Below are 57,671 nucleotides of genomic sequence, written 5' to 3' on the forward strand. Positions count from 1 at the left end.
CTTCGTCATCGCCACCGTCGAGCATCCGCTGCCGGGTGTGCCGCGCGCGCTGGCGATCATCGGGAGCGACCCGCGCGGCACAGCTTACGGCGTGTACGAGTTGTCGCAGGCCATCGGTGTCTCGCCCTGGTACTGGTGGGCGGACGTGGCGCCCGCGCACAAGGATGCGTTGTACGTCGCTGCCGGAACCCGGCGCTTCGGACCGCCCTCGGTCAAGTACCGCGGCATTTTCATCAACGACGAGGACTGGGGCTTGCAGCAATGGGCCGCGCGCACGCTCGAACCTGGGCACGGCGGCATCGGACCGAAAACCTACGAAAAAATGTTCGAGCTGCTGCTTCGCCTGAAGGCCAATACCTTGTGGCCCGCGATGCATCCGGGGACGCCGCCATTCAACAGCTTCCCCGAGAACGCGCGTCTGGCGAACGAGTACGCCATCGTGATGGGTTCCTCGCACGCGGAGCCCATGCTGCGCAATAACGTCGGCGAGTGGAAGGACGACCCGCACGCCTACAACTACCAGACCAATCGCGACGGTGTGCTCAAGTACTGGGAGGACCGCGTCGCCGCCAATGGCCGCTACGAGAACATCTACACGATCGGCATGCGCGGCATCCACGACTCAGCAATGCAGGGGCCGAAGTCGGACAGCGAACGCGCACGGCTTCTGGAGAATATCTTCGACGACCAGCGCGCGCTGCTCGCAAAGTACGTGAATCGGCATCCGGAGCAGGTGCCGCAAGTGTTCGTGCCCTACAAAGAGGTGCTGGGCCAGTATCGCAACGGCCTGAAGGTCCCGGACGACGTGACGGTCATGTGGACCGACGATAATTTCGGCTACCTCCGGAACTTCACCACGCCGGCGGAACGCGCGCGCGCGGGCGGGTTTGGCGTCTACTACCATCTGTCCTACCTTGGCGCGCCGCTGTCGTACATCTGGCTCAGCACCACGCCGCCGGCGCTGGTGTGGGAAGAGATGACCCGCGCCTACGACACCGGCGCCCAGCGCATCTGGATCGCCAACGTTGGCGACCTCAAGCCGGCGGAGATCGACACCGAGTTCTTCCTGCGGCTGGCATGGGACGTCAAGCAGTGGAATGCACAGGACCTGCCGCGTTTCCTGGTCGAATGGGCCGCGCGCGAATTCGGGCCGGAACACGCGCACGAGATCGCGGCCATCATGGATGACTACCACCGACTCAATTTCGACCGTCGTCCGGAGCACCTGCAGTGGTGGCTGCCGAAGCAGCCGCCGCGGCGCAGCACGCTTGGCGACGAGGAGGCAAGCAAGCGCCTGCAGGCGTTCCGGCAGCTGCGCGAACGGGTCGAGGCGCTTCAAGCGAAGATCGCGGAGCGCAGCCAGGACGCGTGGTTCGAGCTGGTGGCCTATCCGGTCACGGCCAGCGCGTTGGCCAACGAGCGCTTCTTCGAGGGTGAGCGCGGCAACCAGGCCGCCGCGCTGGCGGCCGACGCCAGGCTGGACAAGCTGACTGCCTGGTACAACGATGGCCTGGCTGGCGGCAAGTGGCGTCACATCATGTCGCAGGAACCAGCGGACCGCCAGTGGCCGTCGCTGCGCCTGTCGAAGTGGACGATGCCATCTTATCCGCCACGCGCGGAGACGCCGCCGGCCCCGCGGCTCGTCATCGAGGCTGCGCAGTTCGACTGCCAGCGCGCCGGTGCCGCCGCCTCGTGGGAGGTGATCCCGGGGCTGGGCCACGGCGAGCAGGGCGCGGTGGCGCTCGCGCCTGCGAGCAGCATGCCGGTTTCGGCCGCACATATTGCGGTCGACGCGGCGCGACTGGACTACCACGTGAAGCTGCCTTTCGTCGGCGACCTGCCGCTGGAGGTGCATCTTATCCCGACCCATGGCGATGGCGCGACGCTGCGCCTCGCGGTCGCCATCGACGACGGTGCGCCGCAAGTATTGACGCTGCCGGTCAACGACGGCCGTCCGGACTGGGCACAGGGGGTGCTGGATAACGAGCGCGTCGTTAAAATGTCGCTCTCCATCCACACAGTGGGCGAGCACACGATCAGCGTCTACGGCACCGATCCCGGTGTCGTCATCGACCGGATTGTCCTCGATGGCGCGGCCGTCCGCGTGGCTTCGCGCGGGTCACGGTGAGTGCTCAGTCGCTTGATTGTTTAGGTGATTGTCGTTTCTTTACACGTTCCCGCGTTAAGGTTGCGTCGTTTGGTATAGATAATTCACTTATAAAACGTATGTATATTGCCGCTCCTGGAACCAGCCCGAAGCTTAAATTCCTATCCGCCCTGATCGTGGGTTGTTTCGCAGCGCAGCCGCTGTTCGCCCAGACCACCGACAGCGCCAAGCCTGCAACAGTCCATCCGGTACGTCCGCCACAGGATGCAAAGTCCGACCAGAAGGCCGCGACCACTCCCGCGAAAACAGGCGATGCAGCCAAATCGACGACCACTTCGACCGCGCAGGAGCCGCAGGCCGGCAGCGAGGACATGGCGACCATCGAGGTGGTCGCATCGCGCCCGACCAACAAGGTCGATCGCGACGTGTACGACCTGAAGAACGACATCAGCATCAGCAACGCGTCGGCAGCGGACGTTTTGAACAACGTGCCATCGGTGACGGTGGACCAGGACGGCAACATCCAGTTGCGTGGTAACTCGAACGTGCAGGTCATGGTCAACGGGAAGCGTGACGCGCAGTTCCAGGGCCAGAACCGCGGCGACGCGCTCAACGCATTCCCGGCCGAAGCCATCGAATCGATCGAGGTGATCAACGTGCCGGGAGCGGAGTTCGGCAACGAGGGCGGCAGCGGCCCGATCATCAACCTGGTCCTCAAGCGCAACCGCAAGCCAGGCACGCGCGCCAACCTCTCGGCCAACAAGGGCAGCAACGCGCGCGAGAACGGCTTTCTCAACGGTGAACACGCGGAGGGCCCGTACTCGATCAGCGGGAATATCGGCGTGCGCAAGGATCTGAATACCGGCAGCCGCAATTCGCAGCGCGAATATCTCGATCCGCAGACCGGCGACGTGATCGGCGGCTCGAATTCCTCCACGCAGAACCGCGCGCCGCGCCATTCGGTGACCATGGCTTCGACCTTCACCTACAACGTAGGCGAACGTGACCAGGCCGGCGCCACTGCGAGCTATTCGAAGTTCAATGCGCAGAACGACAGCACCGGCAACACCTATCGCTACGGCCTGAACCAGGTCGCGACCGCCGATTACACCAGCCACTCGCATAGCGATTCGCCGTCCGAGAACTTCGGCCTTGGCGCCTCCTATTCGCACAAGAGCGGGGAGCCGGGCGAGGAGTTCAAGTTCGACCTGCGATACACCGGGCAGAGCAACCCGAGCGACCAGAGCGTGTTCTATGACTATCGGCTTGCCCCGGCTCGCATCGTCAACGACAACCAGCGTGACAACGGCCGCCGCACCCGCATCCTTGACATCAGCACCGATTACCAGCGCGTCGTGTTCGACACCTGGCAGCTGAAGGCAGGCGGGAAGGTCGCGCAGACCAAGGGCAGCAATTCGACGTTCTACAGCGCGCTCAATCCACTGACCGGGAATTACGAGCCGGTTCCTGGACGCACCAGCGACTTCGAATCGAACGACCGCAACGCAGCGCTCTACACCACGCTCAGCACCAAGTTCGGCGCGCTGTCGCTGCTGGGTGGCCTGCGTGCCGAGTACACGACGCTCGACGTGCGCCAGCCGCTGCTGAACGAAGAAGACAAGTACAGCTACATGAACTGGCTGCCGAGCTTCTACGCCACGTATGACCTGAGCGACACCGGCATGCTTCAGTTGCGCACCAGCCGCCGTATCTCGCGGCCGAACGAGCGCAACCTGAATCCCAACCTGGTGTACCTCAACGACTACAACGCCACCCAAGGCAACCCGAACCTGGAGCCGGTCAATAACGACCTGTACGAGCTGGCTTACCGCGACCGCTTCTTCGACGTGGATTCCAGCTTCACCCTGTTCGAGCGCCGCGAATCGCCGGTGGTGTCGTGGCGCAGCTACCCGCTCGCCAGCGATCCGGACGTGATCGTGACCTCGCCGGTCAATTTCGGCACCCACGATTCGCGTGGTGTGGAGCTGGCGTTCAATGTGAAGCAGCTGTTCCTGGAGGGCCTGTCGGCCAACTTCAGCACGACCATCAGCAATGACAAGCAACTGCGGCTGTTTAACTTCAACTTCGACCAGCAGGTCGAACAGACCATCCACCGCGAGAGCGCGAAGGTGCGCCTGGCCTACCAGATCGGCGTGGATTCGCTGCAGCTGATGGTCAACCACAATGGTCCGACGCTGGCCGGGCAGGGCGTCAACAAGGCGTTCACCATGACGCAGTTCTCATGGCAGCATCGCCTGTCGCCGCAGATGACGCTTAACTTCAACGTTCAGAACGTGTTCAACGTGGGCGGCATGCAGAGCTTCACCGAAAACGAGGTGCTGCGCGTATTCAGCGAGCGTAGCAAGCAGCCGCGCACCTTCAACATCGGCCTGCGCTACCAGTGGGGCGGCGTGACGGGCGACCAGCGTATCCGCAATGGCGGACGCCGGGGCGACATGTTCGACGGCCCGCGCGGCGATCGTGGTGGGCGCAAGGGTGGCTTCGGCGGCGGTCCGGGTGGCCCGGGCGGTGGTGGATTTGGCGGCGGCCCCGGTGGCGGTGGAGGCGGGCCGGGCTTCGATTAAAAAGCGTTAGCTCAAAACCCGTCGTCCCCGCGCACTTCGCGGGGACGGCGTTGTTTTATTTTGCGGTCGGTTTGAGGATGGCCTCGGCCTTGGCCTTTTCCTGAGCGGTGAGTGTGGGACCGACCGATTTCAGCGCGTCCTTGGCGGTAGCGATGCCCGAAGCGCTCGCAAGGCTCAGCCAGACGTAGGCGCCAACGCGGTCGCGCGGGCCGCCTTCGCCGTTGGCTTCCATCGCGCCGAGGCTCATCATCGCATCCGGCTGGCCCTGGCGCGCGGCGGCATCGAACAGCTTGCGTGCGGTGGCCTGGTCTTTCGGCACGCCTTCACCGGTGTAGAAGTAGGTGGCCAGCGCGAACTGGGCGTCGCGGTTGCCCCTCAGCGCAGCGTCCTTGTAGTACACGGTGGCCTTCTTCTCGTCGGTGGGCACGCCTTCGCCCAGGTCGTACATGCGGCCCGCGGCGAACATCGCGCCGGGGTGGCCAGCCTTGGCGGCGGCTGCGAAATAGGCGCCGGCCATCTTCAGGTCGCGTGGCACGCCGTCGTCGCCGTTGTAGTACAGCTTGCCCGCGTTGTACAGGGCCGGCACATAGCCTTTTTCGCCCGCGTCCTTGTAGTAGCCGAGCGCCTTGGACGGATTGCGTGCGCCAAGGTAGCCGTTCTGCCAGCCCTGGCCGAGCATGTTCAGCGCCGGCACGAAGCCGAAGTCCGCGGCGCGCTCGTAATAGTGCGCGGCCTCCTTCGGATCCTTGGCGGTGCCGACGCCGTGCTCGTAGATTCGCGCCAGCATGAACGCGGCCTCGATCTTGTCGTTCATCGCGAACGGCTGCCTCGGGTTGTACGGCATGCGCTCGCGCGTCGGGTCGAAGCGGCCGTCGGCGACTTCCTTGAGCCACTTGATTGCACGCTGAGGATCCTTGGCGGTGCCCATCCCGTACAGATTCATTTTGGCCAGCATCAGCCCGGCCTCGTCGTAGCCGATCTTGCTCCACGCCGTGTTAAACAGGGTGAAGGCGCGCGCATAGTCCTTGTTGTCGAAAGCCTCGAATGCGAGGGCCAGCGATTTGTCCTTGCGGAGGATTGCGTTTTGTCCGGCGGCGAAGCGGCGATCCGCCATGCCGCAGTACACGCGGGCGTTACCGTCCACCGCGTCGACCTGGGGCAAGCTGTCGAGCGAAGTCGGATTGGGCATGTTCGACACGTCGCCGTAGGGCGCCACGTCTGAAAAGCGATCGATGTCGTTGGAATAGGTGTCGTCCATGCCGAAGTCGCGCAGGTAGGCCTGCGCCACGTCTTCCTCGGCGGCGCTGGGCGTGCCCATGAAACCGCACGACGATGCATAGTGGTGCGACAGGACCTTGCTCTTCGCCGCGTCGACCATGCCGGCGCTGCCGGTCGGGTCGCGCTGGCCCCTGACCACCACCGTGCCGCTTGGCGGCGCCGGATTCGTCTGGGCTGTGGCGGTCTGCAGCAGCACCAGCAGGGCGGGGCCGGCCAGCAGCCGCAGGGTAAATCCAGGCTTCTTGCGCATCGAGTATCTCCTGTACCGAATGTGATTAGGGGTCTCCAGTCCAGTGTAACGGATGGGTGGCTGATCGGCTGACATAATCCTCGCTCAAGATGGTGATTCTTTCGCTGCCGGCTGCCCGTCGGTACAGGCTTCTCGCCTAGAATCGGGCGCGTCTAGCGAGAGGTAAAAAAATGAAAAAGTGCCTGATTGGGCTGATGCTGGCGATGGGCTGCGCGTGGTCGGCGGCCGAACCGCATATCGCGGCCAAGCCGCTGTTCCGCGACCCCGTGTACGACGGCGCGGCCGACCCGGTCGTGGTCTACAACCAGGAGCGCGGGCGCTGGTGGATGTTCTACACGAACCGGCGCGCCAACAAGACTGACCTTCCCGGCGTGACCTGGGTGCACGGCACCCGCATCGGCATCGCCGAATCGGCCGACGGCGGCGCGAACTGGAAGTACGTCGGCACCGCCGACATCGAGCTGCCGGCTGACGATGGCGGCGACGATGCGACTCATTGGGCGCCGGACGTGGTGCGCGCCGACGATGGCACGTATCACATGTTCCTGACGGTGGTGCCGGGCGTGTTCACCGACTGGAAGCATCCACGCCGCATAGTGCACCTGACCAGCACCGACTTGCGGACCTGGCGCAACGCCGCACCGATCAAGCTGGCGGGAGACAAATTGATCGACGCGTCGCTCGCGCGCCTGCCCGATGGCAGCTGGCGCATGTGGTACGACAACGAGCTCGATCACAAGTACATCTACTACGCCGACAGCCCCGACCTGAAGCACTGGACCGATCGCGGGCTGGCGGTGGCCCAGCGCGGCGAGGGTCCCAAGGTATTCAATTGGCGCGGCCAGTGGTGGCTGATCGAGGATCTGTGGCACGGGCTGGGCGTATTCCGCTCGCCCGATGCCTTGCATTGGACGCGCCAGCCGGATACTCTGCTGGAGCAGCCCGGCAAGGGACCAAACGACGGCGTCATGGGAGGCCATCCGGACGTGGTGGTGAGCGGCGACCGCGCCTTCCTTTTTTATTTCACCCATCCGGGGCGGACCGGCCCCGATGCGAAAAAGGACGGCCCGCAGCAACGCCGCAGCACGATCCAGGTGACCGAGCTCACCTTGGCCGACGGCTGGCTCCACGCTGACCGCGACAAACCCGTAGACATTCGCTTGTCTGCAGACGGCAAATGAAAGGCTCGCGCATGACTGGTCTTGCATCCCGCTTTTCCCGACTCATTTGCTGGCTCGCGTTTGCCTTGCTGGCACTCCCCGCGCCGGCTGCCCAGGTACAGGAAGGCCGGCAGGTGATGTCGCTGGACCGGGGCTGGCTGTTCCACCTCGGCGACGTACCAATGCCGAAGATCGTTGGGCACGAGGACACCTACCGCAACGCCAAGGCCGGCAATGTGTGGGGCGCGGCGGCGCTGCGCTTCAATGACAGCGCCTGGCGCAAGCTGGACCTGCCGCATGACTGGGCGGTGGAAGGGCCGTTCGACCCTTCGGCGAATGTCTCGCAGGGCTATCGTCCGCGTGGCATCGGCTGGTACCGCCGCTACCTGCGGATCGATGAGGCCAAGCGCGGCCGCCACTTCGAGCTGCAGTTCGACGGTATCGCCACCAACGCGACGATCTGGGTCAACGGCACAGTGGTGCACCACAACTGGTCCGGTTATAACGCCAGCCGGATCGACATCACGCCCTTCCTGCGCTATGGCGACGCGCTCAACACCATCGCGGTGCGGGTCGATGCCGAGGCGATGGAAGGCTGGTGGTATGAGGGCGCCGGCATCTACCGCCACACCTGGCTGGTGGAAACCAGCCCGGTGTACGTGCCGACCGATGGCGTGCATGCGACGCCGCGCGAGGGCAGGAACGGTGCGTGGTCGATCCCGGTCGAAGTCACGCTGGCCAATTCCGGCCACGATCCGGCCAAGGTAACGGTGGACGTGGCGGTGACCGACCCGTCGGGACGACAGCTTGCGCACGGCCGCGCGCAGGCGACGGTGGCGGTGCTGGGGCAGGGCAGCGTGAACATACCGCTGGCGGTGGCGCATCCGGCCCTGTGGTCGCCCGCGCACACCAGCTTGTACAAGGTGACGACTACCGTGCGCGAGAAGGGAGTGGTAGTCGACGAGCTTGCGCTGAACACGGGCTTCCGTACCCTTCGCTTCGACCCGCAGCAGGGCTTCTTCCTGAACGGCGAACATATGAAGCTGCAGGGCGTGTGCATCCACCAGGACCACGCCGGCGTCGGTGTCGCCGTGCCGGATTCGATCTGGGAATATCGCCTGCGCCGCCTGAAGGAGCTGGGTGTGAACGCGATCCGCTTTTCGCACAACGCTCCCGCGCCCGAAGTGCTGGACATGGCGGACCGCCAGGGCTTCCTGGTGATGGACGAGAACCGCAATTTCAATCCTTCGCCGGAGTACATGGCGCAACTGCAGTGGATGGTTCGGCGCGACCGCCAGCATCCGTCCGTGATCCTGTGGTCGGTGTTCAACGAGGAGCCCGTGCAGGGCAGCGAGGTCGGTTATGAAATGGTGCGCCGCATGTCGGCGGCGGTGAAGCAGCTGGACGATACCCGCCCGGTCACCGCGGCCATGAACAGCGGCTTCTTCACGAAGCTGAACGTATCCAATGCGGTGGACGTGCTGGGCGCGAACTACCAGGTCAAGGACTACGACCGCATCCATGCCGCGCATCCCGATCAGCCCTTCACCAGCTCGGAGGACACCTCGGCCTTCATGACCCGCGGCGAATACATCGGCGACAAGGAGCACAATGTCATCGCCAGCTACGACGACGATCATGCGCGCTGGGGCAACGGCCACCGCGAGGCATGGGAAGCGATCGACACGCGGCCATGGATGGCGGGCGGCTTCGTCTGGACCGGTTTCGACTATCGCGGCGAACCGACGCCGAACGTGTGGCCGACGGTAAGTTCCTACTTCGGCATCATGGACCTGAACGGCTTCCCCAAGACCGCCTACTATATGCACCAGGTGCAGTGGCTGCGCGACCGTCCGCTGGTCTACATCGCGCCACACTGGAACTGGCCGGGCAAGGAAGGCCAGGACATTCGGGTGAAGGTAATGGCCAACGTCGAGCGCGTGAAGCTGTTGCTGAACGGGCGCGAGCTCGGCGAGCAGCAGGTGGACCGCTACCGCATGAACGAGTTCAAGGTGCCGTACCAGCCGGGCCGCCTGGAGGCGATCGGCTACAAGGGCGGGAAGGACGTGGCGCGCGCGGTAGTCGAAACCACCGGCCCGGCGGTACGGCTGGAGCTGGTGCCGGACCGTCCGGCGCTGGCTGGCGATGGCCGTGACGCGATGCCGATCACCGTGCGCGCGCTGGACGCGCAGGGACGCGCGGTGCCGGTGGCCGATCCGCTGGTGACCTTTGCCATCAGCGGCGGCGGGAAATCGCTCGGCCACGGCAACGGCGACCCGAATTCGCACGAGGACGAGAAGGGCAATACGCGGCGCCTGTTCAACGGACTGGCGCAGTTGATCGTGCAATCGGACTGGAACAGCAGCGGCACGCTGGAAGTGCGCGCTACCGCGCCGGGCCTGCAAGCCGCGACGCTCAGCATCCCTTTGCGGGCCACGGCCCAGCCGCCTTTCGTGCCGGCGGTCGCCTCGCCGGTGGCCTACCTCGACGAATGGCGTATCGCGCCTGCCAGCGCGCAGCGTCCGGATCCGCAGGCCAAGCCGGCCGCCAACGACATGAACAGCTGGACCCTGGGCATGCCCGCCCTGCGCAAGGAGGCCGCCGCCGCGCGCTACCAGCTTTACCGCGCCGAATTCGAGGTCACGCCCGCGCAGGCCGGCGGCCGCGTGCACTTCGTCGGCCTGCGCGGCAAGGCGGAGTTCTGGCTGAACGGCGAACAGGTCAAGGCGCGTTCGTCCGCCGCCCCGGGCGAATACATCGTCGCGCTGGGACAGGCGCGCGGGCCGGCCACGCTGGTCGTGATCAGCGAAGCGCAGGCAGGCGAGCCAGCGGGCCTCGATGGAACCGTGAGCGTCGAGCCGGCGCAATGAGCGGTTTCGATCAGGCGGCTGATTATTTGCTCAAAACCGATCAGCTTCCGTGCGCGGGAGCTGTACTGGCCGCTCAATTCATTGTTCAATAGAGCGAAAAAACAGGAGACAAGCATGACAATTACGACGACATCGCGCCGCCGGCTGCTCGGCGCATCCATCGCCCTGGCGCTGTGCGCCTCCCCGGCTTTCGCGGCCGACCCGGTCAAGATCGGCTTCCTCGTCAAGCAGGCGGAGGAGCCGTGGTTCCAGGATGAGTGGCGCTTCGCCGACCAGGCCGCGCGCGAGAAGGGCTTCACGCTGGTGAAGATCGGCATTCCCAACGGCGAGAAGATGATCGGCGCGATCGATAACCTGGCCGCGCAAAAGGTGCAAGGTTTCGTGATCTGCGCGCCCGACGTCAAGCTCGGCCCGGCGGTGGCGCGCGCTGCCAAGCGCACCGGCATGAAGGTGATGTCGGTGGACGACCAGCTGGTCGACGGCAGCGGCAAGCCGATCGCGGGCATTCCGCACATGGGCATTTCGGCCTACGACATCGGCAAGCAGGCCGGCCAGGCCATGGTCGCCGAGATGAAGGCGCGCAAATGGAACATGGCCGAAGTCGGCGCGCTGCGCGTCTCCTTCGACCAGCTGCCGACCGCGCGTGAGCGCACCCAGGGCGCGGTCGATGCGCTGAAGGCGGCCGGTTTCCCGGTCCAGAACATCGTCGATGCGGCGCAAGCCAAGAGCGACACCGAGAACGCCTTCAACGCGGCCAATATCGCCTTCACCAAGCACCCCAATTTCAAACGCTGGGTCGCATTCGGCCTGAACGACGAAGCCGTGCTGGGCGCGGTGCGCGCAGCCGAAGGCCGCGGCATGCAGGCTGCCTCGATGATCGGCGTCGGCATCGGCGGCAGCAAGACCGCGCTCAACGAATTCGCCAAGCCGGGCCAGACTGGCTTTTTCGGCACGGTGCTGATCAGCCCCAAGCGCCATGGCTACGAGGCCTCGATGATGGTCTACAAGTGGATCACCCAGAACGTGGCGCCGCCGCCGCTGACCCTCACCACCGGCACCCTGATGACCCGCGCGAACCAGCAGCAGGTGCGCGCCCAGTTTGGCCTGTAATTGATGGACGCTTTTCTTCGTTTCGACGGCGTCAGCAAGCGCTTCCCCGGCGTGAAGGCGCTCGACGGCGTGAGCTTCGAGGCGCACGCCGGCAAGGTGCACGGCCTGCTCGGTGAGAATGGCGCGGGCAAGTCGACCCTGCTCAAGATCCTCGGCGGCCAGTACCGGCCAGATGGCGGCCGCCTGCTGGTCGGCGGTGAGGAATGCAAATTCCACTCCGCCGCCGACTCGATCAAGGCTGGCATCGCCGTCATCCACCAGGAACTGCAGTACGTGCCCGAGCTGACCGTGGCAGAGAACGTCCTGCTGGGCCGCCTGCCGCGCCGCTTGGGCTTCGTCGACCACAAGGCGGCGCGCCGCATCGTGGCCGAGCGCCTGAATCAGATTGGGGTCGACCTCGATCCGGCAGCGCGCCTGTCCACGCTGTCGATCGCGCAGCGCCAGATGGTCGAGATCTGCAAGGCCGTGATGCAGGATGCACGCGTGATCGCCTTCGACGAGCCGACCAGCAGCCTGTCGCAGCGCGAAAGCGAGATCCTGTTCCGCCTGATCGGCGAGCTGCGCGCCGACGGCCGCACCCTGATCTACATCTCGCACCGGCTGGAGGAACTGTACCGCCTGTGCGACGCCTGCACCATCTTCCGCGACGGGCGCAAGATCGCGACCCATCCGGTGATGGCCGAGGTTCCGCGTGCGCGGCTGATCAGCGACATGGTGGGCCGCGACGTCCACGACATCTACGAATACCGCGAGCGCGAACATGGGCCGGAGCGGCTGGTGGTGCGCAACCTGCACGGTGCCAGCCTGTCGCAGCCGAACAGCTTCCGGGTGCGCGCCGGCGAAGTGCTGGGCTTCTTCGGCCTGGTGGGCGCGGGACGCAGCGAGTTGATGCGCCTGCTGTACGGCGCCGACCGCCGGGCCGCCGGCGGCGAGGTGCTGCTCGACGGCCAGCCGCTGGCCGGAAGCGGCCCGCACGAGGCGATCCGCGCCGGCCTGTTCCTGGCGCCGGAAGACCGCAAGGAGCAGGGTATCGTGCCAGAGGCTTCGGTGGCCGAGAACATCAACATCAGCTGCCGCCGCCACGACCTGTTGGGCGGGATCTTCATCCGCGCCCGCCGCGAGGCCGAGCTGGCGGACCGCTTCATCCAGCGCCTGCGCATCAAGACGCGTGACCGCGACCAGGAGATCCGCCTGCTTTCGGGCGGCAACCAGCAGAAGGCGATCCTGGCGCGCTGGCTGGCCGAGCCCGAGCTCAAGGTACTGGTGCTGGACGAGCCGACGCGCGGCATCGACGTCGGCGCCAAGAACGAAATCTACCGCATCATCCACGAGGTGGCGGCCGCCGGCTGCGCCGTGATCGTGGTGTCGAGCGAGCTGCCCGAGGTGCTGGGCATCGCCGACCGCATCCTGGTGATGCGCGATGGCGCGATCAGCGGCGAGCTGGCGCGCGGCGATGCAAACGAAACAGCGGTGCTGCGCCTGGCGCTGCCCGCGGCAACCCAATGAAACAGGAGAGTGGAGTGACTACGATGAATCCCGCCGTACCCGAGCTGGCAGTGCGCCGCGCGCGCCGCGAATGGGTGGCAGAGTACAGCATGCCGATGGCTTACGCGGTGCTGTTCGCCGTGCTGTCCGTCACCGTCGACAACTTCTTTTCGAGCGCGAACATCATCGGCCTGATGCTGTCGGTTGCGCAGATCGGCATGGTCGCCTGCACCATGATGATGTGCCTGGCCTCGCGCGACTTCGATTTGTCGGTCGGATCGACCATCGCCTTCGCCGGCGTGCTGGGTGCGATCATCCTCGAACGCACCGACAGCGTGGGCCTGGCCTTCGCCGGCGCGATCGGCGCGGGCGCCCTGATCGGCGCCGGCAACGGTATGTTGATCGCCTACCTGCGCGTGAACGCGCTGATCGCGACGCTGGCCACCATGCTGATGGTGCGCGGCCTCGCCTTCATCGTCTCGCATGGCCAGGCGGTCGGCATTTCGAGCGACGCCTTCATCAGCATCGGCGACGCCCGTCCGTTCGGACTGCCGGTTCCGGTGATTGTGGTTGCGGTGTGTTTTGTGGTGTTCGGCGTGCTGCTCAACCATACGGTCTTCGGCCGCAACACCCTGGCCATTGGCGGCAATCCGGAAGCGGCGCGCCTGGCTGGCGTGCGCGTGGAGCGCCTGCGCGTGTGGATATTCCTGCTGCAGGGCGTAGTGACCGCGCTGGCGGGCCTGATCCTCGCTTCGCGCATCACCAGCGGCCAGCCAAATGCGGCGCAGGGCTTCGAGCTTGACGTGATCTCGGCCTGCGTGCTGGGCGGCGTCTCGCTCCAGGGCGGCAAGGCGCGCATTTTCGGCGTGCTGGTTGGCGTGCTGGTGATGGGCACTGTCGAGAATGTGATGAACCTGCTCGACGTCGATGCCTTCTACCAGTACCTCGTGCGCGGCGTGATCCTGCTGGCCGCGGTGCTGCTCGACCAGCTCAAGACGCGTGCAGCGCGGGGCTGATCACCTTGCTGATTCTTTGGTGCGGCCGCTCCAGGGCGGCCCACCGCCAGCGTAGAATATTTACCAGCACCCGGTGATTACGGGTCTCCTCCTCACCAGTCGCCAACGCGGTCGACTGGTTTTTTTTATCCGGAGCGATCATGGTATTCTCGATCCGACGTGTCGCGCTAATGGCGGCGCTGATGCTGCCGCTGCTGTCCTGCGCCGCCGACATCCAGTTCCACAACCCGCTGGTGCGCCAGCGCGCCGACCCGCAGGTGGCGCTGCAGGCCGACGGCTACTACTACATGACGGCCACGGTGCCGGAATACGACCGCATCGAACTGCGCCGCGCGCGCTCGCTCGACGAGCTGGGGCAGGCCATGCCGCAGGTGGTGTGGCGCAAGCACGCGAGCGGTCCGATGGGGGCACACATCTGGGCGCCGGAGATGCACCGGATCGACGGTAAGTGGTACATCTATTTCACCGCCGCGCCGGCCGAATCGGTGTGGGAAATCCGCCTGTTCGTGCTGGAGAACGCCTCTGAGGATCCATTCAAGGGCGAGTGGATCGAACGCGGCCAGCTGCGCACGGGTTGGGAATCGTTCGCGCTGGACGCGACCACCTTCGCGCTGGACGGCAAGCGCTACCTGGTCTGGACACAGCGCGCGGCGGGCGGCAAGGGCGGCACCAATATATACATGGCGCAAATGGATACGCCGGTCTCGATCACAGGGCGCGTGGCGCTGCTGTCGAAGCCCGAGTACCCGTGGGAGAAGGTGAAGTACGACGTCAACGAAGGGCCGGCGGTGCTGGTGCACGGCGGTCGCGTGTTCCTGACATATTCGGCGAGTGCGACCGACGCCAACTACTGCATGGGCATGCTCAGCGCGCCGGTGGGCGCCGACCTGCTCGACCCCGTGGTGTGGCGCAAGTCGCCCGAGCCGGTGTTCCGCAGCAGCGAGGCGAATGCCCAGTATGGGCCGGGCCACAACTCCTTCACCACCACGCCCGACGGGAAGACCGACATCCTGGTCTACCACGCACGCAACTACCGCGAGATCAAAGGCGACCCGCTGCACGACCCGAACCGCGACACGCGCGCCCAGGTGATCCACTGGCGCGCCGATGGAACGCCCGATTTCGGCGAGCCGGTGGCGGACGCGCCGAGGGAGTAAGCATCCATAGGGGTCAGGTCGTCCAAAGAATCAAAAGTGCGGCGCGGGAAGCAAAGTAGTTGGGCTGGAATTTTGATTCATTGGACGACCTGACCCCGGTGTTGTGCCAGCGCGGCAGTTCCGGTCATGTTGGTGATTGATTTTCGAGCGCTATCCACAGCTCATACCGTCGTCCTTACAATGGATTTGCATTGTAAATTTATGTAAAGGCCAGCCGACTGGCCTTCAACGGAGACGACAGATGAGCAAGGAAGTGACCCGCTTGACCGTTATCCACCGCACCGGCTGCGCCAGCGCAGTCGCCGCGGTCGTGTCGATGTTAGCCGCGCATGGCGCGCTGGCGCAGGAGACCGCGCCCGCCGCGCAGACGGCGCAACCCAACGGCCCGGATACACCGGCCGACGCCGCGCAGCAGCCAGTCGTCCCGGTGATTTTAGTGGCCGGCACCCGCAAGTCGGTGGCGTCGGCGATCGACCGCAAGCTCAGGGCCAGCACCGTGTCCGATTCGATCGTGGCCGAAGACATCGGCCAGTTCCCGGACAAGAACGTGGGCGAGGCGCTGTCGCGCGTGACCGGCGTGCAGCTGTCGCGCGATTTCGGCGAGGGTTCGCAAGTGTCGATTCGCGGCGTCGAACCGAACCTGAACCGGATCGAGATCAACGGCATGTCGGTCCTCAGCACCAACGGCACCGCGGGCCGCGGCGCGGAACTGCGCGAACTGGCTTCGGAGCTGATCGGCTCCATCGACGTCTACAAGGGCATCACCGCCGACATGACCGAAGGCGGCGTTGGCGGCACGGTCAGCATCCGCACCCGCAGGCCGCTCGAATTCAAGAAGCCGACCATCAGCACCACCTTGTCGGGGGAGCAGGCTTCCAGCCGCGGCGGCGTGCAACCGCGCGGGAACCTGTTCATGGCCGACCGCTACCTTGGCGGGAAGCTGGGCCTGATGGCCAATATCGTCTACGACAAGGTCTTCACCCGCAACGACTACGCCCGCAACACATCGTGGCGCTTCCTGCAGGACTGGGACAATTCGGCGGACAAGACCGTCACCAGTACCGATCCGATGGTCGCCGCGATCGGCAGCAAGGCGGCGTGTTCGACAACGACCGGTCTCACTTCGGCACAGAAGACGGCTTGCCTGAACCAGTGGAACGACTATTCGCCGGGCATCGCGCGCTATGGCATCTGGACCCGCGACCACAAGCGTTCTTCGGGTGAGCTGACCGCGCAGTATGAGTTCAGCAAGGACTTCAATGCGTGGGCCAGCTACCAGGCCAACAAGCAGGAGCAGCGACTGAACGACCGCAACTTCGGCACCGATTTTTCCAGCGCGAGCCGGCTGGCCGATACCGGCACGGCCCCGGTCTACGGCGCCAACGGCGTGCCCACCACGGCCGGCACCTGTGTCACGCCGGCCGGCACACCATCGAGCATGGTGGTGCAGAACCACTACGTGACCTCGTACACCGTCGGCCAGTGCCTCAATGCGGCGGGCCAGGGCGGGCAGGGCGCGTTCAGCACCTCGGCGCGCGACTTTGCGCTGGACATCGATTCGAAGTACGCATCGACAGGCTTCAGCTTCAAGCGCGGCCGGCTGGAAGTCGAGGGCCTGCTAAACACCTCGCGTTCGCTTTACAACATCAATACCAACAGCATCGTCTACACCCAGAACGCGCCGGGCCTGAAGGTGACGCTCGATTCGCAAGGGCTCCCGCACTTTGCCTTCCCGGCCGCGTACAGTCCGGACAACCCAGGCTCTTACGTGCAGGCGCAGCTGCAGTATCGGCCGAGCGAGACCAAGAATACCGAGGACCAGGCCAAGCTGGATTTCAAGTACCGCCTGACCACGCCGTTCTTTACCAAAGTGTGGTTCGGCGCACAGGCTCGCAAGGCATCGGCCAAGCAGTACAACGGCGGCGGCTACCTGGCCAGCACCGGCGGGCCGGGCGGCGATGTCAATGTGATGAGCGCGAACGTCAACCAGACCTGGATCTACGATCCGCTGTACACCGGCGGCGCACAGCGCCCGAACGACACGCAGAGCTTCATCAATTCGAGTTTCGCGACGAAGTATGTAAATGCTGCGCAGATGGCAGGCCTCGTCAGTGCCGCCAGCGGCCGTTCGCCGGGCACCTTCTTTAACGGGTACAACGGCGTCTCGAACATGCCAAGCAGCTGGTTGACGCCGGTGTACGCAGCGGCCGCTCCATCATTCGATACCTCGCACTTCAACCACGACTACCTGTACAACGCGCCGGGCAGCGACGGCAAGACGTATCCGCAGATTCCGGCCTTCGACGTCGGAGAGCGTATCGCGTCGACCTACCTGCGCCTGGACTATGCGACCCAGGTGTTCGGCCTCGACCTGGACGGCAATTTCGGCATGCGCTACACCCGCACCAGGGACAGCGCGGCCGGCCTGTTCAAGTACCAGGTGCGCACCGAAAAGTCGCCGGGCTCGTCGAGCTTCACCGATACCGTGGTCAGCAACTCGGTGGCGAAGGTGGACAACACCTACCACGACTATCTGCCGAGTTTCAACGGCGCCTTGTGGTTCACGGACCGCGCCCTGGTGCGGCTGGGTTGGGCCAAGGCCATGGCGCGTCCGAGCATCGACCTGCTGGCGCCGAATGCGACCTGCACCAGGAACAGCGGCAATCCGCAATTCGGCGGCGACGGCACCGACGCCTGCACGGCGGGCAATCCGGACCTGAAGCCCTATCGTTCGACCAACACGGACCTGAGCTTCGAATACTATCCGTCGCAGGACAGCCAGTTGTCGGCCGCCTTCTTCAAGAAGGACATTTCGAGCTATGTGATGGACAAGGTGCTGGTCAAGAAGGTCGACCTGTTCCACGACGGCCAGCTGTTCGACGTGACCCAGCCGATCAACGGCAAGGGCGCGACCACCAAAGGCGTCGAGTTGGCGGCGCGTTCGGCCTTCACGTGGCTGCCGGGGTGGCTGGCCGGCTTCGGTGGCGATGCGAACTACACCCGTATGTCGTTCAAGTATGCGCAAGGCACCGAGCGGCTGAACATCCTCGATGGCACCGTGCTGCCGTATCCAGGCATGTCGCGCAACTCGTACAACCTGTCGCTATGGTACGACCGTGGCCCGATCAATGCGCGCGTCGCATATAACTGGCGCGACCGCTTCTTCACGGGCGGGAATGACGTATCGGGTAATCCGGTATTCCAGGAGAAGACTGGCTTCCTGGATGCGAAACTCCAGTGGCGCTACAACGACCACGTCACCTTCTCGCTGGAGGGGAAGAACCTGACCAACCAGGCGCAGATTACGGATGCGGGTGATCTGTTCCGCGTGAACGAGCTTGCGTGGTCGGGAAGGCGCTACTTTGTGAGCGTGTCGATCAAGAACTGATTGCCAGTCTCACCCTGTTTGTGCCAGCCGCTGTAAAAGGTGGCTGGCACTTTTTTATTTGTGTGAACGTCGTTCCCGCGAAAGCAGTACCCTCAATTCTGGTGCCGGCCACTACGTTCGATTGCTTCGGAGTGCACGCAAAATGGGGTTCCCGCGTGCGCGGGAACGACGTTTTCTTTAGATTACGGGAGGGCGGCCAGCCAGCGCTGGCGATATTCGGAGAGGGCCTGTGGCGCAATTGCCGCAATGTCCTTGGCGCCGGCAGGCGGCACCGCATCGCGGTAGCGCAGCATCCAGCCGCCGCAGACGGTACCGGCGGCATCGTCCGAGTACGTGACTGGCTGTTGTGGACGCAACGCCGATAGCATTGGGCCGAACCACGGGTTGGCGGTGAAACTGCCTTCCACCGCCAGCGGACCGCTGGCCTGCAGCGCGTCCAGGCAGTAATCCGTCATCAGCACGCAGTACAGTGTGGCCAGCGCATAGCGTTCGCGCGCGTCCGTCGGCGCCGGACCTTCGATCCTGCCCGCGGTGCCGGCAAACGGCCCGCCGGCTTCGGCAAAGCAGGGCAGGGCCAGCGTGCCCTGCGCGATCAGGCGTTCGATGTCCTGCAGCGTGCAGGTCTCCGGCTGATCGCCTGCCAGCGCCGCGAACTCGCGCCCGCCCATGAAGCGCATGCAGGGGACGGGCTTGCCAAGGGCATTGCTGTTGGCAAGCATGTCCGCGTCTTCGCGCAGGCCGTCGAGCGGCGCGCCGAATGCGGCGGCGATCATCCAGGTGCCGGTGGACAGCACCGTGCGCGCGCCGTCGTCGCGCAGGTAGCGCATCAGCGAGGCGTTGGAATCGTGGATGCCCGACACCACCACGCAATCGGCCGGCAGCCCGCTCGCATCGGCGACCGAAGGCAGCAAGCGGCCCAGCACGGCCGACGGCGGCGCGACTTCCGGCATCAGGGGCTCCCAGCCCATGGTCGCGACCAGGCTCGAATAGCGCTGGGTGAGCGGATTCCACAGGTCGGTGTGGCAGCCGAGCGATGTCGCTTCGCCGGCGGCCTTGCCGCACAAGCGCCAGGCCCAGTACTGCGGATACATCAGGATGTGCCGCGTCTGGACGAACTGCTCGGGGAAGCGCTGCTCCAGCCACACCAGCTGGCGGCCCAGGTTCAGGCCCGCCGGCAGGGACGGCGAATAGGTCTCGGAGTAGGGCGGGCGCATCGCGTCGTAATCGACGCCGGGCAGCGCCGCTTCGTAATCGAGCACCGGCAGCACCAGGCCCGTATCGCCAACCAGCGCGGCCGTCGCGCCATGCGTGACCGGGACGATGGCGGATACCTGCGCCAGCCTGCCGAATTCGCGGCAGGCGGACAGCATCCAGTCCCAGATCCCTTCGACGTCGTGATGCGGATACGGTCCGCTGTCAACGATGGTGTTCGGCCGCCGGCGCTCGGCCAGAACGCGGCCTTCGGCATCGACCAGCACCAGCTTCGCGTTGGTCTTGCCGATGTCGAGAACGATCAGTGCGTCGGTCGCCATCGCTTACTTGCCCGACTTGCGGCGCAGCAGGCGCGGCACCGCGATGGTCACCAGCAGCAGCACGCCGACCAGGATGGTCACGTAGATGCCGGGGATGTTGGCCATCGCCATGCCGTAGGTGAGGGTGCCCATGGTGAGCACGGCCAGCAACACGCCGCCAATGGTGCCGGCGCCGCCGGCGATGCTCACGCCGCCCAGGATCACCATCGTGATCACTTCGAGCTCCCAGCCGGTGGCGATGTTGGGACGCGTGCTGCCGATGCGCCCGGTGAGCAGGAAGGCCGCCAGGCCCGCCATGGTCCCGGTCAGCATGAACAGCTCGAGGCGGTAGCGGTCCACCGCGATGCCGGAGAAGCGCGCGGCTTCCGGGTTGTTACCGATGGCGTAGATGCGGCGGCCCCAGACCGTGGTGTGCAGCACCACCGCGAACAGCGCGGCGAACACCAGCAGCACGACGAACTCGCGCGGCACGATGCCGAAGAAGTAGCCCTGGCCCCAGTCGGCCATCATCTGCGGGTAGCCGGTGAAGGCCTTGTCGCCAAGAACCACGCTGGCCAACCCGCGAAACAGCGACACGGTGCCGATGGTGACCACGATCGAGGGTAGTGCGAAGCGCGTGACCAGCAGGCCGTTGAGGAAGCCGCAGGCGGTGCCCGTGCCCAGCGCGGCCAGCGGCAGCGTCCAGTCCGGCATGCCGGCCGCCTTGGCAAGGCCCATCGCCACCGACGACAGGGCCAGCGTGCCGGCCACCGAGATGTCGATCTCGCGGCAGATGATCAGCAGCGCCATCGGCAGCGCGATCAGCGCTTTCTCGCTGAAGTTGGTGGTCCCGTCCAGCAGGTTGTACAGGTCGAGGAAGTTCGGCTGAACGATTGCATTGCCGGCAAAGACCAAGACTAGCAGTACGGCCAGCAGGGTCTCCCAGCGTGCCAGCAGGGATTTGAAACGGAAGCCCTCGCGGTCGAGGATGGTGTAGCGCGACGTCTTCGTGGTCGGCGGCATGGTGGTAGTCGTCGGGTTCACGCGGCGCTCCGATTGGCGTTGAGTTGGTTCTGGTGCAGCGGCAGGATCTGGCGGCTGCGGCGGATATTGCCGCGGGCATTGATCATCACGGCGACCAGGATCACGAGGCCGGTCAGGGCGCTCTGCCAGAACGGCGACACCTGCATCACCGGCAGCGCATTGCCGATCACGGTCAGGAACAGCGCGCCGAGCACGGCGCCGAGCGCCGAGCCGACACCGCCGGCGATGCTGACGCCGCCGATCACGCAAGCCGCGATCACGGTGAATTCGAAGCCGTAGGCGATTTCGGTATAGGCCACGGCGTAGCGCGCTACCCACAGGTAACCGGCCAGGCCCGCGACCAGCCCGGAAAGGCCGTAGGTCCACAGCAGGCGGCGCGCGGTCGGGATGCCGATGTAGGCGGCGCACTGCGGCGCGTTACCGATCGCGTACAGGTCGCGGCCGAAGCGGCTGTGGCGCGCGATGAAGCCGATCACCAGCAGGGTCGCGGCCGCGATCCACACCAGGTTCGGCAAACCCAGGAAACGGGTGAGCGGGAAGGCGATGAAGCCGGCCGGCATCTGGTGCGCGGAGACCCAGGTGCCATTCGACAGCACGAACACCAGGCCGCGGTAGACGCTCATGGTGCCAAGCGTGATGACGATCGGCGGCAGCGCCAGTTTGCCGATCAGCCAGCCGTTGACGAGGCCCAGCGCGAGGCCGGTGAGGGCCGCGGCCAGCACCACCAGGAACAGCGGCAGGCCGGGATTATGCGATGCCAGCATCGCAGCCACCATGCCGGACAGCGCCAGGTTGGATGCCACCGACAGGTCGACGCCGCGGGTGACGATGACCAGCATCTGGGTCAGCGCCAGCATCACCAGCAGGGTGCTGTCCGTGACCAGGTTGGCCAGCGAGGGCGCGGTGAGGAACACCGGTGCGCGCAGGCCGACCATCAGGATGAGCGCAATGATCATCAGGGCGAGCAGCGGCTCGCGTTGTTTGAGCAAATTCATGCTGCCTCCGCCAATTCAAGTCCCGAGGCGGCTGCCACCACGGTTTCGGGTGTCGCTTCGCCGCGTTCGAACACGCGCTGCACGACGCCATGGTGCATCACGACCACGCGGTCGGCCAGGCCCAGCACTTCGGGCAGTTCGGACGACACCAGGATCACCGACAGGCCATGCGTCACCAGCTCGCTGACGAAGCGGTGCACGGCGGCTTTCGAGCCGATGTCGATGCCCTTGGTCGGCTCGTCGAGGATGATCACTTTCGGATTGGTGGCGAGCCATTTGCCCAGAACGACCTTCTGCTGGTTGCCGCCGGAGAGTTCGGACACCAGCTGGCCGAGGTGGGCCGCCTTCAGTTCGAGCTGCTCGCTGAAATGGCGCGCGATGCGGGTTTCCTCGGCGGCGCTGCGGCCGCGCAGGAAGAAGCCGATGCGCGACAGCACCGGCAGCGTGATGTTCTGGCGGATCGGCAGCGTCAGGTGCGCGCCGTGGTGCTGGCGGTCCTCCGGCACGTAGGCGATGCCGGCCTTGATCGCTTCGGCCGGTTTGGTGACCGATAGCTGCTTGCCGTCGAGCGTGACCTTGCCGGTGACGCCGGCGGTCATGCCGAACAGTGCCTGCATCACCTCCGAGCGGCCGGCGCCGACCAGGCCGTAGAAGCCGAGGATCTCGCCGCGGCGCAAGGTGAAGCTGACCTTGTCGAATTCGGTCGGGTGGCACAGGTTCTCGACCTGCAGCAGCGGGGCGCCGATCTCGACATGGGCCTTGGGATAGGCGTCCTTGACGGCGCGGCCGACCATCAGCGAGACCAGTTCCGGTTCGCTGATGTCGGACAGCCTGCCATCGGCCACAAAGCGGCCGTCGCGCAGCACCGTATAGCTGTCGGCAACCTTGAAGATTTCGTCGAACTTGTGCGAGATGAAGATGACCGCGGTGCCGGCCGCGCGCAGCTGGTCGATGATGCGGTACAGCTCATGGATTTCGCGCTGCGACAGGGCGGCGGTGGGCTCGTCCATGATCACCACGCGCGCATCCTGCGACAGGGCGCGCGCGATCTCGACGAAGTGGCGCTGCGCCACCGACAGGTCCTTGACGCGGGCGCGCACCGGCAGCGACACCTCAAGCCGCGCGAACAGCGCCTCGGCCTCGGATTCGATCCTGGCCCAGTCGATGCGGCCGAACGGACCGGTGGTCGGCTGGCGACCGACGTAGATATTCTCCGCCACCGAGAGCTCGTCGAACATCACGGTTTCCTGGTGCACGGCGGTGATCCCGGCGGCCATGGCCTGCTGCGGGCTGCTGAACGAGACCGGCTTGCCGTCGAGCGCGATGGTGCCTGCATCCGGCTGATAGATGCCGGTCAGGGTCTTGACGAGGGTGGACTTGCCGGCGCCGTTTTCGCCGATCAGGGCCATGACCTCGCCGGCGCGAATCGTCAGGCCGACGCCATCGAGCGCGTGGATGCCATTGAAGCGCTTGCTGATTCCGGTTAGTTGCAGCACCGGGACGCCAGGCGCGGTTTGTCTGGCAGGGCTTGACACTTGAGTGGATTGCATACGGACTTCATTACGGGTAAGCCCGCGCCGCGCGGCGAAACGCGCGGATGCGGGGCAGGGTGCATCAGAACAGCTTGGCGAACTTGTCGACGTTTTCCGCGTTGTAGGTGAACGGCGGCCCGAGGGCGGCGTCGCGGCTGGCGTCGAGCGTCACGCTGCCCAGGCGGCCCACCGAGACCGTTTCGCCCGGCTTGCCGGTCGCCTTGCCGGTCACGAACTGGGCGGCCGCATAGGTGGCGGCGTAGCCCAGGTCGATCGGATTCCAGATCGCGAACTCCTTCACCGCGCCGCTCTTCACGTGGCCGGCCATTTCGGACGGCAGACCGAGGCCGGTGACGTAGACCTTGCCGACCAGGTGCTCGTCCACCACCGCCTTGCTGGCGGCGACGATGCCCACCGTGGTCGGGGCGATGATCGCTTTCAGGTCGGGATGGCTGCGCAGCAGGCCGATCGCCTCGCGGTAGCTCTTGTCCGACTGGTCGTCGCCGTACACGGTGCCGACCAGCTTGATCTTCGAGTACTCGGGCTTTTCCAGCACCTGCTTCATCACGCCGATCCAGATGTTCTGGTTGGTGGCCTGGGCCGACGCGGACAGGATCGCGATCTCGCCGGCGCCGCCGATTTCGTCGGCCGCCATCTGGATCTGCTTCTCGCCGATCAGCTGCGCATTGGACGGGTTCAGCTGCATCTGGCGGCCATCCGGCGCCACCGCGCTGTCGAACGAGACCACCTTGATCCCGCGCGCCATCGCCTTCTTGGTGATCGGGACCAGCGCATTCGGGTCGTTGGCCGAGATGACGATTGCATCGACCTTCTGGCTGATCAGCGAGTTGATGATCTCGATCTGGCCTTCGGCGCTGGGCGTGGTCGGGCCGGTGTAGATGATCTCGACGTTGCCGAGCTGTTTGGCGGCTTCCTCCGCGCCTTGGTGGGCGGCGTCGAAGAAGCCGTTGCCGAGGTTCTTGACGACCATCGCGATGCGGGTCTTCTCGGGCTTCTTCTCGCAGCCGGTCGTGGTGGCGGCCAGTACGCCGACGGCCATCGCCGCCAGCAGCAGTCTACGGATCTTCAATGTGCGATCTCCGCTTGCAGCATGGCCGCCGACTGGAGGTCGTAGGCCGGGTTATAAAAAGACGCGTTGGTGTCCGGCGGGATTTCGTCGGGCGGCACGGTGGTGACCTTGACGCCGTACTGTTCCAGCAGCTGCACGGCGGCGTCGGAGGCATTGGTATCGGTGATCACGCGCGAGACGCGATCCAGGCCGCACAGGATCAGGCCGGCCTTCTTGGCGAACTTGGAGCTGTCGGCCAGCACCACCAGTTCCTCGGCCTGGCTGATCAGCCGTTTCTCGGCCTGGATCAGCAGCGGGTCCGCCTCCATCAGGCCCAGCAGCGAGATCGCGTTCACGCTCATGAACATCTTGCTGGCGTAGTGGTGCTGGGTGATGTCGTTGTCGAACGGCGAAAGGATCACGTTCTGCTCACGGTAGACCGTGCCGCCGGGGACGATGATCTCGTTCTTGCTCAAAACGAGCAGGCGCTCCGCCATCAGGAAGGAATTGGTCAGGATCTTCAGGTGCTTCTCGGCCAGGAACTCGGCCATCATGAAGGTGGTGGTGCCACCGTTGATGATGATCGTTTCGCCGTCCACGCACATGCCGGCCGCGTGGCGCGCGATGGCCCGCTTGCGCGCCGCGAAGCACTGGATATTGTTCTGGAAGGTCTCGCTGGACAGCGGGAATTGCCGCTTTTTCGGCAGCAGGTTCTCGGCGCCGCCGCGGGTGCGCGTGAGCAGATTGCGCGCAGCGAGCCAGCTGATATCGCGCCGCACCGTCGCCGGGGACGCAGAGAGCCACTCCACGAGCTGTTGCACGCTGGCCGTCTGATGCTCGGCGAGCAGCTTCAGCAAACGCTTGCGGCGTTTGTGATTCACCATGATTGTCTCCTCTGTGACCTATGTTTTATTTGCCGGGTCACTAGCCACGCAGTCTAGGGAATGACCGCTGTGCCTGATAAACGATAGTCAGTAAGTAATCTTCGGTCAATCAAAATCCGCTCAATACGCTGATTGTTTTTGGGTGCGGTGCAACAAATGATCGATTTTCGATCAGTCGGATGATTATTCGGCTCTTGCTCATGAAGTTGAGCGTTTCTGCATTGACACCCCTATACCCCCCGGTTTCTACTGACCGCCAAGTTGATCGCGGCTGGGTTCGCGAGGCAAAGGATCAATGCAGGCGGGGGCTCCCGGCCTGGATAATTCACACGGAGACTGTATGAGCGAAATGATTGAAGCAAAGAAGGAAGCAATCGCGTCACGCTGGGATGACCAGCTGGCCGCCAAGATGAGCGAGCCAGAGCTGCTGCTGTACCGTTCGAACCTGCTGGGTTCGGACCTGCGTATCACCAACTTCGGCGGCGGCAACACGTCGGCCAAGATCATGATGGAAGACCCGCTGTCGGGCGGCCAGGTGGAAGTGCTGTGGGTGAAAGGCTCCGGCGGCGACCTCGGCAGCATCAAGCTGGACGGCTTCTCGACCCTGTACATGAGCAAGCTGCAAGCGCTCAAGCAGCGCTACCGCGGCCTGGCGCACGAGGACGAGATGGTCGGCTACCTGCCGCACTGCACCTTCAACCTGAATCCGCGCGCCGCCAGTATCGATACCCCGCTGCATGCCTACATCGACCGCAAGCACGTCGATCACATGCACCCGGACTCGGTGATCGCGATCGCCGCTTGCAAGAACAGCAAGGACCTGACCGAGAAGATCTTCGAAGGCGAACTGGGCTGGCTGCCGTGGCAGCGTCCGGGCTACGACCTGGGCCTGAAGCTGGAAGAACTGTCGCAGTCGCAGCCGCAGCTGAAGGGCATCATCCTCGAAGGCCACGGCCTGTTCACCTGGGGCGACACCGCCAAGTCCTGCTACGAAAACACGCTGGCGATGATCAAGCGCGCCGAAGCCTGGCTGGATGCGAACATCGCCCAGCCGGTGTTCGGTGGCCAGAAGTCGACGCCGCTGGCAGCGGAAGAACGCTGCGCACTGGCCGCACGCCTGATGCCTCTGCTGCGCGGCAAGATCAGCAAGGACGAGTACAAGCTCGGCCACTTCGACGACAGCGCCGCCGTGCTGGAGTTCGTCTGCAGCGCCGACCTGGCCCCGCTGGCCGCCCTCGGCACCTCTTGCCCGGACCACTTCCTGCGCACCAAGATCCGCCCGCTGGTGCTGGACTTCGATCCGGCCGCGCCGGACTTTGATCGCCTGGTGAGCGGTCTTGATCAGGCCCTGAGCGATTACCGCGCCGATTACGCCGCCTACTACGATCGCTGCAAGCACGACAACAGCCCGGCCATGCGCGACGCCAACCCGATCATCTACCTGATCCCGGGCGTGGGCATGCTGTCGTTCGCCAAGGACAAGGCCACCGCGCGCATCGCCGGCGAGTTCTACGTCAACGCGATCAACGTGATGCGCGGCGCGAACGGCGTCGACAGCTATGTCGGCCTGCCGGAACAGGAAGCCTTCGACATCGAATACTGGCTGCTCGAAGAAGCCAAGCTGCAGCGCATGCCCAAGCCGAAGAGCCTGGCCGGCCGCATCGCGCTGGTCACCGGCGGCGCCGGCGGCATCGGCCAGGCGGTCGCCCGCCAGCTGCTGCAGGAAGGCGCTTGCGTGATGCTGACCGATATCGACGCCGAAGCCCTGGAGCAGGCGCGCGGCGTGCTGGCCAAGGTGGCCGGCAAGGACAGCCTGGGCGTGGTGCGCGCCAACATCACCAAGGAGCAGGAAGTGGCGGACGTGCTGTCGGCCACCGCGCTGCGCTTCGGCGGCGTCGACCTGCTGGTGTCGAATGCGGGCATCGCCTCGGCCGCGCCGCTGGACGAGACCACCCTGGACATCTGGCAGCGCAACCAGGACATCCTGGTGACCGGCTACTTCCTGGTCAGCCGCGCCGGCTTCCAGATGATGAAGCAGCAGAAGCTGGGCGGCAGCATGGTCTTCGTCGCGAGCAAGAACGGCCTGGTCGCATCGGCCGGCGCCTCGGCCTACTGCACCGCAAAAGCCGCCGAGATCCACCTGGCCCGCTGCGTCGCGCTGGAAGGCGCCGAACATGGCATCCGCGTCAACGTGGTCAACCCGGACGCCGTGATCCGCGGTTCGCGCATCTGGGACGGCAAGTGGAAGGAAGAGCGCGCCGCATCGAACAAGATCGGCACCGACGACGTCGAGGAGTTCTACCGCAAGCGCAGCATGCTCAAGCGCAGCGTGCTGCCGGAGGATATCGCCGAAGCCGTGTACTTCCTGTGCAGCGACAAGTCGGCCAAGAGCACCGGCAACGTGCTCAACGTCGATGCGGGCAATGCGGCTGCGTTCACGCGCTAATATATAGAGAAGAATTGCGGCGGGCCCGGCGGGCCACGCCGCGCACTTGAAGGAGACTGACATGACGACCGTGATTGACGCCGCCCTGGTGGCCGAGCACAACGCCAAACTGGCGAGCGACCTCAAGGCCGATTACGAAGCGCTGGGCGGAATGCTGGCGCGCCGTGGCGTGGATATCGAGGAACTGACCTCGCTGGCCCAGACCTTCGCCGTGGCCGTGCCCAGCTGGGGCGTGGGCACTGGCGGCACGCGCTTCGCGCGCTTCCCGGGCCGCGGCGAGCCGCGCAATGTATTCGAGAAGCTGGACGACTGCGGCGTGATCAACCAGCTGACCAAGGCCACGCCGACCGTGTCGCTGCACTTCCCGTGGGACCGTCCGAGCGACGCGCGCGAACTGCGCGAGGCTGCTTCCGCGTTGGGCCTGGGCTTCGACGCCGTCAACTCGAACACCTTCCAGGACCAGGCCGGCCAGGAGCAGACCTATAAATTCGGCAGCCTGACCGCCAACAGCCGCGAAGTGCGTGCACAGGCGATTGCCCACAATATCGACTGCATCGAGCTGGGCAAGTCACTCGGCTCGCAATCGCTGACCGTGTGGGTCGGCGACGGCGCCAACTTCCCGGGCCAGAGCAACCTGCGTGGCGCGCTGGAACGCTACCTGGAGAGCATGCGCGAGATCTACGCCGCGCTGCCGGATGACTGGACCGTGATGATCGAGCACAAGCTGTTCGAGCCCGCGTTCTACGCCACCACCATCGCCGACTGGGGCACCAGCTTCGCCTGCGCCCAGGCCCTTGGCCCGAAGGCCAAGTGCCTGGTCGACCTCGGCCACCACGCACCGAACACCAACATCGAGATGATCGTGGCGCGCCTCGCGCAGTTCGGCAAGCTGGGCGGCTTCCACTTCAACGACAGCAAGTACGGCGACGACGACCTGGATTCGGGCTCGATCAATCCCTTCCAGCTGTTCCTGGTCTTTAACGAGCTGGCCGACGCAGCTCAGCGCGACGGCGCCGGTTTCAAGCCGAGCTACATGCTGGACCAGTCGCACAACGTCACCGACCCGGTCGAGAGCCTGATGAGCAGCGCGGTCGAAGTACAGCGCGCCTTCGTCCAGGCCGCGCTGGTGGACCGTGCCGCGCTGGCCGGCTTCCAGGAGTCCAACGACGTGCTGCAAGCGGCGCAGACGCTCAAGCAGGCTTACCGCACCGACGTCAGCGCAATCCTCGCGATGGCCCGCGTGCGTGCCGGCGGCGCCGCCGATCCGGTGCGCTGCTACCGTGCCAGCGGCTACCGCGACCGCGTCGCGGCGGCGCGTCCGCCCAAGGCCGGCGCCAGCGGCAGCGGCATCGTCTGAAGTTCACCCGCGCCGCGTCACGGCCACGTGGCCGGACGCGGCGCGAGGCTATCCGGGAGACCCGAATGACCAAGCGCTTCTCGCGCAGGCCGCTGGCTATTTGTGCCGCGGCCGCTTTGCTATCTGCCGGCGCCGCGCACGCCGCCCCCGATTCCATCGCCACCGTGGCCGCCAGGCTGGCGTCGCCGCCGCCCGAAGCGCGGCCGCTGATGCGCTGGTGGTGGTTCGGCCCGGCCGTCGCCAAACCCGAGCTGGAGCGCGAGATCCGCGCGATGAAGGCCGGCGGCTTCGGCGGCTTCGAGATCCAGCCGGTGTATCCGATGGAGCTGGACGATCCGGCGCGCGGCATCAAGAACGTGCCGTATATGTCGAAGGAATTCCTCGACGCGGTATCGTTCGCCAACCGCACCGGCCGCGCCAACGGACTACGCGTCGACATGACGCTGGCCAGCGGCTGGCCTTACGGCGGCCCGCATATCAGCGTGGACCAGGCGGCCTCGCGGCTGCGCATGGCCACCGTCGACATCCCGGCAAATTCAAGTTCCTTCGCGTTGCCCGTCGTGATGAGCGGCGAGAAACTGGTCGCGGTATTCACCGGCGAAGGCAAGGGCGCCGATTTCGACGCCAACCGCCTGGCGCTGGCGAAACCGGGCGCCGCGGTCAACGGCCGGGTCGAGATCTCGCCTGACCCTCGGGCGCGTGTGGCGGTTGCCTTTATCGCCAGCCGCACCGGCCAGCAGGTCAAGCGCGCGGCGCTGGATGCCGACGGCTTCGTGCTCGACCACCTGAGCGAAAAGGCGGTCGAGCATCACCTGAAGACGGTCGCCGAGCCGCTGCTCAAGGCCTTCGGCGACCAGCCGCCGTATTCGGTGTTCTCGGATAGCCTGGAAGTGTACGGCACCGACTGGACCGATGACTTCATCGAACAATTCCGCAAGCGCCGCGGCTACGACCTGACGCCATACCTGCCGCAGCTCTGGACCGGCAATGGCGACGCGGCCGCCGGCGTGCGCCACGACTGGGTCAAGACCCAGACCGAGCTGGCCGACGAACGCTACCTGTCGCGCATCGACGCCTGGGCCAAGGCCCACAAGACCCGCTTCCGCTCGCAGACTTACGGCGAGCCGGCGGTGTCCCTGTCGAGCAACCGCCTGGTCGACCTGCCGGAAGGCGAGGGCCCGCAGTTCCGCCAGTTCTCGTTCACGCGCCTGGCCACCTCGGCCGGCCACCTGTACGGCAAGGCGGTGATCTCTGCCGAAACCTGGACCTGGCTCCATTCGCCGGCCTTTAGCGCCACCCCGCTCGACATGAAGGCCGAGGCCGACCGCATGCTGCTCGAAGGTGTCAACCAGTTCGTCGGCCACGGCTGGCCGTACACACCGCCGGGCACCGTGGAGCCGGGCTACTCCTTCTACGCGGCGGCCGTGTTCAACGACCATAATCCGTGGTGGAGCGTGATGCCGGACGTGACCGGCTACCTGACCCGCATGAGCTACCTGATGCGCCAGGGCGAGCCCGCCAACCAGGTCGCGGTGCTGCTGCCGAACGACGACGTGTATGCGGCGACCGAACCAGGCAAGGTGACCCTGTCCGGCCACATGGCCAAGTACGTGACGCCCGAACTGACCACGCAGATCCTCGACGCCGGCCAGAACCTCGATTACGTGGACGCCGACGCGATCCTCGCCCTGGGGCTGCACCATCCGGTACTGGTGATGCCGCACGTGACGCGTCTTGCGCCGGCCGTGCTGGCGCGCCTGTCCGCATACGTGCGTGGCGGCGGCAAGATCATCGCCGTGGGCGGCAAGCCTTCACTGGCGCCGGGCCTGCTGGATGCGCAGCGCCAGTCGGAGCAGGTGCGCCAGGCCGCCGACGCGCTGTTCGCGTCCGGTCCGAACGTGGTGCTGGTGCGGGACGACGCCGCGGTCGGCGCGGCGCTGGCCGCCATGCTGGCGCCGGACATGAAGCTGTCGGCCGATGTTTCCGACGTCGGCTTCGTGCGCCGCAAGCTGGCGGATGCGGACATCTACTTCGTCGCCAACACCAGCAACCACGACGTCAGCGCCAACGCCAGCTTCGGTTCGAAGCGCCAGTACGCCGCCTGGCTGGAACCGGACAGCGGCAAGCTGGTGCGCGCTGAACGCCAGCCGCAGCTCAAGCTGGCGCCGTATGAGTCGCGCGTGCTGGTCTTCAGCGACAAGCCGCTGGCAGCCGCCGAGCCGCAGCGCCTGGACGCGCCGGCCGTGGTCGCGGACCTGGGCCAGGACTGGCGCGTCAGCTTCGGGAAGGGAGCTTCGGTCCAGATGCAAAAGCTGCGTTCGTGGACCGATGACGATGCCACCCGCTACTTCTCCGGCGTCGCCGTCTATTCCAAGGATGTGACGCTGGCCGCCGACCAGATTGCGGGCCGCCGCATCGTGATCGATTTCGGCCCTGGCACTGCGCTCGACAGCACGCCCAAAGTGCCGGCCGGGATGCGCGCCATGCTCGAAAGCCCGGTGCGCGAGGCCGCCCAGGTCTATGTGAACGGCAAGCTGGCCGGCTCCGTTTGGCATGCGCCGTACACGGCCGATGTCTCGTCGCTGCTGGTCCCGGGCGCCAACAAGATCGAGGTGCGCGTCGCCAACCTGGCCCTGAACGTGCTGGCCGGGCATGCGCTGCCGGACTACCGCCTGCTGTGGGGCCGCTACGGCAAGCGCTTCGAGCCGCAGGACACCCAGCTGATCGCGCCCAAGCCCGCGGGCATCCTCGGGCCGGTCAAGCTGGTCGGGGAAAAGATCCTTTGATGAACAAGAAGAGTTTCGAGGAACAGGACAAATCATGATGCGTGCACCGATCCGTATGACCTTGCTTGCCGTGGCCCTGGCCGCCGCGCTGCCGGCGCTGGCCCAGGACTACCCGCAGCCTACCGCGGCCATGCAGGCCATTATCGACAAGGACACCAGCCGCCACTTCGGCGATGCCCCGGTGGACGGCGGCCCCGTTGCAAGCGACCTGTCGCCCGCGATCGAGCCGGCCGCCATCGACAAGGCGCTGCGCAAGGTGGCCGACTGGCAGCTGGCCCGGACCCGGCCATATTTCTCGCTCATCTGGACCGAGAGCGTGACCTACGCCGGCTTCATGGCGGCGTCCGAAGCGACCGGGGACCCCAAGTACCGCGATGCGATGCGCGACATGGCGCGCCAGTTCGAGTTCAAGCTGCGCAACCGGCTGCCCAATGCGGATGACCTGTCGGTCGGCCAGACCTACCTCGAGCTGTACTTCCAGGACAAGCAGCAGTCCGACATCGGCCCGCTGCGCGGCGCGATGGACGAGCTGCTGCCGCTGGATACGCTCAAGCCGAACGATGCGCGCATCCCCTGGTGGTGGTGCGACGCGCTGTTCATGGCGCCGCCGGTCTGGGTCAAGATGTACAAGGCCACCGGCGAGCGAAAGTACCTCGACTACGTGCACCTGAACTGGAAGCGCACCTACGACGCCCTGTACGACAAGGAAGAGCACCTGTACGCGCGCGACGCCGGCTATATCGGCAAGCGCGAGCCCAACGGCCAGAAGATCTTCTGGTCGCGCGGCGAGGGCTGGGTGATGGGCGGCATCGCGCGCATCCTCGACTACGTGCCGCAGGACGATCCGCAGCGCGGCTTCTACATCCAGCAGCTGCGCGAGATGTCGGAGCGGATCGCCGGCCTGCAGGGGCCGGACGGCCTGTGGCACGCCGGGCTGCTCGATCCGAAGACCTATCCGCTGCCTGAAACCTCGGGTTCGGCGCTGTTCGTGTTTGCGATGGCCTACGGCGTCAACCACGGCATCCTGGATGCGGCGCGCTACAAGCCGGTGATCGCCAAGGCGTGGGCGGGACTGCTGCGCAATGTGTATGCGGACGGCCGCCTCGGGAACATCCAGCAGACCGGCGCCGAGCCGGCCTTCTACCGCCCGACCTCGAGCTTCGACTACGGTGTCGGCGGCTTCATGCTGGCGGCGGCGGAACTGAAGCGGATGGCGCAGGGGGCCAAGTGATGAACGGGCGCGCCTTCCGCATGAAGCTCAAGCCGGGCACGGTCGAGGAGTACCGTCGCCGGCACGACGAGATCTGGCCGGAACTGGCGCGCGCCTTGCGCGACGCCGGCGTCTACGATTACTCGATCTTCCTCGACGAGGAGACCCTGCACCTGTTCGCGGTGCTCAAGCTGTGGCCCGACCACAAGCTTGGCGCGCTGCCGGAGCAACCCGTGATGCAGCGCTGGTGGGACTACATGGCCGACCTGATGGAGGTCGAGCCGAGCAAGCGGCCGCGCGAGTGGCCGCTGCAGCAGATGTTCCACCTGCCCTGAGCGGCCCCCGTGCTTACTTGGCCGGATCGAGCAGGCCGCGGTCGCGCAGCCATTCCTCGGCGCGGCGCGGCCACTGCGAGGCGGTGCCAAGACCCTGGCGCATGCCCATGCCGTGGGCGCCGTGTTCGAACAGGTACATCTCGGCCGGCACATGGGCACGTGTGAGCGCCTGGTAGAACATGATGCTGTTCTCGACCGGGACGGTCTTGTCCTCCTGGGTGTGGATCAGCAGCGTCGGCGGGGTATCGGGCTTCACCTGCTTCTCGAGGGACATCAGCTGCACCAGCTCCGGGCTCGGGTTCGCGCCGATCAGCGCGTTGCGCGAGCCCTTGTGGGCATACGGCGGCTCCATCGTGATCACCGGGTACATCAGCACCAGGAAGTCCGGGCGCGCGCTGACCGCGTCGAGCGGCGCGCCGGTGCGGCCGAGTGGGTTGTCGAACAGGGTGCCGGCGCTGGCCGCCAGGTGGCCGCCGGCCGAGCTGCCCATCACGCCGATGCGCTCGGGGCGCACGTGCAGTTCCGCCGCATGGGCGCGCACATAGCGCACCGCGCGCAGCACGTCCTGCAGCGGGGCAGGGTGGCCGAATTCCTTCATCCGGTACTTGAGCACGAAGCTGGTCACGCCGAGGGTGCTGAGCCAGTTGGCGTATTGCTCGCCTTCGCGGTCCGTCGAAAGGCGCACATAACCGCCGCCAGGAGCGATAATCACGGCGGTGCCGTTGGGGTGGTCGACCGCGGGGCCGTACATCGTGATGGTCGGCTCGCTGACGTTTTCGGTGTGGCCCTTCTCGTTGATTTCGGGGCCGGTCTGCTTGGCGCCGGGAACACCTTCGGGCCACAGCGGGATGACGGTAGGTGCGGCATCGGCAGCGGCCACGGTGGCCGCCAGCAGCAGGGCAAGGGCATAACGCTTCATCGAATCTCCAATTTTCTTCACTGATCAAACAGGCACAACATGGTAAAGCTTTCTATGGCAGCCGGGGTATTTGCACTGGCCGCAATCGCGGGCTGCGCAAGCGCGGGGCCGCTGTTCAACGGGCGCGATTTCGACGGCTTCGAGCTGTCCACCGGCACGCCGGCGGCGCTGTCCGATGTCTTCGTCCAGCGTCCCGACGGTGTGATCGCGGTGACCGGCAAACCGTCCGGCTTCCTGGCTTCGCGCGCCACCTACACCAACTACCGGCTGCACGTGGAGTATCGCTGGAGCGGGAAGCCCGGCAACAGTGGCGTCCTGCTGCACATCGCCTCCGGCCCGAAGGATGGCGTGTGGCCGGTGAGCCAGCAGGTGCAGACCAAGCACGGTTTCAACGGCGACCTGCTGCCGATGGCCGGCGCGCGTTTTGCCGAACCGCTGACCACCGCGCCGGGCGCCTACCCGCCGATCAAGGGCCACACGGCGCCCGACAGCGAGAAGCCGGCCGGCGAGTGGAACAGCATCGATGTCGTGTGCCAGGATGGCGCGATCGACGTCAGCATCAACGGCGTGGCGCAGAACCGCGTGACGCGATCCGACCCGGCTTCCGGCCACGTCGGCTTCCAGCTGGAGGGCGCGCCCTACGAGCTGCGCAACGTGACCATCGAGCCGCTGGACTGACATCGGCGGCTACTGGCCGCGCTTGAGCCAGTCCTCCGGGACCGGCACGATGCAAATGTTCATGGTGCGGCCGTCCGCCGACAGCATCGCCGATTCGATCTCGATCGCGGTGCCGTCCGGCTTGAAGGTCGGGTGCGGATGGTCGCCGGCGGTGGTCTTGTGGCCGGTGGTAAGCATCTTCATTTCGTGCGTCTTGCGGTCGATGATGTAGACGCTGCGCGAGAAGTCGTCGCCCACCGCCCAGCGGCCGTCCGGCGAGCCATGCACGTGCCAGAAGCCGCTGCCGGATGGCGTCTGGCCGACGATCTGCATCTGGCGCGTGCGCAGGTTGACGATCGCCAGGCCGCTCGGCTTTTCGCGGGTGCCGGTTGCGCCCCAGCCGTCATCGTGGCCCGGATTGGCGCCTTCCCAGCCGGTGGTCGGTTCCTGCACCGATTGCGGTGCGCCCGGGATCTGGCGGTGGCCGAGGATCGCCATCGCCACTTCATCCCGCGAGATCACCGCTTCGTGCGTGACCCATTCGTACGGCGCTTCCGGGTAGAGCGGGCGCAGGCCGCTGCCGTCTGCGCGCACGGTCCAGGTGCGCTGCGGCGCCTTGCCGCCGGTCTCCCAGCAGAACACGATCTCGCCCGCGTTCCACAGGTTGGCCTGGATATGGCCGACCTGGAACGGGACCGACACCACGTGGCGGATCTCGCCGGTGCGCACGTTCACGCGCGCGATGCCGGCCGGGCCGGCGCCCATGTGGCGTGGACCGAAGGCCGGCTGGAGCTTGGTCCCGGCCGGCAGGTATTTGGCGGCGGCGTCGCGGCCGATGCCGAAGTACAGCCACTCCTCGTCCGCATCGAGCGCGGTATTGCCGTTGGCCTGGAGCTCCGCCGGCAGGGTGCCGGTCACGCGCTGGTAAGCATCCGCTTTCTTGAGCGTGCCCGCGGCGCTGTCGGCGAACAGCTTGGCCAGATCGACTTCGACCACCTGCTGTCCGCTGCCTGCCTGGCGCAGGAAGTACAGCTTCATTGAATGCCGCGCCGCGTTCAGCATGCCGCTGTAGCCGCCTTCGGTGACTTGCACGATGTCGCCGGTTTTCTCGTTGACGGCCATCGCCTCGCCCTGCACCATGTGCGAGCGGAAGATTACCCATTTTCCGTCGGCGGTCCACTGCGGGTGGGTCGGGTAGATCTTGGCGTCGCCGTGCGGCTGGCTGGTGAGGAAGGTCAGCATGGTGCCGGTGACGGGGTCCTTGACGACCTTGCGTTCGGACGGGAATCGCTGGCCGATGCCGGCGTGCGCGCAAGGCGCGGCAAGCACCGCCGCGAGCAGGCAGGCATACCAGGGAGGGCGTATGGACATGATGGTTTTGTCTCCGTTTGTCATGACAAATCGGGCCATTGTCGCGCTACGTGTAGGCATTATCGAATCAATCTGGTGATTCTTTCGGACGAGGGGAGACCGGTGTGATTTTGCTCGCATAGAATCTGCTCATCCTGACCACGATGATGATCACCATGCGCTTCCCAACCATCCACGCGCTTGCCGCCTTGCTGTTCGCCTCCGCGCTGTCGGCGCAGGCGCAGCAGCCGCTGCCTCCCGCTGTCAATACCGATCCCGCGCGCGCCCAGGTGGTGCTGCCGGAACCGGCCAACCCGGCGCTGCCTTCGCTGATCCTGATCGGCGATTCCACGGTCCGCAACGGCCGCGACGACGGCCAGAACAAAGGCCCTGCCGGCCAGTGGGGCTGGGGCCACCTGATCGCGCAGAGCTTCGATCCGAACAAGGTGAACGTGGTGAACCGCGCAGTGGGCGGACTGTCCAGCCGCACCTACCTCACCAGCGGCCACTGGGCGCGTACGCTGGCTTTCGTGAGGCCGGGCGACGTGGTGATCATGCAGTTCGGGCACAACGATGCGGCGCCGCTGAACGACGACAAGCGTGCGCGCGGCACCATCAAGGGTGTGGGCGAGGAGAGCCAGGAAATCGACAACATGCTCACCCACCAGCACGAGGTAGTGCACAGCTACGGCTGGTACCTGCGCAAATTCGTCGCCGACATTCGTGCCAAGGGCGCCACGCCGGTCATCTGCTCGCTGATCCCGCGCAAGGCCTGGGACGAGCAGGGCAAGATTCGCCGCAACAGGAACGACTACGCCGGCTGGGCCGGACAGGTGGCGCAGCAAGAGCATGTGGGCTTCATCGACCTGAACGAAATGACCGCCGCGCGCTACGACCAGATGGGCCACGACGCGGTGATGGGGATGTTCCCGCTGACGAATCCGGACGAACACGTGCACACCAACTGGGCCGGCGCCGAGCTGAATGCGCAGATGGTGGTGCAGGGCCTGAGGCAGCTGGGCGACAAGCGCGTTCTCGCCTGGCTCAAGCCAGCCGAGGACGACCGGCCGGTGCTGGATGCGAAAACGGTGCGCGAAGAGCGTCCGCTCGATCCTTCGCTGCCGACGCTGTTCCTGGTTGGCGACTCGACCGTGAAGAGCGGTGGCTTCAAGGGGGCGATCGGCTGGGGCGAGCGTATCGGGCCGAACTTCGACAGCCGCAAGATCAACGTCGTCAACGCCGCCATCGGCGGGCGCAGCAGCCGCACCTACCTCAACGAAGGCCGCTGGGACAAAGTGCTGTCGCAGATGAAGAAGGGCGATTTCGTCATCATCCAGTTCGGCCACAATGACGGCGGCAAGATTGGCGACCCGGCCATGAAAGGCCGCGCATCGGGTCCGGGCACCGGTCCCGAAACCGTCGAGGACACCCGGCCGGATGGCGCAAAGGAGCAGGTGCACACCTTCGGCTGGTACATGGCCCGCTACGTGGCCGATGCCCGCGCGAAGGGCGTGACCGTGATCGTCGCTTCGCCGGTGCCGCACCGCGACCGCTGGGAACAGGCGCGCGACTTCGGCAATTTTGCCGAGTGGGACAAGCAGGTGGCCGATGCCGGCGGCGCGCTGTTCATGGACCTGACGATGGTGGTCACCGACGGCTATCGCAAGATCGGCGCGGACAAGGTCAATACCTTCTTCGCCGACGCGCGCACCCATACCAACCAGGAGGGCGCGGATTTCACCGCCGCGCGCGTGGTCGCGGGATTGCATGCCTTGCCGGGTGATCCGCTCGGTCCGTACTTTGCTCAGGTGGCCAAATGAAATCGATGAAGCTTGCCGCGGCCTGCGGCGCCATTTTCCTCATGGCGGCCAGCGCCGTTGTCGCCGCCCCCGCCGATGTAACGGTCAACTGGGTCGGCAATGCGCCGGCCATCGACACCGGCGTGAGCTGGGGCGTGCCCTGGCCGCAAGCTACGGTGCAGAAGGACCAATCCTTCGCGCTGAAAGGCCCTGACGGCAAGGCATTGCCGCTGCAGACCTGGCCGCTGGCTTATTGGCCGGATGGCTCGCTCAAATTCAGCGGCTTCGCTACCGTTGCGCACGGTGCTGGCCAGTATGTGATCTCGGCCGGCGCCGGCGCGGCGCCTGCGCAAGCGGTCGCGGTGCGGCGCGCCGACGGCTACATCGACGTCAGCACCGGCGTGTCGACGGTTCGCATCGGCACGCGCGGCGCCGACCTGGTCCAGTCGATCACTATCGATGGGCGCGAGGTGGCGAAGAATGGACGCCTGGTCGGCCTGGTGCAGCAGGGGCCGGACCCGGACGATCACTTGGCCGTCCCGCAGCGCGCCGCGTTTGCATCGAAGATCGAAAAGGTCACGGTCGAGCAGTCCGGCCCGGTGCGCGCGGTGATCAAGATCGAGGGCAAGAACAAGCTGGTCAAGAGCGGCCGCGAATGGCTGCCGTTCTCGGTACGCCTGTACTTCTATGCGGGCGAAAGCGCAATCCATGTGGTCCACACCTTCGTCTTCGACGGCGACCAGCGCAAGGACTTCATCCGCGGCCTGGGCCTGCGATTCACGGTGCCGATGCGCGAGGAAGTGTACAACCGCGACGTGGCCTTCAGCGGCCAGGACGGCGGCCTGTGGATGGAATCGCTGCAGCCGGGCGACTTGAACGCCGATCCGCGCCAGGTGGCCGGGCAGAAAATCGACGGCGGCCGCTTCTACGGCGTGAAGGACAAGGAGCAGCTGGCCATCTGGAGCGACTACAAGCTCACCCAGCCGACGCCGGACGGCTTCGATATCGTCAAGCGCACCAATGCCGACAGCACCTGGATCTTCTCGGATGCGGGCAAGCGTTCGTCCGGGCTGGCCTTCGCCGGCGACGTGTCGGGCGGCCTGGCGGTCGGCGTCAAGGATTTCTGGCAAAGCTTCCCGGCCGGATTCGAAGTGCGCGGCGCGGCCGGCAATGCCGCCGAGTTGACCGCCTGGCTGTGGTCCCCGGACGCACCGGCGATGGACATGCGCCACTACGACACCCGCGCTCACGGCCTCGGCGCAACTTACGAGGACGTGCAAAAGGGGATGTCGGTGGCTTACGGCGTCGCCAAGACCAGCGAGTTCACGCTGTATCCGACCGCCGCAGTGCCGGCGCGGTCGCAACTGGCCGCGATGGCCAAGGCCGGCGCCGCGCGCGCGCTGCTCGCCGCCAGCCCGGCCTACATCCACTCGGCCAAGGTGTTTGGCGTGTGGGATCCGGTGAACCGTTCGACGCCGGCGCGCGCCGCCGTCGAGGATAAGCTCGATTCGGTGCTGTCCTTCTACAAGCAGCAGCAGGATGACCGCCACTGGTACGGATTCTGGACCTACGGCGACTACATCCACAGCTATAACTTCCGCCGCCACGTGTGGAACTACGACCATGGCGGCTACGCCTGGGACAACACGGAACTGGGCACGGTGTTGTGGATGTGGACCAGCTACCTGCGCAGCGGCCGCGCCGACCTGTTCCGCATGGCCGAGGCGCTGGCCCGCAATACCAGCGAGACCAACGTCTATCACATGGGACCGATGATGGGACTGGGCTCGCGCCACAACGTGGTGAAGTGGGGCGACGGCTCGAAGGAAGGCCGCATCAGCCAGGCCGCACACTGGCGTCCGTTCTACTACCTGACCACCGACGAGCGCATCGGTGACGTCATGCGCGAGCAGCTGCAGGCCGATAAGGCGATGATCAAGTACGACCCGATGCGCCTGGCGCAGCCGGTGCTGCCGCAGGATCCGAAGTATCCGGGGCGGATCCGCATCGGCCCCGACTGGTACGTCCTGGCCGGGAACTGGATGACCGAGTGGGAGCGCAGCGGCGACAGCAAATGGCGCGACCGCATCAATGCCGGCGTCGACTCGATCCTGCAGATGCCGTACTGGCTGCGTTCGGGCGTGCACAATGGCCTGAACCCGGACCTGGGCGGGAACAAGATCGGCCCGCTGAAAGGGCGCGGCAGCATGACGGTCGGCTATGACCCGGCCACCGGCAAGCTGCTGCCGATTCCCGATCCGATCGAACACGCTCAGGTGCCGGTGCTGTACAACCTGTCGACCATCCAGGGCGGGGCCGAGGTGATGTTCGAGCTGGTGCCGCTGTTGGGCCGCAAGGACTTCGCCACCGCCTGGCTGCAGTACGCGCGGCTCGGCGAGGCGCCGGGCGACGTACTTTTGAAGGACAAGGCCACCGGCACCGAAGGCGCGGACGGGTCGTACGTGGAGAAGGCGCAAGGCGGACCGCGCCTCGCTGCCTATGCTTACTCGCAGACGAAGAATCCGGCCTTTGCCAAGCCAGCGATCGACAACCTGGTGCGCTGGCGTGGCGCCGTTCCGCGTCAGCTGGCCGGCCCGGACGTGCTGGCGCCGACCAGCGAAGCCTTTGGCGTGTCGACCAACGATTCTGCCCAGAGCGGGCTGACGGTCATCGAAACGCTGTCGCTGCTGGGCGACGCGCTACCGCAGGAGCTGCCGCCAACGCCGCCGATGCCCGAGCGCGGCGCGGGCCAGCGCGGCAAACAGTAGGAGGAAGGGAATGCTGCTCGAAATGATGGCCGCGGCCGCCGTCGCGCAAGCTGCCTGCACCGACTGGGGCCAGCGCGGCCAGCTCGTATGGGAAGACGATTTCAGCGGGCCGCTCAAGGGCTATGTGCTGGAATACGCGAAAACGCCCGGCAACGTGATCGAGGACCGCGACGGCCGGCTGGTGATGGACGTCGATTCCGGCGCCACGGTGTGGCTCGACAAGCCGCTGTCCGGCAACCTCTTGATCACTTACACGCGCCGAGTGGAAGTGGGCGGGGGCAAGCACGACCGCCTGTCCGACTTCAACCACTTCTGGATGGCGCGCGATCCGCGCAACGCCAACCTGTTCACGCGCAGCGGCAAGTTCGAGGACTACGACGACATCGACATGTACTACGTCGGCTTCGGCGGGAACACCAACAAGACCACGCGATTTCGCCGCTACGGCGACGGCCAGCGCGTGGTCATCGGTGAATACCTGGATGCCGCGCACCTGCTCAAGCCGAACCGCGACTACCAGGTCGAGATCGCTGTGTACAACGGTTGCACGCGCATGCTGGTCGACGGCCAGGAATACTTTTCGTACCGCGATCCGAAGCCGCTCACCAGCGGATATTTCGGCTTTCGCACCACGTGGTCGCGCCAGACCATCGACAACCTGAGGATCTACCAGCTCAAATGAACATGAATCCCACGACCCTGCGCAGCGCGCTGCTCGGCGCCTTGCTTCCCCTGGCCCTGCAGGCATCGGCCCAGCAGGCGCCGGCCGCGCAAGAAAAAGGCCCGGCCGCCGGCGACGCGATGCTGCACGCGCTCACGGTCACCTATCCGACGCCGTACAAGGCAATGGATGCGGCCGAAGTGAAGGCAGTGCTGGACCGCGTGTTCGGCTACCTCGACCGCGTGACGCCGGCGGAGGTCATCAACAAGACCACCGGCGCGCCGGTCGCGGACCTGTCGCGGCCCGATCCGGAAGCGGTGCTCAAGCCAGGCGACTTTCGCCTGACCAGCTACGAGTGGGGCGTAACCTACAGCGGCATGCTGGCCGCCGGCGCCGCCACTGGCGATCGCCGCTATACGGACTACGCCGTCAAGCGCCACCAGATGCTGGCCCAGCTGACCAAGACCTACTATCCGACGGTGCACGCGGACCCGCAGCATTCTGCCGCGCCGATCAAGAGCTTCCTGAATCCGCACGCGCTGGACGATGCCGGCGCCCTGTGCCACAGCTTCCTTAGGGCGAAGCTGGCCGGTTCCCCGGTCGACTACACGCAGATGATTTCGATCTGCGGCGACTTCGTCACGAAGAAGGAGTACCGCCTCAAGGACGGCACCCTGGCGCGCGGCGGTCCGGACGGCAAGGGTGGCTTCAAGATGCGTCCTCTGCAAAACACGCTCTGGCTGGACGATATGTTCATGGGCGTGCCGACCATGGCCTACCTGGGCAAGACGACCGGCGACCATCGCTACTACGACGACGCGGCGCGCCAGGTGCTGCAGTTCTCGAAGCGCATGTTCAATCCGAAGCTCGGCATCTACATGCACGGCTACGTCGAAGGATTGCGCGACCACCCCGAATTCCACTGGGCGCGCGCCAATGGCTGGGCGGTGATGTCGATGGTCGAGGTGCTGGAAGTGCTGCCGAAGGACCACAAGGATTACAAAGCCGTGTTGGAACAGCTGCGTGCACACATCAAGGGACTGGCGTCCTACCAGACCAAGGAAGGCTTCTGGCACCAGCTGATCGACCGCCCCGATACCTACCAGGAGACTTCCGCCACTGCGATTTACACCTACGCGATCGCGCGCGCCGTCAACCGCGGCTACGTCGATGCGAAGATGTATGGCCCGATGGCCAACCTGGCATGGGACGCGGTGGCGAGCAAGGTGACGGACAAAGGCCAGATCGAAGGCATCTGCGTCGGCACGGGCATGGCATTTGACCCGGCCTTCTATTCCTACCGCCCGACCAGCGTGCTGGCCGCGCACGGCTACGGCCCGACGCTGCTGGCCGGCGCCGAGATCATCGAGATGAACAAGAAATTCAGGTTCGGCCTGAACGACAGCGCCCTGATGTACCAGGGTCAATAATATAAACAACGGAGACAGGATGAAACTCAAGACAATCGCCGCGCTGGTGCTGGCATCGGTGTGCGTGCATGCCGCGTTCGCGCAGGAGGTGCTCGAAACCGGCTCGCGCAAGCCCATGCCCGCCGAGTGGATCGACAAGGACACCGGGCACCGCGTGATGCGACTGTCGGGCGTGGACGGCCACCCGATCAGCAACTGGTACTTCCACAATAATCCCTTCATCCAGCAGTTGCACGATGAGGGAGACAAGATGGTGTTCCAGGACCGCGCCGGCGGCGATGCGCAGATTTTTACGCTCAACCTCAGGACGCACAAGGTCGAGCAGGTGACCAATGAGCCGGGCCAGAAACGCGTGCTGCCGATGATCGCGCGGAAGACCCGCGAGGTGCTGTGGCAGGCCGGCGATACGATCTACGCGACCAGCGTCGATACGCACGCAACGCGCAAGCTGTACACATTCCCGGCAGGTAAACGTGGCGGCCTCGCGACCATCAACGCGGACGGCACCATGTTTGCGGGCAGCTATGCGGCGCCGGAACAGATGGAAATCAACCGCAAGTACCCGAAGAAGAGCGACTACTTCAACCGCATCTACGACGCGCACCTGCTCAACTCGATCTTCACCATCAATATCGCGACCGGTGAATTCAAGGTGGTCCACGAGGAGAACAACTGGCTCGGCCACATCCAGTTCTCGCCGACCGATCCGGATGTCCTGATGTTCTGCCACGAAGGCCCGTGGCATAAGGTGGACCGCATATGGCGATACAACATCAAGGACCAGAGCACGACGCTGATGCACAAGCGGACCATGGATATGGAGATCGCCGGGCACGAAGGCTTTTCGCCGGACGGTAAGTCGATCTGGTTCGACCTGCAGCGCCCGCGCGGCGAGAAGTTCTATTTCGCTGGCGCCGATGTGAAGGACGGGCATGAGATCGCAAGCTACGAGCTGGCCCGTGACGAGTGGTCGATCCACTACGCGGTCGCGCCGGGAGAGAAGATGTTCGCGGGCGACGGCGGCGATCCGACCCAGGTGGCGAAGGCGCCGAACGGGATGTTCATCTATGCGTTCTACCCGGAAGGGAACCGGTTCCGGTCTGAGAAGCTGGTGAACATGAAGGCGCACGGGTATCGCGACCTGGAGCCGAATGTGCACTTTACGCCGGATGGGAAGTGGGTTGTCTTTGGCGGCACCTTCGAAGGACGCCACGAGACCTACGCGGTCGAAATCGCGAAAGCCAAGACCAAATAGCTAACCGCGAAACCGCCGTCCCGGCGCAGGCCGGGACCCATGGAACGCTTGCGCAGTCGCACGGAAATCGGCGCCGCAGGCGACGCCATCTCAGCATGAATCCCGGCCTGCGCCGGGGCGACGGATTCTATTTTGCGGTTAAAGAGTCAAGCAGTGCCGTCGGCACCGCAATCGCCGTCCCATGCCGCATCCGCAGCGGCGTGCCTTCATCCGGAAAGCTCATCTTCGCCGTCACATCCTCCCAGTGCGCCAGGTCGCGCGAGCGCAGCGCGCCGTAGTGCTTGGCCGTGTACGCGTCGTAGTAGACGATGACATCCCCACCCACCTGCAGCGCCGTCGGCCCTTCGGTCCACAGCCCCGGCGGGGTGATCGGTGCACTCAGTTTCCCGAACGGCCCGTGCAGGTCATCGGCGCGCGCCAGTTGCAGGTATTTGTGCGCCGGCGTGCGCGTCTCGTCCTTCACCAGCAGGTAGTCGCCACCGGTGGTGCGCATGAAGGTCGCATCGATCACCGAGAAACCCGGGTCATAGAACAGGGCGGTCGGCGTGAAGTGCTCGAAGTCCTTTGTGGTCGTGGCGTAGATGCGGTGGTTGTACTTGCCATCTCCCGACTTGTCGGTATCCGGGAAGCGGCCCGGGATCGTGGACGACCAGAAGATCAGGTATTCGCCGCGCCGTTCGTCGTACACGATCTCCGGCGCCCAAGCGTTCAACGTCCCCGGTTCACCCGCCATCACCGGCAGCGTCTTCTGCGCCGACCAGTGCACCAGGTCTTTCGAGGATGCGTAGCCGATCGTGTTCTCGGTCCAGCCGGTGGTCCAGACCAGGTGGAAGGTGCCGTCCGGTCCGCGCAGGATGCACGGGTCGCGCATCAGGTGAGCGCTGCCGGCCTGCGGCTTGAGGTAGCTGGTGCCGGCTCCCAGTTTGGTCCAGTGGTAGCCGTCACGGCTGCCCGCGAGGTGCAGACCGTCCTCTCCGTTCTTGACGAAGTAGGCGAACAGGTAGGCGTCGCCGGCCGGCGCCGGCTGGATGCTGGCGCAGCCTGCAAGCAGCGCCGCCGCGAGCGCCAGCGCGGCGCGCCGCTTCATTTATGGTCCTCGTCGCCCAGCGGACGGTCGGCCTTGGGCGTCGGGCTCGGCGGGACGTGGAAGGACGCCACCGGATCCGGACGCGCCGGGTCGAACGCGAAGCCATCGACCACAAAGGCGGCTGCGGGCAGCTTCGCCTCCTGCATGCCGGTGACCACCAGCTTGGCCAGCTCGTAGCTGCCGTAGTTGTCGTGGTGGGTGTTGTCGAGATGACCCGGCGTCGGCTCCGCGAAAGCCGCTTTCGAGCCCTCGGGGCCAAGCGCCTCGTACAGCACCTTGCTCTTCGCGTTCAGGTCGATGAAAGGCACGCCCAGCTCCTGCGCCGACTGGCGCGCCGCCTCCGCGTATTCGGCCAGCGAGGGGATCACCTTGCCCTGTGCGTCGAAGCCACGGCGCTCCATCGGCGACACGATCACCGGCAGGCCGCCGTGCGCGCGCACAGCGTCGACGTGGGTCTTGATCTCGGCCTTGTAGGTGGTGAAGGGGCCGCCTTTGCCGGCCTTGATCTGCTTCTGGTCGTTGTGCCCGAATTGCATCAGCAGGGTGTCGCCCGGCTTCATCACGCTCAGGATCTTGTCGAGCCGGCGACGGCCGATCGAGTCGCGGTAGGTCTCGCCGGACTCGCCGTGGTTGGCCACCGCGATGCCGGGCTTGAGGAAGCGCGGCAGCATCTGGCCCCAGCTGTTGTATGGCTCGCCAGGCTGGTCGCACACGGTCGAATCGCCCAGCAGGAACAAGGTCGGCGTCTTGACCGGAACGACTTCGATCGAACGCACGGCCGGGTGCTGGCCGTTGAATTCCAGCGTCAGCCGCTGGTCCCAGGCCCAGGCTTCCTTGACGGTTTCACGCGGCGTCTTCAGTTTCACTTCGCCGGCGGCGATGTGGTCCACTGCCCCAATCTGCGGAGTGCGCAGGTTGACGGTGAAGGTGCGCGTCACCGATTGCCCTGCCGCGGTTGCGACATTCTCCAGCATCAGGCGGCGCAGCTCGGCCTTGACCGTGGTAAGCGCCGGCTCCTTGTCGTCGCCCAGTGTCACGGTGACGTTGTAGTTGCCCTCGGGGAGGGCGACGGAAAAGTAGAACGGGCCGCCGGGCTTTTCGCCGGGTTCGAATCCGTAGCCGCGTTCCGCACTATAGGTCTCGGCAGGCTGCACCACCGTGTAGCCGGCGGGCGCGTGCGCCTTGTCGAAGGCGAGGCGGTAGCTGTCGGCGGCGTGCGCGGACAGCGCGAAGGCCGCCAGCACGGCGGCGGCGAGGGTTTGTCGTACAGGGTGCATCGGCATCCTCATTTTGCGATGGTGTCGAGAGTCAGGCTGCCCGCAGCCAGGCCGGTGCCGGATGCCTGGATGGTGATCTTGCCTCCGGCCGCGGCAGCCTTCACTACGGCCGCGCACAGGCCATTGGCGGCCACGCAGCGATTGGTCAGGTAGGGCTCGTGGCTGGTGAAGCTGCCGTTGTCGACGGCGGCGAGCACGCCTTTGCCTCCGACCGTGAAGGTGATCGGCGTGATCGCCTGCGGCACCGTGACGCCGTCGGCATCCACCACGCGCGCCGTCACATAGGCGGCGTCGTCGAAGGTCGGCGCCAGCGCCGGTTTGGTCGAGGACAGCTCGATCTTCGCGGGCGCGCCGGCGGTCCTGAGTTCCTCCGTGGCGACCACCTGGCCGTGATTGCGCGCGACCGCGCGCAGCACGCCGCGCGCAAAGGTGGTTTTCCATTGGCGTGGGCTGTCGTCGGCCGGCTTGGCTTTCGTTCCCAGCGACTGGCCATTGAGGAACAGCTCGACCTCGTCGGCGTTGCTATACACCTCAAGGCGTGCATCGTCGTAGCCGTCGATGTCATTCGGCGTCCAGTCGGCCACCAGCGCGCCGGCGCCGCCATTGTCCGCGTGGCGGAGAACGTGGACCATCGGTTTTTCGGACCACCAGCTCTGGCGCTGCATGCCGCGCGGATGCCAGTTGCCGATGCGGTCGAACAGGCCCTTGTCGAAGCTGATGGCCGGCCAGTCTGCCTCGCCGAGGTAGTCGAAGCCAATCCAGATGAACTGGCCCGCCATGAATGGGTTGTCGCGCATCGCCAGCCAGGCCGGCAGCAGGTGCGCGTTCTCGGTGCCGATCACCTTCCACTGCGGGTGCGCCTTGTGTGCGGCGACCAGTTCGTCCTCGCGGTAGTTCTGGCCGACGATGTCCATCATGTCGGCGAAGCCGTTCAGGTAGACCTTCGAATTCGCGGGGCGGAACAGCGCCATCGTCACCGGACGGCCTGGGTCGAGCTGGTGGATCAGGTCCTGCTGCTGCTTGTACTTCTTGAAGCCTTCCGGGCTGTCCAGGTCATCGTGGATCTCGTTGCCGACGCTGTACAGGATGATGCTCGGGTGGTTGCGGTCGCGGATCACCATCGAGCGGGTGTCGGTGGCCCACCAGTCCGACCAGAAGCGGTTGTAGCCCTGTTCGCCGTGCTGCTTGGCCGCGGTCCAGGTGTCGAATGTCTCGTCCATGACCAGGAAGCCCATGCGGTCGGCCAGGTCGAGCACTTCCGGCGCGACCGGATTGTGCGAGGTGCGCAGCGCGTTGACGCCGGCCTCCTTCAGGCGCTGGAAACGGTATTCCCAGATCGCCAGCGGCACGGCGGCGCCCAGTGCGCCGGCGTCGTGGTGGATGCAGGCGCCCTTGATCTTCAGGTTCACGCCGTTGAGCCAGAAGCCGGTGTCGGCCTCGAACTTCGCTTCGCGGATGCCGAAGTTGTTGACCTGCTCGTCGAGCACCGTGTCGCCGTTCCTGATGACGGTGACGGCCTTGTACAGCTTCGGCTGGTCGATCGACCAACGCGCGGGCGACGCGACATCACCGGTTTGGGTCGCGGTCGCGGACTTGCCCGGCTCGACGTGCTGTTGCGATTCGATGGTGCTGACGGCCTTGCCCTCGGGGTCGTACACCGTGGTGACCACCGAGTAGTCGCCTGCCGCGCGCGAGTCGTTCCTGATGTCCGCCGCGATGCGCACGCTGGCATTGGCGGCGCCGGCCTGCGGGGTCGTCACGTACACGCCTTCTTCGCCGAAGTGGACCGGCGCGGTGCTCACCAGGCGCACGTGGCGGTAGATGCCGGCGCCAGTGTAGTAGCGCGATGCGGGTTGCACGCTATTGTCGGCGCGGACCGCGATGACGTTGAGCTGGCCTTTGCCGAATTTGAGGTAAGGCGTGAGGTCGTAGGTGAAGCTGGCGTAGCCGTAGGGGCGCTTGCCCAGCAGGTGCCCGTTGACCCAGACCTCGCTGTTGGCCATCACCCCGTCGAATTCCACGCGCACGCGGCGCCCGGCCTCGTCCTGCGGCAGCGTGAACTGCTTGCGGTACCAGCCTACGCCGGCCGGCAGGTAGCCGCCGCCGCGGCCGGTCGGGTTGGCCTGGTCGTAGGGGCCTTCGATGCTCCAGTCGTGCGGCACCGACAAGGCGCGCCACGACGCGTCCTTGAATCCCGGCTGCTCGGCGCCCTTGGCATCGGCTTTCAGGAAGCGCCAGCCGGCGTCGAAAGAAGTGGTGACGCGGCCGGTGGCGGCGAACGCGGGGCTGCAGGCCGTCAGGACCGCAAGGGCGATGGTGGCGTAGCGAAGCATTGGTATCCTATGGTGGTTTCGTTCAGCGCTGGAAGGCGCCAAGGTCGGGCGCCTTGCCGCGGAAGGGCAATCCGACGTCGACGCCGGCGGCGGCCAGCGGGCTGCTGCTCTTCAGGTGGAAGTTGGGCAGCACAGGCAGGCTGCCGTCCGGCTGGCGCGGCGCATCCCAGCCTTCAAGCGACACGCTTTCGAAATCGTCGGTGCTGACCTTCAGAGGCAGGTCCCAGGAGTTGTAGGCGCTGTCCGTGTTGTCGACTTTCAGGCGTCCCGAATACGAGATGTTGTTGCGCAGCTTCCCGATGTTGATGGGTGATCCGTCCGGAGCGATGCCCAGCATATTGAAGTCGGTGCCGTTGCCGAATGCGGTGTTGTTGTAGAAGTCAATCGGCACGGTATGGTGGTTGGCGTAGAAGCCGTTGACCTTGTTGTCGAACGCAACCGAGAAGCGCACGATGTGCGTGACGCCACCGGGCGCGTACACGCCACCGTAGCCGCCGGCTTTGATGCCATTGCCGTTCCCCGCCGGGAGCGAGGTGTGGGTGCCGGGCAGGTAGCCCTGCTGCCACGCCCACGAGTATTCGATGGTGACCGGCGAAAAGGCGCGGATCAGGTCGAAGCCGTCGTCCGAATTGGCCCAGGCGCGGCAGCCGCGGAACACATTGCCGGGGTGGCCGGCGCTGATGTGCGCGCCGAAACCATCTGCGCTCTGGCCCGCGCCGTTGGAGGTGTAGGGATCGTAGTTGTGGTGCGAGTCGGTGTTGAGCACCAGGTTGTAGCCGCCATCCTTGATGAACAGGCCCGGCCCCATATTGTGGTGCAGATTGAGCTGTTCGAAGATGTTGTGGCTGCCGTGGACCCAGATGCCCCACGACTCGTGGTTCAGATGGTTCGGCGGCTGCTGCGGTGCGCCGGTGACCTCGATGCCCTTCAGGTGCAGCCAGTCGGCTGTTACGCTGATGCCCTTCACGCGGCAGTCATCCTTCATGCCCGAGAAGTCGAGCACCGGCGTTTCGCCCGGATAGGCCCAGTAGCGGATCGGCGCGCCCTCGGCGCCGCCCTTGTCGAGTTCAATGCCATTGACGGTGTCGCGCCGCGTCGCGCAGGCGTGCGTGGCGGCGGTGTAGGCGTACAGGCCGCCACGCAGGTAGACGGTGTCGCCCGGCCGGGCCATCTCCTGCGCATGCGCGATCGAACGGAACGGCGCTTCGATGCTCCCCTTGGCGCCGTCATCGCCGGTTGGCGCCACGTACCAGGTGGCCGCGTGGGCGTTGCCCGCGCACGCGGCCAGCAGGGCGATCAGCCAGCCGCGCGCCCTCATTTGGACGACAGCGAAATCTTCAGCGGCGAAGCCACGCGAGCCGACTCGTCGTCGACATAGCGCTGCCACTGTTCGCGCGAGCTGATGTCGCCGACGCGGGTCCATGCGGCGCCGACGTAGTAGCTCAGCGGCTGGCCCGCAGTCGCCTTGGCCAGCATCATCTCGTTGTGCTTGTCGTCCGCGTACTGCGCCTTGGCGGAAGACGGAACGATGACGGCCACGCCGAAATCGCCGTCGCGCTTCTGCGCCACCCACTGCAGCAGCGCATGCTCGCCGCTGCGGCGGTCGAAGCTGATGGTTTCGTCCTCGCCCTTGTCGGCCGGTTTCTTGTTCAGGCCAACAGCGACGGTGACCGGGGCGCCCTCGAAGGTGAAGGTGCTGTCGATGCGGTCGAAGTAATGGCCGGCGTCGACGGTGAAACGCTTCACCTCGGAGACCTTGGTGCCGGCGGCGTCCCAGCTGTCGTAGCTCAGTTCGAAGATCGCGCGCACCGGACCATTGGCCAGCACCTTCCACGACTTGAAGTTCGCGCCTGTGTACAGCTTGCTGCCGTCCCACACGCCGGTACCGCCGGCGCCCAGCGTGGTGCCGACGTTGTACATGTCGATGCCTTCGCCTTCGTCATGGTGGTAGTGGTCGTGGCCGATGTTGTACCAGCGGTCGACGATCGGGTAGGGCACGCGCTTGAACCAGATGTCCAGGCCACTGGTCCTGAGCACTTCCTTGTTCGAGCCGGCCGGCGCGGGCGCCATCAGCGCCGGGCCATAGGTGCGGTGGGCGACCTTGTCGTTCTCCCAGGCGAAGTCGTCCAGGCGCTCCGGGACGAAGCGCGCGAAGACCTTGGTCGGGAACGGCGGCACGGTGGCCTGCGCCTTCTCGATGGTGAAGGTCGCGCTCTTCTCGCCGGCCGGGAAATCGTGCTGGAACAGCAGCTCGCCGTAGGCCGCGCCGATGAATTTCGGGTCCTTCGCGGTCGCGTCGACGTTGGTGACCTGGTAGGGCAGCACGTGGCCGGCTGCGTCCTTGACGACCAGCTGCTGCGCGCGCGCATGCGGCAGCGCCTCGTTCACCTTCGCCCACGGGACCGAAATCGTTTCAGAAGGACGGGCGATCGACAGGTCCTGGGTGACGGTGACGGTGATGCGTTCGGCGGCGCCGGCATTGGCGGCGAGGGCGGCCGCGATGGCCAGGGAAAGGGTGCGCAGTCTCATGTTTTTCTCTTACTCCGTAGGCACGTAAATGGGTTCCTGCACCACCGGCGACATGCCTTCGCCGAGGTAGAAGCTGGGGTGTGGCGGCTGGTTGTAGCCGGCATTCTGTCCCGCGACCTGCGCGCGGTACTGGGTATTGTGCATCAAGGTAGGGATGCGGTGGCTGGTCGGGATGGTGGTCGAGAACACCAGCAGCGCGGTGTTGTCGGCGCTGCGCCAGACCACTTCCTCGCGCCAGTCGCCGAACAGGTCGGCCGACAGCACCGGCGGCGCCTTGGTGCCATTGATCGACGCGGCGTTGTAGCGGCGTGCGTCCAGCACCGTCTGCAGGCGCTGCTCGGACGGGCTCCATTTTTCGATCATGGCGCGGTCCAGCGATTCGCGCAGCAGGTCGCCGTCCCACCACACGCCGAAATTGATCGCGCGCGGATGGCGCGGCGAGATCTGTACGCCGGCCGCGCTCATCAAGCCGCCCTTGGCGGCCCAGCATTCCTCGCCCGGATAAGCCGGATCGATGTCCATGCAGGTGCCGCGGCCGACGTCCTCGCCTTCGCCGTCGAGGCTCCACAGCACCTTGCCGGTGGCGGCGTCGTGCATCTCGATGCCCTTGCCTCGGTAGCAGCCGGGCTGCTCGTGGACCATGAAGATCTGCAGGCCGGTGCGGTTCGGATCGAGCTTGCCGACGTGGAGGGCGTCGCCGTGGCACAGCCCCGTGCTGTACAACATCTTGCCGTCGCTGTTGATGGTGGCTGCGCCGTAGATGATGTCGTCCTTGCCGTCGCCATCGACGTCGGCCACCGACAGCCAGTGCGACCCTTGGTCTTCCACCGCCGCGCCCGGGCCGCCGTCCTTGGTGTCGAACACCCAGCGGCTGGAGAGCTTCCCGTCGCGCCAGTCCCAGGCCGCGATCACGGCGCGGGTGTAGTAGCCGCGCGAGAAGATGGCGCTGGGGCGGTGGCCGTCGAGGTAGGCCACGCCGCCGAGGAAGCGGTCGACGCGGTTCCCGTAATCGTCGCCCCATGCGGCCACGCTGCCGCGCGCGGGCAGGTAGCTGGTGGTGGCCATGGCGGCGCCGGTCTGGCCGTTGAACACAGTGAGGAATTCGGGGCCGTCGAGGATGTAGCCGCTGGCGTTGCGGTAGTCGGCTCTGGCATCCCCGATCACCTTGCCGATGCCATCGACCGTGCCGTCGGCGGTCTTCATCATCACCTCGGCCTTGCCGTCGCCATCGAAGTCGTAGGCGAGGAAGGTGGTGTAGTGGGCGCCGGCGCGGATATTGCGGCCAAGGTCGATGCGCCACATGCGCGTGCCATCCAGCTTGTAGGTGTCGATGTAGGTGTCGCCGGTGTAGCCGCGGTGCGCGTTGTCGTGCGCATTGGTCGGCTGCCACTTGATCAGCAGCTCATATGTGCCGTCGCCATCCAGGTCCGCCGCCGAGCCGTCGCTGACTTCATAGCTGTAGCGCTGGCCGTCGGGCGAGACGCCATCGGCGGGCTTCTGGATCGGGATGGTCTTGTAGGGCTGCTGCCAGGTCGCATCGGCGCTTGCAGCGGGCTGCTCGGCGCCTTGCAGCACCGGGCGCACGCTATAGACGGTGGCGGCCGCCGCGTGCGCATCAACAAAATTGGTAAGTGCGGTCGGCGTCGGCGTGATCTTCTGGCCGTCGCGGTAGACGTTGAACACGAGGCCCGCCGGATCGGTGCCCAGCGCGCGCCAGCTCACGAAATTGCCGTCTTCGGTATGGATGGCGACCACGCCCCGGTCCAGCTTCTCGACCTGCCTGCCGTTGGCCGCGAAGGCGGCGGCGCATGCGAGCAAAAGAGGAAGGGCGGCTGCGAATCGGCGCATGGTGGCGACTTAATGTTGGACTTATGCAAGAGAATACCCATTCGAGTATCAATTCTTGGGCTTTCACGTGTCAACAAAGGAGGGGCGCGGGGCGCCAGATAATCAGCTGATTGAGCAAAGCTTTTCGCTCGGTCAACGAAAATGGAATGCGCCGCGTTTCGGGAGTTACGCGGAGGTGTACAGCGTGACGGTGTATTTACCAATAACGAGGTCAGTCAAAGCCGATGAGATATCTCCCTTTCTGTGCCCTTGCGATGCTGGCCGGCTGCGCCACGTCCGGCGCGCCGGATGCCGCCATGCCGGATGCGTCGCTGCTGCCCGTCCTGAACCGCATCACCTGGGGCGCCAGCTCCTCCAGCTACCGTGAAGCGCAGGCCACCGGCCTGTCGCGCTACCTCGAGCAGCAGCTGCATCCCACGGACGACAGGCTCCCGCCTACGGTCGACGCGCAGATCAAGGGCATGACCATCATGCAGCGTCCGTTGGACCAGCTGGTGATGGACCTCGAACAGCGGCGCAAGCAGGTCGACGCGATCACCAACGACGACGAAAAGAAAGCGGCGAACCAGGCCTACCAGGACGAGTTCAATCGCCTGACCAGGGAAGCGACCGCGCGTTCGCTGCTGCGCGACGTCTACTCGCACAACCAGTTGCAGGAGCAGCTGACCTGGTTCTGGATGAACCATTTCAGCGTCCACTCGGGAAAAAGCAACCTGCGCGCGATGGTGGGCGACTACGAAGAAAACGCGATCCGGCCGCATGTGCTGGGCAAATTCCATGACCTGCTGCGCGCCACCGTCTTCCACCCGGCGATGCTGCGCTACCTGGACAACGAGCAGAACGCCGCCGGCCATATCAACGAAAACTACGCGCGCGAGCTGATGGAGCTGCATACGCTTGGCGTCAACGGCGGCTATTCGCAGAAGGACGTGCAGGAGCTGGCGCGCATCCTCACCGGCCTTGGCGTCAACCTCGGCGCCAAGTCGCCCACGGTGAAGCGCGAGCTGCAGGCGCAGTACGTGCGCAATGGCCTGTTCGAGTTCAATCCCAATCGCCACGACTACGGCAACAAGGTCCTGCTCGGGGAGGCCGTGAAAGGCCGCGGCCTGGCCGAGGTCGACGAAGCGCTGGACCGGCTGTGCCGCCATCCGGCCACCGCGCGCTACGTCAGCCGCAAGCTGGCCATCTATTTCACCGGCAGTGAGCCGTCTCCGCAGCTGGTTCAGGACATGGCCGATACCTTCTTGCGATCCGACGGCGACATTTCCGCCACGCTGGCGTCGCTGTTCGCCGCGCCAGAGTTCCGGCAGTCGCTGGGCCGCGCCTTCAAGGATCCGGTGCACTACGTGGTCTCTGCAGTGCGCATGGCCTACGACGACAAGCCGATCCTGAACGCCAACCCGATGGCGGGCTGGCTTTACCGCATGGGCGAGCCGCTGTACGGCCGCCAGACGCCGGATGGCTATCCGCTCGTTTCGTCTGCCTGGCAGAGTTCGGGCCAGATGGCGACCCGCTTCGAGATCGCCAAGTCGATCGGCGGCGGCGGGGCCGGCTTGTTCAAGCCCGACGTGCCACAGGCGAAGGACCTGCCGGGCTTCCCGCAACTGGCGAACGTACTGTATTACGACGCCTGGCAGAAAGCGCTGGCCCCGGCGACGCGGCAGGCGCTCGAGCAGGCGGTCTCGCCGCAGGAATGGAACGCCTTCCTGCTATCCTCGCCTGAATTCATGTACCGCTAATATCCGGGAGCCGCCATGCAAAGACGCGAATTGTTGAAATGGCTGGGCGCAGCGCCGCTGGCCGCCGCTTGTTCGAGCCGGGTGCTGGCTGCGCCTGACGCGCCGGCCAAGCTGCTAGTGGTGTTCCTGCGCGGCGGTTACGATGCTGCCAGTTTGCTGGTGCCGACCAGCAGCGACTTCTACTACCAGTCGCGGCCGAATATCGCGATTCCCAAGCCGTCGGCTGACACCGGCGCGAGCCTTGCGTTGACTTCGGATTGGGCGCTGCATCCGGCCCTCAAGGGCAGCATCTATCCGCTGTATCAGTCGCAGCAGGCCGTGTTCATCCCGTTCGCCGGCACCGAGGACCTGACGCGCAGCCACTTCGAAACGCAGGACACCATCGAAATGGGGCAGGGCGCGGGACGCCGGAACTACCGCTCGGGATTCATGAACCGCCTGGCCGCAGCGCTCAACGGTTCGCAGGTCCCGGCGCCGATTTCGTTTACCGATCAATTACCGCTCATCTTCCAGGGCAGCATGAACGTGCCGAACGTCGCGCTGCGCAATATCGGCAAGCCCGCGCTGGACGACCGCCAGAACCGGATCATCGCCAGCATGTACGCCAACCAGGAGCTTTCGGGACAGGTGAACGAGGGCTTCGCGACCAAGGGCGAGGTGGCGCGCGAAATGGCGGCGGAGATGGAAGCGGCAAGCCGTAACGCGATCAACACCAAGGGTTTCGAGCTCGAAGCGCACCGCGTTGCGTCGCTGATGAAGGATAAATACCAGCTCGGCTTCATCGACGTGGGCGGCTGGGACACCCACGTCGCGCAGGGCGCCGCCACCGGCTATCTCGCCGGCCGCTTCGATGAACTGGGCAGGGGACTGGCCACCTTCGCCCGTGAAATGGGGGCGGACTGGGGCAAGACCGTGGTGGTCGTAGTCAGCGAGTTCGGGCGCACCTTCCGCGAGAACGGCAACCGTGGCACGGACCACGGCCACGGCTCGGTGTTCTGGGTGCTGGGCGGTGGCGTCAGCGGGGGCAAGATCGCCGGGGACCAGGTCGCGTTGAATGCCAGGACTCTTTTCCAGAACCGGGACTATCCGGTGCTGAACGAGTACCGCGCTGTGCTGGCCGGCTTGTTCGGCCAGATGTACGGCTTGACCGGAGAACGGCTCGCCGAGGTATTTCCCGGCGTCGCGCCCAAGTCCCTCGGCCTCGTTTGATACTCGAACGACGCTATCTCTGGGGTTTAATTTGCGATTGTCGACCTGACCTCGGCCAATTCCGCCGCCGGTGACTTGAACAGGTGGCTAATGCCCATCGTGAGCAAGGGCGCGGCCAGCGCCAGGTAGGAGCTGTCGACCCCATATGGATTCCCCGCCAGGAACCAGCCGATCGTGGCGATCACCGACAGGATCACGCCGACGAATGCCCCGCGCGGCGTGCCGAACTTCGGTGCGTAGAAGGCCATCAGGATCAGCACGGCCAGCGTGGCCCGCAACGCCTTGCCGAGGAAAGCGATCATCAGCAGCTTGTCGGCGGACAGCGCGAGCACCAGCGGCAGCAGCCCGGCCACCGCGATCGCGATGCGGATGAAGCGCACGGATTTGCGGTCGTTCTTCTCCTTGTTGAACATCGGGTCGTAGAAGTCCTTCATGGCCAGCGTCGCCGAGGCCAGCGTGGTCGCTGCGATGCCGCCTAATAGCGCGCCGGCCAGGCCGACCACCATGATGCTGGCCGAGAAAGCGGGCATGTGCGCGATCAGCACCGGAAACGCGTCGATCGACTTCACGCCTGGGTAGAGCACGGCGCTGCACATGCCGACCAGCGCTGCCATCAGCCCGAACGGAATCATCAGCGAGGACACGTAGAAGCAGGCCCGCTTGGCGACGGCCGGGTTGTCGGTGCTGACCAGCGCCTGGATCACGTACTGGGTCGCGAAGATCGAGCCGATCCCGCCGATCATCCACGCGAAGATCTGGCCCCATCCGACTTCGACCCAGTTGAACATGGTGGTGGGCAGCTGCGCCTGCAGCACGTGGACGCCGCCGGTTGCCTGCAGCGCGTAGGCCAGCGCGAGGATCATGCCGATGTACTTCATGACCGAGTGCGCGAAGTTGGTGTACACCACCGAGCGCATGCCGCCGAGGCTCACGTAGACGACGGTGATACCGCCCACCAGCAGGATGGCCACTGTCTTGTTGATGTGCAGGACGGCGGCAAGCACTGCGCCGCCGCCAGCGTACAGCGCCACCGCGACAATCGACAGCGCGACGATCGTCAGTATCGATGCGGCGTAGCGGATCGGCTCTCCATACGCTTGTGCGAGGATGCCGGAGATCGTGGACTGGCCGCTTTCCTTGAACTTCTTGACCAGCACCAGCGCAAGCAGGAGGAAGCCGATCGACAGCGCCACCAGGTTCCAGGCTGCGGAGATGCCAAGCTTGAAGCCCATCTG

At 65.7% G+C, this 57,671-nt stretch carries 38 protein-coding genes (2 of these 38 only partly in view); 22 read left to right on the forward strand and 16 right to left on the reverse strand.

Going from position 1 to position 57,671, the window contains the following annotated elements; translation table 11 throughout:
- Together NX778_RS03980 and NX778_RS03985 are read left to right on the forward strand one after the other, a co-directional pair.
- Positions 1 to 2,128, forward strand: partial view of a glycosyl hydrolase 115 family protein gene (locus NX778_RS03980; RefSeq protein WP_258810374.1) — the 3' portion only. Its footprint begins 341 nt before the window's first position; only the last 2,128 of its 2,469 coding nucleotides appear in the window; its start codon lies beyond the left edge, outside the window; its stop codon occupies positions 2,126 to 2,128.
- A 155-nt stretch (positions 2,129 to 2,283) separates the two neighbouring features.
- Entirely contained in the window at positions 2,284 to 4,692 is a 2,409-nt protein-coding gene (locus NX778_RS03985; RefSeq protein WP_258810375.1) for a TonB-dependent receptor domain-containing protein, read from the forward strand.
- A gap of 55 nt (positions 4,693 to 4,747) precedes the next feature.
- Here NX778_RS03985 and NX778_RS03990 read toward each other — a convergent pair whose 3' ends face one another.
- Positions 4,748 to 6,220 carry a tetratricopeptide repeat protein gene (locus tag NX778_RS03990; protein ID WP_258810376.1) on the reverse strand — a complete coding sequence of 491 codons (1,473 nt, stop codon included), beginning with the start codon at positions 6,218 to 6,220 and terminating at the stop codon, positions 4,748 to 4,750.
- A gap of 170 nt (positions 6,221 to 6,390) precedes the next feature.
- Between NX778_RS03990 and NX778_RS03995 the strand changes: the two genes are divergently transcribed.
- The 7 genes from NX778_RS03995 (at position 6,391) to NX778_RS04025 (ending at position 18,406) form a co-directional block, all read left to right on the forward strand.
- Positions 6,391 to 7,401 (forward strand): glycoside hydrolase family protein, encoded by a 1,011-nt coding sequence (locus tag NX778_RS03995; protein WP_258810377.1) that lies wholly within the window; start codon positions 6,391 to 6,393, stop codon positions 7,399 to 7,401.
- 65 nt (positions 7,402 to 7,466) lie between these two features.
- Positions 7,467 to 10,250, forward strand: coding sequence for a beta-galactosidase GalA (galA, locus tag NX778_RS04000; protein WP_258810378.1), 2,784 nt, complete (start codon positions 7,467 to 7,469; stop codon positions 10,248 to 10,250).
- Between the two features lie 114 nt (positions 10,251 to 10,364).
- On the forward strand, positions 10,365 to 11,360 hold the full coding sequence (locus tag NX778_RS04005) for an arabinose ABC transporter substrate-binding protein (RefSeq protein WP_258810379.1): 996 nt from the start codon (positions 10,365 to 10,367) through the stop codon (positions 11,358 to 11,360).
- Positions 11,361 to 11,363: 3 nt separating this feature from the next.
- Positions 11,364 to 12,866 carry an L-arabinose ABC transporter ATP-binding protein AraG gene (gene araG, locus NX778_RS04010; RefSeq protein WP_258810380.1) on the forward strand — a complete coding sequence of 501 codons (1,503 nt, stop codon included), beginning with the start codon at positions 11,364 to 11,366 and terminating at the stop codon, positions 12,864 to 12,866.
- On the forward strand, positions 12,863 to 13,861 hold the full coding sequence (araH, locus tag NX778_RS04015; RefSeq protein ID WP_370661305.1) for an L-arabinose ABC transporter permease AraH: 999 nt from the start codon (positions 12,863 to 12,865) through the stop codon (positions 13,859 to 13,861). Before araG ends, araH begins: the two co-directional genes overlap by 4 nt.
- Positions 13,862 to 14,001: 140 nt before the next feature.
- Complete coding sequence (locus NX778_RS04020) at positions 14,002 to 15,018, forward strand: glycoside hydrolase family 43 protein (protein ID WP_258810381.1); 1,017 nt, start codon at positions 14,002 to 14,004, stop codon at positions 15,016 to 15,018.
- Positions 15,019 to 15,259: 241 nt separating this feature from the next.
- On the forward strand, positions 15,260 to 18,406 hold the full coding sequence (locus NX778_RS04025; protein ID WP_258810382.1) for a TonB-dependent receptor: 3,147 nt from the start codon (positions 15,260 to 15,262) through the stop codon (positions 18,404 to 18,406).
- Between the two features lie 182 nt (positions 18,407 to 18,588).
- Here the strand turns inward: NX778_RS04025 and NX778_RS04030 are convergent, their stop codons facing one another.
- From NX778_RS04030 to NX778_RS04055, 6 genes are all read right to left on the reverse strand, one after another.
- Positions 18,589 to 19,938, reverse strand: a complete 1,350-nt coding sequence (locus NX778_RS04030; protein WP_258810383.1) for an FGGY-family carbohydrate kinase — start codon at positions 19,936 to 19,938, stop codon at positions 18,589 to 18,591.
- 3 nt (positions 19,939 to 19,941) lie between these two features.
- Complete coding sequence (locus NX778_RS04035; RefSeq protein WP_370661306.1) at positions 19,942 to 20,961, reverse strand: ABC transporter permease; 1,020 nt, start codon at positions 20,959 to 20,961, stop codon at positions 19,942 to 19,944.
- The gene (locus NX778_RS04040; protein WP_258810384.1) at positions 20,958 to 21,956 is read right to left on the reverse strand and encodes an ABC transporter permease; all 999 of its coding nucleotides are present in this window, start codon (positions 21,954 to 21,956) and stop codon (positions 20,958 to 20,960) included. Before NX778_RS04040 ends, NX778_RS04035 begins: the two co-directional genes overlap by 4 nt.
- Positions 21,953 to 23,506: a sugar ABC transporter ATP-binding protein gene (locus tag NX778_RS04045; RefSeq protein ID WP_258810385.1), complete on the reverse strand. Its 1,554-nt coding sequence runs from the start codon at positions 23,504 to 23,506 to the stop codon at positions 21,953 to 21,955. The genes NX778_RS04040 and NX778_RS04045 overlap by 4 nt, the downstream gene beginning before the upstream one ends.
- A gap of 64 nt (positions 23,507 to 23,570) precedes the next feature.
- Positions 23,571 to 24,578: a rhamnose ABC transporter substrate-binding protein gene (gene rhaS / locus NX778_RS04050; protein ID WP_258810386.1), complete on the reverse strand. Its 1,008-nt coding sequence runs from the start codon at positions 24,576 to 24,578 to the stop codon at positions 23,571 to 23,573.
- Positions 24,575 to 25,441: a DeoR/GlpR family DNA-binding transcription regulator gene (locus NX778_RS04055; RefSeq protein WP_258810387.1), complete on the reverse strand. Its 867-nt coding sequence runs from the start codon at positions 25,439 to 25,441 to the stop codon at positions 24,575 to 24,577. The genes rhaS and NX778_RS04055 overlap by 4 nt, the downstream gene beginning before the upstream one ends.
- Before the next feature lie 340 nt (positions 25,442 to 25,781).
- On the opposite strand from NX778_RS04055, the gene NX778_RS04060 reads away from it, so the two are divergent.
- From NX778_RS04060 to NX778_RS04080, 5 genes are all read left to right on the forward strand, one after another.
- Positions 25,782 to 27,887, forward strand: a complete 2,106-nt coding sequence (locus NX778_RS04060; protein WP_258810388.1) for a bifunctional rhamnulose-1-phosphate aldolase/short-chain dehydrogenase — start codon at positions 25,782 to 25,784, stop codon at positions 27,885 to 27,887.
- A 61-nt stretch (positions 27,888 to 27,948) separates the two neighbouring features.
- Complete coding sequence (gene rhaI, locus NX778_RS04065; RefSeq protein ID WP_258810389.1) at positions 27,949 to 29,244, forward strand: L-rhamnose catabolism isomerase; 1,296 nt, start codon at positions 27,949 to 27,951, stop codon at positions 29,242 to 29,244.
- 65 nt (positions 29,245 to 29,309) lie between these two features.
- Positions 29,310 to 32,030: a glycosyl hydrolase gene (locus NX778_RS04070; RefSeq protein WP_258810390.1), complete on the forward strand. Its 2,721-nt coding sequence runs from the start codon at positions 29,310 to 29,312 to the stop codon at positions 32,028 to 32,030.
- 34 nt (positions 32,031 to 32,064) lie between these two features.
- Positions 32,065 to 33,261, forward strand: coding sequence for a glycoside hydrolase family 88/105 protein (locus NX778_RS04075; protein WP_258810391.1), 1,197 nt, complete (start codon positions 32,065 to 32,067; stop codon positions 33,259 to 33,261).
- A complete protein-coding gene (locus NX778_RS04080) occupies positions 33,261 to 33,575 on the forward strand; it encodes an L-rhamnose mutarotase (protein WP_258810392.1) in 315 nt (104 codons plus the stop codon). The genes NX778_RS04075 and NX778_RS04080 overlap by 1 nt, the downstream gene beginning before the upstream one ends.
- 13 nt (positions 33,576 to 33,588) lie before the next feature.
- On the opposite strand, the gene NX778_RS04085 is transcribed toward NX778_RS04080, so the two are convergent.
- Positions 33,589 to 34,494: an alpha/beta hydrolase gene (locus NX778_RS04085; RefSeq protein ID WP_258810393.1), complete on the reverse strand. Its 906-nt coding sequence runs from the start codon at positions 34,492 to 34,494 to the stop codon at positions 33,589 to 33,591.
- A 39-nt stretch (positions 34,495 to 34,533) separates the two neighbouring features.
- Here NX778_RS04085 and NX778_RS04090 point away from each other — a divergent pair, with 39 nt between their 5' ends.
- Complete coding sequence (locus tag NX778_RS04090; RefSeq protein WP_258810394.1) at positions 34,534 to 35,172, forward strand: 3-keto-disaccharide hydrolase; 639 nt, start codon at positions 34,534 to 34,536, stop codon at positions 35,170 to 35,172.
- A gap of 9 nt (positions 35,173 to 35,181) precedes the next feature.
- Here NX778_RS04090 and NX778_RS04095 read toward each other — a convergent pair whose 3' ends face one another.
- A complete protein-coding gene (locus NX778_RS04095) occupies positions 35,182 to 36,522 on the reverse strand; it encodes a TolB-like translocation protein (protein ID WP_258810395.1) in 1,341 nt (446 codons plus the stop codon).
- Between the two features lie 155 nt (positions 36,523 to 36,677).
- Here NX778_RS04095 and NX778_RS04100 point away from each other — a divergent pair, with 155 nt between their 5' ends.
- Genes NX778_RS04100 through NX778_RS04120 form a run of 5 tightly spaced genes read left to right on the forward strand, consistent with a single transcriptional unit; the run spans position 36,678 to position 44,414 of the window.
- Positions 36,678 to 38,321 carry a rhamnogalacturonan acetylesterase gene (locus tag NX778_RS04100; RefSeq protein WP_258810396.1) on the forward strand — a complete coding sequence of 548 codons (1,644 nt, stop codon included), beginning with the start codon at positions 36,678 to 36,680 and terminating at the stop codon, positions 38,319 to 38,321.
- Positions 38,318 to 41,068, forward strand: a complete 2,751-nt coding sequence (locus NX778_RS04105; RefSeq protein ID WP_258810397.1) for an exo-rhamnogalacturonan lyase family protein — start codon at positions 38,318 to 38,320, stop codon at positions 41,066 to 41,068. Before NX778_RS04100 ends, NX778_RS04105 begins: the two co-directional genes overlap by 4 nt.
- Positions 41,069 to 41,078: 10 nt before the next feature.
- Positions 41,079 to 41,750 (forward strand): DUF6250 domain-containing protein, encoded by a 672-nt coding sequence (locus NX778_RS04110; RefSeq protein ID WP_258810398.1) that lies wholly within the window; start codon positions 41,079 to 41,081, stop codon positions 41,748 to 41,750.
- Complete coding sequence (locus NX778_RS04115) at positions 41,747 to 43,159, forward strand: glycoside hydrolase family 88/105 protein (RefSeq protein ID WP_258810399.1); 1,413 nt, start codon at positions 41,747 to 41,749, stop codon at positions 43,157 to 43,159. The genes NX778_RS04110 and NX778_RS04115 overlap by 4 nt, the downstream gene beginning before the upstream one ends.
- Positions 43,160 to 43,178: 19 nt before the next feature.
- Entirely contained in the window at positions 43,179 to 44,414 is a 1,236-nt protein-coding gene (locus NX778_RS04120) for an oligogalacturonate lyase family protein (RefSeq protein ID WP_258810400.1), read from the forward strand.
- A gap of 127 nt (positions 44,415 to 44,541) precedes the next feature.
- On the opposite strand, the gene NX778_RS04125 is transcribed toward NX778_RS04120, so the two are convergent.
- From NX778_RS04125 to NX778_RS04150, 6 genes are read right to left on the reverse strand one after another with little or no spacing between them, the layout of a single operon-like run.
- The gene (locus tag NX778_RS04125) at positions 44,542 to 45,501 is read right to left on the reverse strand and encodes a glycoside hydrolase family 43 protein (protein WP_258810401.1); all 960 of its coding nucleotides are present in this window, start codon (positions 45,499 to 45,501) and stop codon (positions 44,542 to 44,544) included.
- Positions 45,498 to 46,778: a rhamnogalacturonan acetylesterase gene (locus NX778_RS04130; RefSeq protein ID WP_258810402.1), complete on the reverse strand. Its 1,281-nt coding sequence runs from the start codon at positions 46,776 to 46,778 to the stop codon at positions 45,498 to 45,500. The genes NX778_RS04125 and NX778_RS04130 overlap by 4 nt, the downstream gene beginning before the upstream one ends.
- Before the next feature lie 8 nt (positions 46,779 to 46,786).
- Positions 46,787 to 49,111: a glycoside hydrolase family 2 TIM barrel-domain containing protein gene (locus NX778_RS04135; protein ID WP_258810403.1), complete on the reverse strand. Its 2,325-nt coding sequence runs from the start codon at positions 49,109 to 49,111 to the stop codon at positions 46,787 to 46,789.
- A 22-nt stretch (positions 49,112 to 49,133) separates the two neighbouring features.
- Positions 49,134 to 50,429: a right-handed parallel beta-helix repeat-containing protein gene (locus tag NX778_RS04140; protein WP_258810404.1), complete on the reverse strand. Its 1,296-nt coding sequence runs from the start codon at positions 50,427 to 50,429 to the stop codon at positions 49,134 to 49,136.
- Positions 50,426 to 51,640 carry a BT3233 family polysaccharide utilization protein gene (locus tag NX778_RS04145; RefSeq protein ID WP_258810405.1) on the reverse strand — a complete coding sequence of 405 codons (1,215 nt, stop codon included), beginning with the start codon at positions 51,638 to 51,640 and terminating at the stop codon, positions 50,426 to 50,428. Before NX778_RS04145 ends, NX778_RS04140 begins: the two co-directional genes overlap by 4 nt.
- 9 nt (positions 51,641 to 51,649) lie before the next feature.
- Complete coding sequence (locus tag NX778_RS04150) at positions 51,650 to 53,488, reverse strand: rhamnogalacturonan lyase (RefSeq protein ID WP_258810406.1); 1,839 nt, start codon at positions 53,486 to 53,488, stop codon at positions 51,650 to 51,652.
- 224 nt (positions 53,489 to 53,712) lie between these two features.
- Here NX778_RS04150 and NX778_RS04155 point away from each other — a divergent pair, with 224 nt between their 5' ends.
- Together NX778_RS04155 and NX778_RS04160 are read left to right on the forward strand one after the other, a co-directional pair.
- A complete protein-coding gene (locus NX778_RS04155) occupies positions 53,713 to 55,227 on the forward strand; it encodes a DUF1800 domain-containing protein (protein WP_258810407.1) in 1,515 nt (504 codons plus the stop codon).
- Between the two features lie 15 nt (positions 55,228 to 55,242).
- Positions 55,243 to 56,436, forward strand: a complete 1,194-nt coding sequence (locus NX778_RS04160) for a DUF1501 domain-containing protein (RefSeq protein WP_258810408.1) — start codon at positions 55,243 to 55,245, stop codon at positions 56,434 to 56,436.
- Between the two features lie 26 nt (positions 56,437 to 56,462).
- Here NX778_RS04160 and NX778_RS04165 read toward each other — a convergent pair whose 3' ends face one another.
- A protein-coding gene (locus NX778_RS04165) for a sodium:solute symporter family protein (RefSeq protein WP_258810409.1) crosses the window boundary here: on the reverse strand, positions 56,463 to 57,671 show its 3' portion. It continues 198 nt past the right edge of the window; the window shows 1,209 of its 1,407 coding nt (coding positions 199–1,407); the start codon falls outside the window, past its right edge; its stop codon occupies positions 56,463 to 56,465.

Source organism: Massilia terrae (assembly GCF_024753145.1).
Lineage (GTDB): Bacteria > Pseudomonadota > Gammaproteobacteria > Burkholderiales > Burkholderiaceae_D > Telluria > Telluria terrae.

Coding starts and splice junctions, on each gene's coding strand:
- NX778_RS04160 (WP_258810408.1), top strand. CDS start 55,243: ATGCAAAGACGCGAATTGTTGAAATGGCTGGGCGCAGCGCCGCTGGCC.
- NX778_RS04060 (WP_258810388.1), top strand. CDS start 25,782: ATGAGCGAAATGATTGAAGCAAAGAAGGAAGCAATCGCGTCACGCTGG.
- NX778_RS04080 (WP_258810392.1), top strand. CDS start 33,261: ATGAACGGGCGCGCCTTCCGCATGAAGCTCAAGCCGGGCACGGTCGAG.
- NX778_RS04110 (WP_258810398.1), top strand. CDS start 41,079: ATGCTGCTCGAAATGATGGCCGCGGCCGCCGTCGCGCAAGCTGCCTGC.
- NX778_RS04090 (WP_258810394.1), top strand. CDS start 34,534: ATGGTAAAGCTTTCTATGGCAGCCGGGGTATTTGCACTGGCCGCAATC.
- NX778_RS04140 (WP_258810404.1), bottom strand. CDS start 50,429: ATGAGGGCGCGCGGCTGGCTGATCGCCCTGCTGGCCGCGTGCGCGGGC.
- rhaI (WP_258810389.1), top strand. CDS start 27,949: ATGACGACCGTGATTGACGCCGCCCTGGTGGCCGAGCACAACGCCAAA.
- NX778_RS04145 (WP_258810405.1), bottom strand. CDS start 51,640: ATGAGACTGCGCACCCTTTCCCTGGCCATCGCGGCCGCCCTCGCCGCC.
- NX778_RS04005 (WP_258810379.1), top strand. CDS start 10,365: ATGACAATTACGACGACATCGCGCCGCCGGCTGCTCGGCGCATCCATC.
- NX778_RS03990 (WP_258810376.1), bottom strand. CDS start 6,220: ATGCGCAAGAAGCCTGGATTTACCCTGCGGCTGCTGGCCGGCCCCGCC.
- NX778_RS03995 (WP_258810377.1), top strand. CDS start 6,391: ATGAAAAAGTGCCTGATTGGGCTGATGCTGGCGATGGGCTGCGCGTGG.
- NX778_RS04025 (WP_258810382.1), top strand. CDS start 15,260: ATGAGCAAGGAAGTGACCCGCTTGACCGTTATCCACCGCACCGGCTGC.
- NX778_RS04155 (WP_258810407.1), top strand. CDS start 53,713: ATGAGATATCTCCCTTTCTGTGCCCTTGCGATGCTGGCCGGCTGCGCC.
- NX778_RS04150 (WP_258810406.1), bottom strand. CDS start 53,488: ATGCGCCGATTCGCAGCCGCCCTTCCTCTTTTGCTCGCATGCGCCGCC.
- NX778_RS04130 (WP_258810402.1), bottom strand. CDS start 46,778: ATGCACCCTGTACGACAAACCCTCGCCGCCGCCGTGCTGGCGGCCTTC.
- NX778_RS04045 (WP_258810385.1), bottom strand. CDS start 23,506: ATGCAATCCACTCAAGTGTCAAGCCCTGCCAGACAAACCGCGCCTGGC.
- NX778_RS04095 (WP_258810395.1), bottom strand. CDS start 36,522: ATGTCCATACGCCCTCCCTGGTATGCCTGCCTGCTCGCGGCGGTGCTT.
- araG (WP_258810380.1), top strand. CDS start 11,364: ATGGACGCTTTTCTTCGTTTCGACGGCGTCAGCAAGCGCTTCCCCGGC.
- NX778_RS04115 (WP_258810399.1), top strand. CDS start 41,747: ATGAACATGAATCCCACGACCCTGCGCAGCGCGCTGCTCGGCGCCTTG.
- NX778_RS04070 (WP_258810390.1), top strand. CDS start 29,310: ATGACCAAGCGCTTCTCGCGCAGGCCGCTGGCTATTTGTGCCGCGGCC.
- NX778_RS04105 (WP_258810397.1), top strand. CDS start 38,318: ATGAAATCGATGAAGCTTGCCGCGGCCTGCGGCGCCATTTTCCTCATG.
- NX778_RS04055 (WP_258810387.1), bottom strand. CDS start 25,441: ATGGTGAATCACAAACGCCGCAAGCGTTTGCTGAAGCTGCTCGCCGAG.
- NX778_RS04020 (WP_258810381.1), top strand. CDS start 14,002: ATGGTATTCTCGATCCGACGTGTCGCGCTAATGGCGGCGCTGATGCTG.
- NX778_RS04085 (WP_258810393.1), bottom strand. CDS start 34,494: ATGAAGCGTTATGCCCTTGCCCTGCTGCTGGCGGCCACCGTGGCCGCT.
- NX778_RS04030 (WP_258810383.1), bottom strand. CDS start 19,938: ATGGCGACCGACGCACTGATCGTTCTCGACATCGGCAAGACCAACGCG.
- NX778_RS04040 (WP_258810384.1), bottom strand. CDS start 21,956: ATGAATTTGCTCAAACAACGCGAGCCGCTGCTCGCCCTGATGATCATT.
- NX778_RS04075 (WP_258810391.1), top strand. CDS start 32,065: ATGATGCGTGCACCGATCCGTATGACCTTGCTTGCCGTGGCCCTGGCC.
- NX778_RS04125 (WP_258810401.1), bottom strand. CDS start 45,501: ATGAAGCGGCGCGCCGCGCTGGCGCTCGCGGCGGCGCTGCTTGCAGGC.
- araH (WP_370661305.1), top strand. CDS start 12,863: ATGAAACAGGAGAGTGGAGTGACTACGATGAATCCCGCCGTACCCGAG.
- NX778_RS04120 (WP_258810400.1), top strand. CDS start 43,179: ATGAAACTCAAGACAATCGCCGCGCTGGTGCTGGCATCGGTGTGCGTG.
- NX778_RS04135 (WP_258810403.1), bottom strand. CDS start 49,111: ATGCTTCGCTACGCCACCATCGCCCTTGCGGTCCTGACGGCCTGCAGC.
- NX778_RS04100 (WP_258810396.1), top strand. CDS start 36,678: ATGCGCTTCCCAACCATCCACGCGCTTGCCGCCTTGCTGTTCGCCTCC.